The following is a 48707-nucleotide window of genomic DNA, read 5'->3' on the forward strand; positions in this document are numbered from 1 at the left end:
ACTATAGAATTATGATTAGCATGAGATAAAATTAATAATTATTTTTTCTCATCGATGTTAAAATTTAATTTATTTTTAAATTTTATCGCATCAATTTGAATTAAATTTTTATTGAAAGAAATGATTTAATAAGATAATTGTCAGTGTGTTGAAAAAACTTATATATTAAAATTGCATGTTGAAATTTAATCCCCAAATTGCTTTATTAGCTCCTTTGTCAAAATCTATAGGAGCCAAACTTAATTGTGTTTTGGTTTTTTCTTTATAGCCAAAACTATCCAATAAGGTATTGAAAGGATCCATTAAAAACAAAGAGGTATAACCTAGAAATTTTGAATTCAATACTTTTCGGTCGTGTCTTAAAATGCTTTTTTTGGCATAGAAAAAACCTTCACCAACCACAGATCCTAATACAGGAGTGATTATTAAATCCTGCTTGGATGGGATTTCGGCAAATGCTTCTATTCCGTATTCCCAAAAAAAAGTAGACATAAGAGTAGAATATAAAAAGGACTCAAAAATATTAAAACCACTACTTCTGGCAGTCATATAATAAACTCCTCCAGAATAAGGATGCGTAATCCAGTTTAGAACCCAATCATCCTCATCCCAAACGGGGCCTGCTTTTACATTTTCCTTCCATTTATAAGCAATTCCATTTTCTTTCATTGCTTCTTTATCCCAATTGGTTACACTTTCTGGCATCGCATACAGTACGCCAAACGCAATTACAGTAGCACCTACATACATGGCAGTATCATAACCCAACCTTGCGTAATCTCTTTTTACAGGAGGATATACAATGCTGTTTTGTAATACTTGGGTACTATCTCCAATGGTGAGTATATTGTAATTGTTTGTATTCTCAATAATTTCTTTTTGAGAATCAGAATAGGAAATTGTATTTTGGGTAAATGACAGAGGTAATTGATTCTGATCGGTTATTGGTTGTTCTGCCTGCTGAGCAAAAACCGTATTTCCAGAAAGTAAAATTATAAAGGCGTATAAAAAGGTTTTAATTAGATTCATTTTGGATTTAAATGCTGTTAAAAAGAAGTCCAAATAAGTATTTGGTTTAAAATTATAAATAGTTTTTGCTCTTAAGACTATTGAATCACGATCCCTTTTTGATTTAAATTCTTCAGTTTTAAGCGCGGCAAATATAATTAATTAATAGGAATTAGGCAGGCATTTTTAAATCTTAATCTTAAATTAATAATGAAAGTATTTTAAGTATTTCGGTTTCAATTCTACATGGTTAAATGGAGAGAATTGTATTTTTTGAACAGATATATATCTTACCAGTTTTGTTACTATATGATTTTCCTTTGTTTATCAGCTAAAACACTATCGGAAAGTAACAACTCAACATTTAAGCGACTTTACAGACTATGGTAGCATAAAATTCATGAAAAATCTGTGATTTGCAAAAGTAGTAATACAATTAGTAAAACAAATATGGTAAATGAAGGATAAACAAAGTTATCTATCAATACATAGAAATCTCTTTGTTTATAACACTTGGAACGTAGTAATATGGTGGTTTGTAATATATAGTTACTTCCCGATGCAGAAATTAGCAAAGATATTACCCAACAACTCGTCGTTCGTGACTTGACCTGTGATCATTCCGAATTGATACAATGCTTCTTTAATATCAAGCGCCATAAGGTCACTGGAAAGATTGGTTTCCAGTCCGAATTTCACTTTCTGAATTTCATCCAGTGCTTTGAGTAGTGAATCGTAATGTCTGGTATTGGTGACGATGGTTTCGTTATTACGCAAAGCGCCTGTGTTTACAAAAGAAAGAAGTTGATTTTTAAGTTCATCAACGCCTAGTTTTTCTTTAGCAGAAATCAGTAAAATTTCAGGAATTTCAGTTTTGATATTTTTAATTTCCGCTTCGGTAAGTTTATCGGCTTTGTTTCCAATAATGACTAACGGTTTCAACGGAAACTGATTTTTTATTTTTTCTAATTCTACTTTTAATTTTAGTCCTGAAACTTTAAATTCCGAGCTGTCAAAAAGAAAAACAACAACCTGAGCCTGCTCGATTTTTTCGAACGTTTTTTTAATTCCAATACTTTCAACCACATCAACAGTTTCGCGTATTCCAGCTGTATCGATGAATCTAAAACCAATACCGCCGATAACTAATTCATCTTCAATTGTATCACGAGTAGTCCCGGCAATTTCCGAAACGATAGCGCGTTCCTCATTCAGTAAAGCATTTAATAGCGTTGATTTCCCAACATTAGGTTCGCCGACAATTGCCACCGGAATTCCGTTTTTAATGACATTCCCAACTGCAAATGAATCGATTAATCGCTTGAGAACAAACTCAATTCGGTTCAATAATTCATGAAATTGGGTTCTGTCTGCAAATTCTACATCTTCTTCTGCAAAGTCCAATTCAAGTTCGATGAGTGAGGCAAAATTCAACAGTTCCTCACGTAGTTTGGCAATTTCGTTCGAGAAACCACCACGCATTTGTTGCATCGCAATTTGGTGCGAGGCTTCATTATCGGAGGAAATCAAATCGGCAACGGCTTCGGCTTGTGATAAATCCAATTTTCCGTTCAGGAAAGCTCTAAGTGTAAATTCCCCAGCATCCGCCATTCTACATCCTTTTCGTAATAATAACTGAATAATTTGCTGCTGAATATAGGTAGAACCGTGACATGAAATCTCAATAGTATTTTCGCCTGTATAAGAATTCGGACCTATAAAAATTGAAACTAAAACTTCATCAAATGTTTTTGAATCATCAACAATATGACCCAAATGTAGTGTATGGGTTTTTTGCTTTGTTAAATCTTTGTTTTTTATGGATCGAAAAACCGAGTGTCCTATAGTAATGGCATCTTCGCCAGAAATTCGAATTACGGCAATGGCTCCTGCTCCAGAAGGAGTGGCTAGAGCAACTATAGAATCGTTTTGGATCATAACAAAAAATTTATGCAAAAGTAAGCAAAACTTACCACCTTACAAGTCTTCAAAATCAATGCATTTTATGTTATTTTTTTATTAATTATAAATCAAAATGACAATTATCATGCTTTATTTTTAGAAGTTTTGTAACTTTATATACATTATTGATATTCAGTAAATTAATTGCCATATGAAAAAAATATTGTTCCCTACAGATTTTTCAGAAGTTTCAAAAAACGCCTTTATATACGCCTTAAAATTAGCCGATGCCATTGATGCCGAAATTATTACATTGCATGTTTATGAATTGGATTCGCCTGCTTATTTAGATGTTTCCATATACCTGCAGGATATTTATGAATATGAAGAGTTAAGTGATTTCGAAAATTATAAAGACGAAGTTCCCGTTTTAAGAAACATAGCCGAAGAGAATGATTTAGGACATATAAAAATGAGTAACGTTCTCATACAAGGTTTTTTGGTAAAAGAAGTTGTTAAGCTTTCCAAAGAGGAAAACATAGACTTTATCGTTATGGGAACCAAAGGAGTTACCCATTTGCGGGAAGTGTTTTTGGGAACCGTGGCTACAAAAATAATGAATGAAAGCAATACCACAGTTTTGGCCATTCCAGAAAAATGTAATTATGTACCTATTAGTAAAATATTGTTTAATACAAGATTTCATATGGACGACATCGAGCCATTAAAAAAAGTGGTGGCTTTGGCAAATGTGTTTCATTCACACGTAGATTGTCTGAACGTAAAACCACCGCACACAGTCTACACAGACGATTTTGTGGTCGATTTTAAAAACGTTTTCAAAGAGCAGAATATTTCTTTTCATTCCGTTTTGGGTGATGATATTGAAGGTGAAATTTTAAATTTCATAAATCAAAATAAAATAGACATGATTGCCATTCATGAAAGACACAGAGGTTTTTTTGATAAACTTTTTCAGATAAGTCTTTCAAAAAAACTAACATTTACGATCCCTATTCCAATTTTGTCAGTTCATTAAACTTTCCAGAGAGAATCTCTTATCTTAAATTAAACGTAAAATTTCATAGTAATGAAAAAGATTTTATTTCCCACCGATTTTTCCGAAGTCGCCAATAATGCTTTTATCCATGCATTAGAATTTGCAAAAATTGTAAATGGAGAGCTGTTGTTATTGCATACTTTCGAATTGCCTATTGTTGATAATCAATTTATTCCTGATAACTATTATAATATTTTTGATTCATTGCAATTGGCACAATTTGACATGTTCAAAGAAGAAATTCCTAAACTGAGAGAACTGGCCAAGAAAAAACACTTGGATCATATTAAATTAAGCCACAGACTTATGGATGGCGATCTGATTTATGCCATTAAAAAAGTTGTTAAAGAAGAAAATATAAATTTCATCGTGATGGGTACATCTGGCTCGACAGGATGGGAGTCCTTTTTTGTTGGATCCAATACGGGATCAGTGGTTACAGCTGTTGATGTTCCTGTTCTTAGTGTACCAGTGGAATCCCAATTTGATAAGATTAAAACCATTGGTTTTACGACCCGATTTAGGGATAAAGACAAAGCGCCATTAAGAGAAGTTATCAAAATTGCCAAAAAGACATTTGCTGTCGTGAAATGTTTGTATGTCAAAACCAGCAAGTCCGATGTTTCGGAGGCAACAATAAATGAATGGAAGACAGAATTCGAAAACGAACCTGTTAAATTTTCAATTGTAAACAGTGATCTCGTTAAAGAAACCATATTGGATTTCGTATCCCATAAAAATATTGATATTTTGGCTATGATTACCCATAAACGAAATTTCTTCTCTGAGTTGTTCAGTCCAAGTCTTACCCAAAAATTGTCTAATATTTCAATTGTGCCAATATTGGCGATGCACGAGGAATAGATTTAAGATTACATATTTTTTAGTTTTACCATTGATATTGTCATTGATATTGCGATTTCCATTCCCTACATTTGTATATCATTAAATCAAAAGATGGAAATATATAAAAGCAATAGTAAAAACTATTCACAGGAATTAAAAGCAATCAATACTAAATACAATAAAATTAGTTTTTTTAGATTCATTAGTATTTTATTTTTTTTAGCAAGCTTATTTTATTACATAAAAACCAGCGAATCAGTATTTGTTATAATGGCAATTGTACTGTTTACTGGTTTTATTATTTTGATGCGAATTCATTCTAAATTATCATTTCAAAAAAAGATAAAAAGCGCGTTGGTTGATATCAATGAAAATGAAATTACTTATTTAGAAAGAAAAGCAATGCCTTTTGAAAATGGTGCCGAATTCAATGATTTTCATCACCCGTATGCTTATGATTTGGATATCTTTGGAGCGCATTCGTTGTTTCAAAATCTAAACAGAACCGCCACTTTTATTGGTAAAAAAACTTTAGCGAAACAGCTATTGACACTTTTGCCAAATGTTGAAATTCTAATGAATCACAAAGCGGTTAATGAATTAAAAGATAAATTAAATTGGCGTCAGGAGTTTTTGGCTATCGCTAAAGTTGGACAGGACAGTGAAACATTTTATAAAACCTTGTTACAATGGAGAGTATATAATAGTAAACCATTGTCTAAAGCAGCTGTGATAATTTCGTATTTATTTCCAGCACTTTTTGTGAGTTGCCTTATGGGGTATTTGTTGACTTCAAACATGGTTTTTCTGAAATATTCCTCTTTTTTGTTTGTAATTAATTTAGGTGTTTTGGGTAATTTTACAAAACGGATTCAAATGGAAATTGCTCATTCCGAAAACATCAATACAATAATTAGTCAATACAGTTTATTGGTTCAAAAAATTGAAAACGAAAATTTTAAGTCAGATAAACTGAAAGAGTTACAGCAAAAATTAAACTTTCAAAACCAAAAGGCGAGTGAACATCTTCAAAAACTAGCGGAGTTGTTTTCTAATATGGAAACTATTGGGAATTTTGTTACTGCTTTATTATTTAACGGAACATTTCTTTTTAATCTCCACGTTTTAAAAGCGATGATTGCTTGGAAAAAAGAACATGCAGAGGTTTTGGAAGAATGGTTAGAAGTTATTGGAGAGTTTGAAATGCTCAATAGTTTGGCAAATTTTGCGTATAATAATCCAGATTTTGTGTATCCAACATTGAATACCAATTATGAGATTGATTTTTCCAATTTAAGCCATCCTTTATTAAATCCAGCGACTAGAGTAGGGAATGAGGTGCAATTTCAGCCACAATCGTTTATGATATTAACCGGCTCGAACATGTCGGGAAAAAGTACTTTCTTGCGTAGTTTAGGAGTAAATATGGTACTTACGGGAATGGGTTCACCAGTATGTGCGAGTCAGGCCAATGTTCATCCGTTGCCGGTTTTAGTCTCCATGCGACTCTCGGATTCATTATCTGACAGTGAGTCTTATTTCTTTGCCGAAATCAAGCGTTTAAAACAAATTATGGACGAATTGGAAGAGAATCCTGCATTTGTTCTTTTGGACGAAATCCTGCGAGGTACCAACTCGGATGACAAACGTAACGGAACAATCGAAGTAGTCAAAAAAGTAATTGCCAAAAAAGCAATCGGAGCCATCGCCACACACGATATAGAGGTTTGTCTGACCACAAATGAATTTCCTGATATTCTTACCAACAAATGCTTTGAAGTTGAAATCAGCAACAACGAATTGCATTTTGACTACACTCTTCGTGACGGCATTTGCAAAAATAAAAGTGCCACTTTCTTGATGAAGAAAATGGGGGTTATTTAGAGTGGTCAGTTGCTATTATCTTTGTTAAAGTTTGAAACTTTGACAAAGATTTTCGCTTGAGGCTACCCAAAAAAAAACCAAAACTCTGGTTAGGAATTTTGGTCTTTTCAAATATAAAAATGGTTTTGGTTAGTTTAGTATTTTGAAGTAACTAGCTGTTTAGCATAACTGGCATCACAAGCATTGTTACGGTTTCGCCTTCTTCTAGTCCATCTATTGGAGTTAGGATTCCGGCTCTGTTTGGTAATGACATTTCGAGCATAATCATGTCTGATTGTAGGTTGTTCAACATTTCGGTTAAGAAACGAGAGTTGAAACCTATTTGCATATCGTCTCCTTGGTAATCACAAGTCAATCTTTCTTCGGCTTTGTTGGAGTAGTCGATATCTTCGGCAGAAATGTTTAATTCGGCTCCTGCAACTTTCAAACGAATTTGGTGTGTTGTTTTGTTAGAGAAAATTGCAACACGACGTACTGAACTCAAGAATTGAGAACGATCCATTATCAATTTGTTTGGATTTTCTTTTGGGATAACCGCTTCGTAGTTAGGGTATTTTCCATCGATTAAACGACATAATAAAATGTAGTTGTCGAAAGAGAAAGTAGCATTAGAATCGTTGTATTCTATTTTTACTTCAGCATCTGAGCTGCTTAGGATACTTTTTAAAATAGTCAAAGGTTTCTTTGGCATAATAAATTCAGCCACTTGAGATGCTTTTACATCAGAGCGAGCGTATTTTACTAATTTGTGAGCATCTGTTGCTACAAAAATCAAGCCTTCTGGAGAAAATTGGAAGAAAACCCCAGACATTACTGGACGCAAATCGTCGTTTCCTGCTGCGAAGATAGTTTTGCTGACAGCAGTCGCCAAAACATCTGCAGGTACTAGAGTTACCGATGGGTTGTCTAAGTTTACTGATTTTGGGAATTCTTCTCCTGGAGCATATGCCAAAGCATATTTTCCTGAGTTTGAACTAATTTCTATAGTGCTGTTTTCTTCAACTGTGAAAGTTAAAGGTTGCTCTGGAAAGGTTTTAAGGATTTCCAATAATAATTTTGCAGGTACTGCAACACTTCCTTTACTTTTGGAGTCGATGGCCAATGTAGCAGACATAGTAGTCTCCAAATCGGATGCCGAAACAGTTAATTCGTTATTATTTAATTCAAATAAGAAGTTATCCAAAATTGGCAAAGTGTTGTTACTGTTGATAACGCTACCTAAAACTTGTAATTGTTTTAATAAGTACGAACTCGATACTATAAATTTCATCTGTATTGTTTTGTTTTTAATGGTGTGCTTTTTCTGAACTAAAATTTAGAATACACTTTACAAATATATTGTAAACTATTCTAGTATTGCAAATTTTTTATTAACATCTATTTACTGTATTTTCTTTTTCTAAGGAACGTAAATCCAAGGCCAAATCCGAGCAAAATTAAGATTGGAAGCCCGATAGTTATGAATTGAGTAAAGGTATAGTTTTCATACACTTTTTCTTTATCCAATAGAGGTAAATCAAGATCTTTGCTGCGAATGTTAATAAGTCCAGTATCATCCAATAGATAATTGACACAATTCATCATAAAATCTTTGTTGTCATATAAATTCCCAGATCGTTGGTCGTAGCCCAATTCTACGGGTTGTCCTGTCTTATCTAATTGATTTTTTATAATGTCACCATCCGAAATTACAATCATTTTGTTTTCTTTTCCAATGGCTTGAAATGATTTTTCTTCAAATGGTAAAATACGATTCTCAAACATCGAGTGAAAAGAACCTTCTAATAAAACGGCCATCGGAATATTTCCTTTATTGAGATAATCAGCTGGGGAAGTTTGTTCAGCAACCATGTTCAGACTGATTTGAACTGGAGTTCCTATTTTTTTGGAATAAGTAGAAGACTGTAATAAAACTGTTTTCTTAATTCCGTTTTTCAAAGTGTCCATTGCATTGGCAAAATCAAATTTGATTCCTCCCAGATTTTTTACAATCGGATGTTTGCTGATAGGATATACCTGAGGCGCAAATTTCCAGTTGAAATCCTGATATTGCGTTCCACTTCCTTGTTCTCCACTGGCAAGTTTTATAGGACTTCCTTGTTCGTCTTTAACCAAGTCAGGATTGATACGAACTCCATATTTGAAGAACATATCATTTAGATTCAAGTCTTTTGGAAAAGCCAAAGTTGATCCCGAAGGATTGTAAAGGCTGTCCATTTCGGCATTGACTTGATCTATCAACCAAAGGGTTTTCCCTCCATGCATGATGAATTGATCTAAAACCAGTTTTTCTTCATCAGTAAAAGCTTCGGTTGGCTTGGCAATGACAGCCAAATCATAATTTTGTAACGATTTTAATGTTCCTTCTGGATTTTTGGCAACCGAATCCAAGGTGAATGGGCCAATGAAGTAACTTTCGCGAACTTGCATCAGAAATTTAGCAATGTGACGTTCCTGAAGTTCGCCATTTCCTTTTATGATGGCAACTTTCTTTTGTTTGTCTTTGGAAATTTTATTGATTCCATCCGAAATAGAATATTCAAGATGCTGAACAGAGCCAATCACTTTTTGAGTTGTTGAAGCTCCCATGATGTTTTTCATCAGCGGAATATTGACTTCTTTATTATTGTAAACAGCAATTGCCCAAGGAAAAACCATTGATTGGGATTGTTTTCCTTTGTCGTCTACAGTAATATTTATTGGTGTTAAGCCTTTTCGATACAATTCTTTTATATTGTCCATGCTTTCGTCTTTGTTCTCCAAAGGATCTACAAATTCGATGATAATATTAGAATTATACGCTTGAAATTCTTCCAATAATTGTTTGGATTCCAATTGCAGTCGCTTGAATTCAGCAGGCAATTCTCCTTGCAAATACACTTTGATAGACAATGGATTCTTTACATCTTTAAGAATCTTTAAGGTAGTAGGAGATAGGGTATAGCGATGGTCTTGGGTTAAATCAAAACGGTGGAAAAAGAAATTGCTAATGATGTTCAAAAGCAAAACTGTCGCAACAGTAATCAATAATGATTTGGCGTTTTTTATGTTAAATGCTCTCATTACGATTTAATAGATTTTAAATTAAAAACTGTGAAAGAAAGGAACAGCACGGCAACACTCACAAAATAGATTACATCACGAGTGTCAATAACGCCTCGACTCATACTTTTGTAATGATCTTGCATTCCGAAATATGAAATAAAAGAAGAAAAACTTGGTAAAATTGAAGCCAATCCCTCAAAACCAAAATAGAAAAAGAAGCATAGAAAAACAGCAATGATAAACGATACAATCTGATTCTCGGAAACAGATGAAGTAAAGATCCCTATTGCCGAATAAGCCCCGATTAAAAACAACAATCCGAAATAAGAACCTAAAGTGCTTCCTAAATCGAGGTTTCCTTCTGGAGAACCTAAATTCCAAACCACTTCGACATAAATAAAAGTCGGGATGATAGCCATTATGATTAATAGAAAAGCCCCGAGGAATTTCCCGTTTACAATTTCCCAAAGACTGATTGGTTTGGTAAGTAATAATTCAAGTGTACCTTGTTTTTTTTCATCCGAAAAACTGCGCATGGTTACCGCAGGAATCAAGAAGATTAGAATCCACGGAGCCAAAGTGAAAAATGGTGTTAAATCGGCAAAACCAGTGTTTAGAATATTATAATCACCTTCGAAAACCCAAAGGAATAATCCATTTCCAATTAGGAAAAGGGCAATTACCAAATACCCGATTGGTGAACCAAAAAAGGATTTTATTTCGCGAAATACAATTGACTTCATTTATTTTTTTGTTTAATCATTTATTTGCCACAAAGGCGCAAATATACTAAGTTTTTTAATCTGAAATTTGCGGTCTGAAAACTGCAATCTAAAATCTACTTACTGTAAACTTACTAATTTATCAACGCTCCAAGCTTCCGGTTTTGCATTGAATAATTGTTTGGTAAATGTCCAAACAGTATCGAAAAGCCCAGAATTTCGATAGTTTTCCAAATCAGTTTCGGTTTCCCAATAACTATAGGTAAAGAAAATACTTTTGTTGTTTTTATCCTGATATAGTTCCAGGAAACGATTTCCAGGGGCATTTCGTATTTGGTCTTTCATTAATTCAAAGTTTTCAAGAAAAGCAGGAATATTTTCCTCATGAAAACTCAGTTTTACAATTCGTACAAACATGTTTATAATTTATTTAATGCAAAGTAATTTCAATGACAATAACAATTTTAAATATCAAAAAAAAACTTATTGATTCTTTTCGCTCTATTCTTTTCCTAAATCTGAAATCAAAAAACGTTACTCGAGCCTGGAAGGTGAACAGGCGAAGCAATCTAAAATCTCAATTCTTAAATCTTAAATCTAATAGAAACCACATCCCTATAATTAAGTCCGAGCAATGTACTCGCAGAACCTACGGTTAAAGGATTGCTTCTAAAAATGGCAATTTCAAGAAACCCAGCCTCGTTGAAAATAGCTAATTTCTGGCCTTCATAATATTTTACCGGATATTTATCGGAACTGGCAATCGCTGAATAATTTGGTAAAATGGTTTTGATGGTTTGATTACGGTATACAATTTCATAATCTCTTCCTTTGGTAGATTCTAAGAACTGTTTTTTCGAAATATTAGTCACCACATTCCCAAAATGATCAATATAGATTACGTTTCCTTTTAGAAGGCTTCCATCTTCAGATAAAATAACCTGCAAATCGGTAACTTGTTTTAGGCTAGTGATTTCTTTACCAATAACATTAAGAATACCGCCTTTTGCAATATGACAGGCGACTGTAACAAAAACATCCAAATCGGTAGCCTCGCTGTGGAGTCTGTCGTGAATGGTTATTTCAACTATTTTTTGAGGAATTATCTTTTGCGAAAGCATACTCAAAATGCCATTGTCCGATGCAATAAAGAAATGGTCATTCCATTCCATGGCAATATGTTTATTTTCTTTATTGGCTTCCAAATCGACTCCGATAATATGAACAGTCCCTTTTGGAAAGCTGTCATAGGAGGCCGAAATAATGTAACTGGCTTCAGCTGTGTTGAAAGGATCGATGTAATGTGAAATGTCAATAATTGTTACGTCAGAATACTCAGATAATATTTTCCCTTTCAAAGCACCAACAAAGTGGTCTTTCAAGCCGTAATCGGTAGTAAGGGTAATTATTGACATAAAATTGTTTATAACTATTGGGTTTTGCAGCGACTGAAACCTATTTTTTCTTAAATTTGAGAAATGCAAAGCTAAAGTATTTTATACTTTATTTGAACAGAATTTAATTAGAATTAAAAACAAAAATTTATGCCTAAGTTTATTGTTGTTTTTTTTCTTTTCTTTTGTAGCTTGGATTGTTTTAGCCAGAACGGTTTGTCAAATACCACATCAGATAAATCGAATTTTTCAGGTAAATCAGGCGAAATCGAAAAAGAAAAAATTGAAGCTGTTACAGCTATGGATATTAACGGAACCGAGATTGAATTACTTTTTAAGGATAATCTTTGTGAAATTTTATGCATTAAAGCATCCGATTTTTTGAATGAATCTATGTTGAAAAAATTAAAAGCTAACGTATAATTAAAACTAGAACGACCCAGATTCTAGAAAGATGTTTTTTAGTATTATTTACTGATTTAGAAATTAAAAACTGTGACAAAAGGGGTTGCAGCGTAAATATTAAAATTGATTGAAACTCAATTATTAACTTAAAAACTTCTTATTTTGAACGAAAGAATCATCGAGCTCATCGACATTGCTCCAAAAGATTTTTGGGGAACTCAAGACTCACACCTAGAGTCAATTAAGAAATATTATCCAAAACTAAAAATTGTCGCAAGAGGCACTACTCTTAAAGCTTTTGGAGATAAAGATGTTTTGGATGAATTTGAAAAGCGGTTTCAGCGCCTGATGTTGCATTTCACTAGATACAATACCATTGATGATAATGTAATCGAAAGAGTGATTCAAAGTGATGATCAGGAGGATAGAAAAACTTTTGGACATGACAAAATTTTGGTTCATGGCGTAGGTGGAAAAATCATTAAACCTATGACTCCCAATCAGCAATTGCTGGTGGATACAATGGAGAAAAATGATATGGTTTTTGCCGTTGGGCCAGCCGGTACTGGAAAGACCTACACTGGTGTTGCCATGGCCGTAAAAGCGTTGAAAGAAAAGCAAGTCAAGCGTATTATTCTGACCCGACCTGCAGTAGAAGCTGGTGAAAATCTGGGTTTTCTTCCTGGAGATATGAAAGAAAAACTGGATCCATATATGCAACCTTTATACGATGCGTTGCGAGATATGTTACCCAATGAAAAACTGGAAGATTATATTTTAAAAGGTATTATTCAAATCGCACCTTTGGCTTTCATGCGTGGACGAACTTTAGATCATGCTTTTGTGATTTTGGATGAAGCTCAAAATACTACACATTCGCAAATGAAAATGTTTTTGACTCGTATGGGAAAAAGCGCCAAGTTTATGATTACTGGTGATCCTGGTCAAGTCGATTTGCCTCGAAGAACAATTTCCGGACTCAAGGAAGCAATACTAGTTTTAAAAGATGTTGACGGAATTGGGATTATTTATCTTGACGATAAAGATATTGTACGTCATCGATTAGTAAAAAAAGTTATTGATGCTTACAAACAAATTGAAAACAATGATTATTAAGTTAGACTGCTTTTTTAGTTTAAGTTTTAATGATGAAAAGTAATAATCAAATTAAAAAGGAGAAACTCAATTACAGAGTTTCTCCTTTTTCTTTGTAAAATAAAGAAGATTCTTAGTTCTGTATTTGATTTCCCAATCAAAGTTAACATATCGATATAATTAAGTTAAAAGCGGTTTATATGTGAGTAACTTTTTGGGTATCTTCTTGAAATGCAATAAATTTGAAAAGATTAAAAATGAAACTGAAATATAAAATGTCGAAGAAAAAAATTAAAGTAGTAATAAGCGATTTAGACGGAACATTACTCAATTCGGATCATACAATATCAGCCTATACCAAATCTGTTTTTCAAGAATTACACAAACAAAATTTTTTAATTATTGTAGCTACTGGTCGACACCATTTGGATGCCATGGCAATTGTTAACAATTTAGGTTTTCCTGTGTATTTGGTAACATCAAATGGAGCTCGCATTCATTCCCCTCAAAAAGAATTACTATACTCTTTTGATATGAATGGAGAATCGGTGAAATCCGTTTTAGCTTTGGAAATTGATCCAGAGATTACAACTGTCTTGTTTAGAGAAACGGTTTGGCAGACTTCCAAAACAAATAATAAACTCAATGCTTTTCAAAAAGATTTAGTCTATCCGCCTCAAGTTGTGAATTTTGCTGATCTGGACGATTTTAATGCCATAAAAATATTTTTTACTCATGAGGACCATCAAAAATTGGTTGATTTAAAAGACAGAATTCTAGCAACTCATTCCGATGATTTTCATCATGCTTTTAGTTTACCTATTTGCTTGGAGTTTATGGACAAATCTGTAGATAAAAGTGCTGCTATTGCTAAGATTTTAGAAAAAGAAGGGTATTCTTTTAAGGAAGCAATCTCTTTTGGAGATGGTTTTAACGATGAAAAAATGCTGAATGCCGCAGGAATAGGATTGATTATGAGTAATGCTCCAGAAAATTTAAAAAGTAAATTGCCTCATCTTGAAGTGATTTCAAGTAATAATGAAGATGGTGTGGCTAAGTATTTAACCGAAATTTTAGAAGATTATAGGGTTTCATCTTAAATAGATATCGTTATGAACAGTTATTTTGAAAGAGTTAAGCAAAATTGTATCTCAGGAATTTTATTTTTATTGCCTGTTTTAATTCTATTGATCTTGATTAAAAAAGTTTTTGGTTACTTCGCTAAGTTTGGAGGAGTGATTGCTAAAATGATTGGGTTTGATAAAATAATGGGACCACATGCAGCCAATTTTCTTGGGGCATTAATTTTGTTGGCATTTGTATATGTATGTGGTTATTTGGTTCGATTGGCTTTTTTTCAAAGGGTAAGCGATGCAATTGATGTCAAACTAAAAGAGGTAATTCCTGGTTATGAGAAGCATAAAGAATTAGCCAAAAAGCAGTTGGTGGATGAGCCAAAAATTGAAACAGACCTTCCTGTCTTAATACAATTTGGAGATTATTGGCAGCCTGGATTTTTGATAGAACAGAACGATGAAGGAAATGCGGTAGTGAACATACCTAATTCTGATGGGAGCGAAATATATATTGTCCCTATTCAAAAAGTAAAAATCTTAAAAGAAACTACACTAAGCACTTTAAAATCATCTATTAAAGCATCAGGAAAAGGACTTTTGGCATGTAAATAGAACTTTTGGTTTTCCTTGCGTTCTCTATTAATTAGTTTTAAATTTGCATTCATAAAAATAACAACAACACACTACTAATGAGCAATACAATTACCACTACCAATTTTAATTTTCCGAATCAAAAATCAGTGTATCGCGGAAAAGTAAGGGAAGTTTACAATATAAATGACGATTTACTTGTGATGATAGCTACTGATAGACTATCTGCATTTGATGTAGTTTTACCAAAAGGAATTCCATACAAAGGTCAGATTCTAAATCAGATTGCTACAAAATTCATGGAATTGACTCAAGATATTGTGCCAAACTGGTTGATTGCCACACCAGATCCTAGTGTTGCTGTTGGTCATTTGTGTGAGCCTTTTAAAGTTGAAATGGTGATTCGTGGATATCTTTCGGGACACGCTGCACGTGAATATGCTCTTGGGAAAAGACAAATTTGCAGGGTGACAATGGCTGAAGGTTTGAAAGAAAATGACAAATTTCCAGAGCCGATTATCACACCAACTACAAAAGCTGATAACGGAGAACACGATGCTGATATTTCTCGCGAAGATATTTTGGCTAAAGGAATTGTTACTGAAGAAGATTATTTGGTTTTAGAAAAATATACTCGTGCTTTATTTCAAAGAGGAACTGAAATCGCTGCAAGCCGTGGTTTGATTTTGGTGGATACAAAATACGAATTTGGAAAAACCAAAGACGGTGTTATTGTATTGATTGATGAAATTCACACTCCAGATTCTTCTCGTTATTTCTATTCAGAAGGATATCAAGAAAGACAAGATAAAGGGGAAGAACAAAAACAATTGTCAAAAGAATTCGTAAGACGTTGGTTGATCCAAAATGGTTTTCAAGGTTTGGAAGGACAACAAATTCCAAATATGACTGATGAATATATTGAAACTGTTTCTGATAGATATATTGAGTTGTATGAAAATATTCTTGGCGAGAAGTTTGTAAAAGCTGATATCTCGAATATCAATGAAAGAATTGAGAAAAACGTTTTGGCTTATTTAGCACAACGTTAATTATATTCAAATCGCTAAATAGCGATAATGTAAATAAACCATAATTCATTGATTTGAGTTATGGTTTTTTTATGAATAAAAGTTTTGAGCAAAAAAAACTCTTCACGAGGAAGAGTTTAATAGGCTTATTTTTTACTGATGTCTTCAAGAACAGCTTTGTTCTCGTAGTTAATCACTTTAATTATGATTTCCTGATTTTTTTTAGTTTTACCTTCGATGATGTAAAGTTTACCTTTTTTGTACGGAACATTGCTTTTGTCAAAATCGACATCTCCAATTTTAAGTGTGTTTTTAATATCGGTGGTATCAATCCATTTTTGGGATAAAATAAGAGAAGCTTTATCGGAATAGAAAAAAGGTTTAGAGCTTAAATCCTTCAAAACTCGGGCATTTGGAAAGTAATTGCAACGAGTGTCTTTTCCACTAAATATAGCTGCTACCACAAATGCTCCCATTATTAAACCTATTAAATAGTAGGCAAAACGCTGTATAAAATTCATATTTAATATTTATTGTTTTTTATTGGTAATATGTTATTGCTTCGCCTGTTCGCTCTCGCTCGGGTCGCATAGTTACTGTAGGTGTTAACAACCTGTTGAAATGTACGCTCATTTCATATTTTAATTTTTGCGCAAAGGTATGGGAAAGTTTAGTTAAAAAACAATTAAATTAATATCGTTATCCGGTAAATCAAACCAATCGCCAATGGCTTTGTTGGTAAGTATGCCGTGATACAAATAAACACCGTTTTTTAGACCTGTGTTACAGCGTATGGCGCTTTCGATACCGCCATCTTCCGCAATTTGTAATAAATAAGGAGTGATAATGTTACTTATGGAAAGCGAAGCTGTTTTTGAGTAACGGGAAGGAATATTGGGTACACAATAGTGCAAAACATTATTTTTTATAAAAGTTGGTTTTTCATGGGTTGTAACTTCAGATGTTTCGAAACAGCCTCCTGTATCAATGCTGATATCAACAATTACGGCACCTTTTTTCATGTGTTCTACCATGGTTTCGCTCACTACAACCGGGCATCGTTCTGCTCCTCTCATAGCGCCAATGGCTACATCACAGCGTCTTAAAGCTTTGAGTAAAGCTTTTTGCTGAATGGTTGAAGTAAAAATGCGTTGGTTCAAGTTGTTTTGCAAACGACGAAGTTTAGTTATTGAATTGTCAAAAACTTTAACGCTTGCTCCAAGTCCGATAGCGGTTCTGGCGGCAAATTCTCCAGCAGTTCCGGCTCCAAGTATCACCACTTCGGTTGGGGCAACTCCTGTTATATTGCCAAATAACAATCCTTTTCCAAATTCATTGGTGATCATTAATTCGGCAGCAATCAGTATGGAAGCAGTTCCTGCAATTTCACTCAATGATTTTACGGCAGGGTAGGAGCCGTCTGTGTCTTTTAGATATTCAAAAGCAAGTGCTGTTATTTTTTTTCGGGATAAAGCTTCGAAGTATGATTTTTTCCTGGTTTTTAATTGAATCGCTGATAAAACAATTGTTTTTGGATTCATCATTTCGATTTCGGCGACTGTTGGTGGTTCTACTTTTAAAAGCATTGGGCAGCCAAAAACTTTTTTGGTGTCTTGAGTAATTTCGGCACCGGCTTCACTATATTCTTTGTCTGTATAACTGGAACTTACTCCAGCGCCAGCTTCAATCATTACTCTATGTCCTTGATAGGTAAGGGAATTCACGGCATCAGGTGTAAGGCAAATGCGTCTTTCTTGGTAACTGGTCTCTTTTGGAATTCCTATAAAAAGTTGGCTTTTATGTCTAGCTATTTCTAGTTTTTCTTCTTGAGGCAGTAATTGTTCTTTTGTGAATGGACTTAGAGACATTGATTTCATGTAATTAGTGGTACAATTTACAAAAAAGATTCAAAGTATTATGTTTTACTAGTACCAAATTCAAGGGGTATAGAACTCCTGTGTTTGTCTTGCAGCTTATTTTGATTATCTTAAAACAGCAGAATTAAGATAATATTTTCTCCATTTTGATATTGGCTCTTTCATAAACACCTTCTTCGACAGGAATTTCAATAAAGCCAAAACTTTCATATAGATGTATTGCAGGAAGTAATTTTCTATTGGAATACAGAATCAATTTTTGAATTCCGTTCTTTTTTGCCTCATTCAAACAATGTTCCATCAGCTTTTTACCAATGCCTAAACCTTGATTTCCATCAGAAACAGCCATTTTTGTTAATTCAAATGTAGCATCATCTATTTTTAATAAAGAAACCGTACCCACAATTTTATCGTTGTATTGGGCATAAAAAATCATTCCGCCTTTGTCTATTATTTCGCCTTGAGGATCGGATAATACTTTTTCATCTTTAGGTTCCACCTTAAAATATTTATGAAGCCATTCCAGATTTAAGGTTTTGATTGGCTCCTTTAATTCAATTGAAAAAGGGATGATTTCAACTTTATTGGTATTTAAGCTCATTATTCAATTACTTTAATTCTAATAAACGCTCACCATTTGGCAGTAATTCGATTGTAATTAAGGTATGCTGTAGCGGAATCAAATTCTCAATTTTTTCAGACCATTCGATAAAACACCAATTTCCGGAATATAAATAATCGTCAACACCCATATCTAGTGCTTCGGTTTCCTTGTTTAATCTGTAAAAATCAAAATGATAAATCGTTTGATTATTGTCTGTTTGATATTCATTGACCAATGAAAACGTTGGACTGCTGGTTGCATCTTTTACTCCCAATGTTTTGCAAAGCTGTTTGATCAATGTTGTTTTACCAACACCCATATCCCCATTGAAAAGGATTACTTTATTGGGATTTTGTTCTAAAATTTGTTGAGCAACTTCTGCAAGTTGTTCTATAGAAAATGTGATAGTCATTCTTTTGTATTCAGTTATGAATTATAGTTTTAAATGCAGTTTTCAATTTTTTTATCAGCATAATAACTGCTAACTATGAATTGAAAACTGCCTTCTTTTTTATTTTGGATTGAAAACCAGAAAAGGAATAATCATTTCCTCCAATGAGATTCCACCGTGCTGATAGGTGTTTTTGTAATAACTCACATAATGATTGTAGTTGTTTACATAAGCCAAAAACAAATCATTTTTTGCAAAAATATACGAACTACTCATATTTATGGCAGGTAAACCAATAAGTTTTGGCTCTTTTACGGCATAGACATCCTTTTGTTCGTAAGTCAAACTACGTCCTGTTTTATAACGTAAATTCAAACTGGTGTTTTTATCACCTACCACTTTTGACGGATTTTTCACGTTGATAGTTCCGTGATCGGTAGTCAGAATTAATTTGAACCCTAATTTTTGTGCCTGTTGAATAATTTCAAGTAACGGCGAGTTTTTAAACCAACTCAAAGTCAAGGAACGATAGGCTTTATCATCAGAAGCCAGTTCTTTAACCACATCCATTTCTGTTTTGGCGTGTGAAAGCATATCAACAAAATTATAAACTACCGTTACAAGATCATTATCTTTTAGTGATTTAAAGCTTTCAGCTAGTTTTTTTCCGCCGGCCAAATTGGTGATTTTGAAATAATCCTCTTTTAAGTCTAGTCTTAAACGCTTAATTTGAGCAGTTAAAAATTCGGCTTCATACAAATTTTTACCACCTTCTTCCGGGTCGTTTTTCCAATATTGCGGAAATTGTTTTTCCATTTCAAGAGGAGTCAATCCAGAGAAAATAGCATTTCTTGCATATTGTGTAGCCGTAGGAAGTATAGAAAAATAAGGGACTTCTTTTTCGAGTTTGTAGTAATTGCCCACAACACTTTCAAATGCTTTCCACTGGTCATAGCGTAAATTGTCGATTATAATAAAAAGAACTGGTTTGTCTTTTTTCAGAATCTCCGGCACAACCAATTCTTTGAATAAATTATGAGATTGAATCGGTTTGTCAGCTTTTGGTGCAAACCAATCTTCGTAATTGCGTTCAATGTATTTTCCAAATTGTGAATTGGCTTCAATCTTTTGGGATTCAAGAATTTCAATCATCCCTTGATCATCGATGTTCTCTAGCTCAAGTTCCCAAAAAATAAGTTTTTTGTATAATTCCACCCAGTCTTCATAGGAGTTGACCATTGCCATTTCCATAGTGATTTTTCGAAACTCTTTTTGGTAATCCAAAGTCGTTTTTTGAGAAATCAATCGGGAATGGTCTAAGTTTTTCTTCAAACTCAACAAAATCTGATTAGGATTTACGGGTTTGATAAGGTAATCGGCGATTTTGGAACCAATGGCTTCTTCCATTATATATTCCTCTTCGCTTTTGGTAATCATTATCATCGGAATAGAAGATTTTTTCTCTTTCATCTCTGATAATGTTTCCAAACCACTCATTCCCGGCATATTTTCGTCAAGAAAAACAATATCAAAATTGTTTTCGTCAAAAATATCTATGGCATCACGACCATTATTGCAAGTGGTAACGCTGTAGTTTTTTTTCTCCAGAAATAATATATGTGGTTTGAGCAAATCGATTTCATCATCAACCCAAAGTATTTTTATGTTCTCCATATTCAATTTATTTTAGTGCAATTTAGTTTTATAGAACTTAAATAATATTAAAAATAGTATAAAATTGATTAAAAATAATTTGGTGTTGCAATATTTGTTGATAGGAACAGAATTTTATTCTAGTAAGTGCATAAGTAAAAAAATAACCGCAGATTCGCAGATTAATTTTTTGAAAAATTAAATTTTCTAATTATATAGGAATCAATTTTTTGAAAAAATAGTCATAAAAATCTGCGAATCTGCGGTAAAAATAAAACATATGTTTGCTTTGAGAATTTAATGCGGATTCTAGCTTTAAACACTATTTTTGCAGGAATAAAAATAGAACTATGTTATTTCTTATTCTGTCTGTTATTTGCAGTGTGACAGTTGGTGTTATTTTCAAAATTGCTCGCAAATATCAAGTTTCGGCTACACAAATTGTGGCGTATAATTATGTATTTGCTTTAGCGTTGTGTTATTTGGTTTTTAGTCCAGATTTAACGGTTTTGGACGCTTCTTCGCCTTGGGGAATCTTCATTTCACTAGGTATTTTACTTCCTGTTGTATTTCTTTTTCTGGCGACTTCCATAAAACATATGGGCATCGTAAAAACAGATGTAGCCCAACGATTATCACTGATTATCTCCATTTTGGGAGCTTGGTTATTTTTTGGAGAGCAATTCAGCGGACTTAAACTGACAGCTCTTTTGTTTGGATTTCCTGCAATCATCCTTATTTTGGATAAACCCACCGAAAACAAAGAGAACAAATGGATTTATCCAACACTCGTATTGCTTGGTTTTGGAGTAATAGACCTTCTTTTTAAGCAAATTGCGCTGACTTCTACACTGCCTTTTACCACTTCGTTATTTGTTCTTTTCTCGATAGCGCTTGTAATAATGATACTTTTCAATGCTTATGAAATATTTTTTAGAAAGGCTAAAGTGGATTTCATGAGTATCCTTTTTGGAGGTTTGGTTGGGATTTTCAATTTTGGAAACATCCTGTTTTATCTAAAGGCACATCAGGCATTTGCCCAAAATCCCTCAACTGTTTTTGCCGGGATGAATATGGGAGTTATTATGATTGGCAGTCTTGTGGGGATTTTTATTTTCAAAGAAAAAGTAACCAAGCTGAATATAGCAGGTCTTTTGCTAGCCTTGATTGCGGTTGTTTTTATAGTGATTTCCCAGTTGAATTAGAGGTTAAAGTTTTTAATTGAATTCAAGACTAAGTAATCTGCTGTAGTTTTTTAAACATATGCGTTTGTCTTGTTAATTGAAATTGTAATTTTTTTCATTCCGCATTTTATTATATATTTGACCTTTGTAAACTAGCCCTGATAGAAGTGGAAATCCTTTACTTTTTTCTTTTAAAAAGTAAAGATTACAACGGATAGCAGGAATAGCTCCTAATAAAAAATAAACTAATTTTAGAACATGAAATTACTAGAAGGAAAAGTAGCCATTATTACTGGCGCAAGTCGTGGAATTGGAAAAGGAATAGCCGAAGTTTTTGCTAAAAACGGAGCAAATGTTGCCTTTACTTATAGCTCATCAGTAGAATCTGCACAAGCTTTGGAAAACGAATTGAATGCTTTGGGAATTAAAGCCAAAGGATATAAATCTAATGCAGCTGATTTTAATGAAGCACAAACTTTTGTTGATGCAGTTTTGGCTGATTTTGGAACAGTAGATATCTTGATAAACAATGCTGGAATCACTAAAGATAATTTATTAATGAGAATGTCTGAAGCTGATTTTGACCAAGTTATCGATGTTAACTTGAAGTCGGTTTTCAATATGACCAAAGCGATTCAAAAAACATTTTTGAAACAACGTTCGGGTTCAATTATCAATATTAGTTCTGTTGTTGGTGTTTCTGGTAATGCTGGTCAAACGAATTATGCTGCTTCGAAAGCAGGTGCAATTGGGTTTACTAAATCGGTAGCTTTGGAATTAGGTTCACGTAACATTCGTTGTAACGCGATTGCCCCAGGTTTTATTGAAACTGAAATGACTGCAAAATTGAGCGAGGATGTTGTGAAAGGATGGAGAGAAGGGATTCCTTTGAAACGCGGAGGTTCTACAGAAGATGTTGCAAATGCTTGTTTGTTTTTGGCCTCTGATATGAGTGCGTATATTACAGGTCAAGTTTTGAATGTTTGTGGTGGAATGCTAACTTAGTAAGCAGTTTGCAGGTTTAAGTAAGCAGAAAATAAAACAGTAAGCAGTCTCAGTTGACAGTGCCATGTGTAATCTGCAAACTGAAGTCTGAAATCTGAAATCTTTTAATCAAAAATATGACAGCAAGCACAATTCTATTACTTCTACTTTCTTTAATAATAGCGGGTTGCTTGTCATTTTTTCAATATTTATACAAAGTCAAAAACAAATCGAATGTGTATTTGTTTTTGACTTTTTTGCGTTTTCTAAGTATTTTTTCGATTTTGTTGCTTTTGATAAATCCTATTATCACAACCAATAAACTGGAAATTATCAAAACACCATTGCCTATAGTGGTTGATAATTCTAGCTCTATTTCTTTTTTGAATGCGAAAGAAAAAGCAGCCGAATTAGCCCAAAAATTAAATTCAAATAGTGCTATTCAAGAAAAATTTGAAGTACAATCCTATCTTTTTGATACTGATTTTAGACAATCGGATAGTTTGACTTTTAAAGGAAATCAAACCAATCTGGATTTGGTTGCCAAAAATTTGAAGAGTATTTACAAAAACGCTATTTATCCAACCGTAATCATAACCGACGGGAATCAAACTTCCGGTAATGATTACGTTTATAGTTTTGATGAAAACAATAAAGTTTATCCTTTGGTTTTGGGCGATACGACCAAAGTTTTTGATTTAAAAATCAATCAGCTGAACGTTAATAGATATGCATTCTTAAAGAATAAATTTCCAGTTGAAGTTTTTTTGCAGTACGCTGGGGATAAAAATGTAACAGCTAATTTTAGTATCACGCAAGGAAACGAAGTGTTGCATAGAGAAAGCGTTTCGTTCTCGCCATCAAAGAAAACGGCTGTCGTAAATGTGCTTTTGCCTACAAATAAAGTGGGATTGCAGGTTTATAAAGCTAAAATTGAATCGAAAGAAAGCGAAAAAAACACTTTCAATAACATAAAGAATTTTGCGGTTGAAGTTATAGACCAAAAGACGACTGTTGCTATCATTTCTACTTTAAATCATCCTGATATTGGTGTTTTAAAAAGAGCGATTGAGTCCAATTTGCAACATAAAGTGGTATTGTTGAAACCAAATGATGTGAAGTCATTGGATGATTACAATGTTCTTATTTTGTATCAACCAACCGCGGCTTTCAAATCGGTTTTTGATGCGAATAAAAAAGCCAATTTAAATACGTTTATAATAACTGGAACTGCAACCGATTTTACATTTTTGAATCAAGAACAAAACAATTTTGTTTTTAAAATGAGCGGTCAGGAAGAAGATTATTTGGCTGATTTTGATTCTCAGTTTAATCTTTTTGCAGTAGATAATTTAGGTTTTGAAAATTTACCGCCTTTGCAGAATATTTATGGTTCTATTGCCACTAATGGAGAAGTGAATGTATTGCTTTCCGCCAGAATCAGAAATATAGATACCAAAGCACCTTTATTATCTTTTACGGAGAATCAGGGGAAAAGAGCCGCTTATTTGTTTGGGGAAAACAGTTGGAAATGGAGTCTGCAAAGCCATATCAACAACCAATCTTTTGAAAAATATGATATTTTTATCAATAAGATAATTCAATATTTGGCTTCCAATAATGCCAAAAAATCATTGGTTGTCAATCACGAAAGCTTTTACAATTCTGGTGAAGCTATCGAAATCACGGCTCAATATTTCAACAAGAACTATGATTTTGATGAAAAGGCACGTTTGACTATTGACGTGACCAATATCAAAACGAAGCAAACAAAGAATTACGACCTTTTGAAAGGAAACAATACTTACAAAGTGAATCTAGACGGGCTTTTGGCCGGAAGTTATAATTTTTCTGTTAAAGAATTGAACTCCAAAACATCATATTCTGGTCATTTTGAAATCCTGGATTTTGATATTGAAAAGCAATTTGTAAATCCAGATGTTCAAAAATTGAAGCAATTGGCAGCACAAACAAAAGGAAAGGATTTTTACCCAAATGAAATCGATGCGCTGATAAAAACATTGTTGGAGAATGAGGAATACAAAGCCGTTCAAAAAGATGTTGTGACCAAATCTCCTTTGATTGACTGGAAATGGTTACTAGTTTTGATTGCTGTTTTTCTTTCTACGGAATGGTTTGTTAGGAAGTATAATGGGATGTTGTAATTATTAATTTTGACCAAAATACGATTATGGATTTTAGACTAAAAGTATTTTACACTGTCGCTACGCGATTGAGCTTTACAAAAGCCGCTACCGAATTATTCATCACACAACCCGCTATTTCCAAACACATTCAGGAATTGGAAGAAGAATACAAAATTAAACTTTTTGAAAGAAACGGTTCAAAAATAGCACTCACCAATGCTGGAGATATGTTATTGAAGCATACCAAAAGTATCTTTGAGATTTACAGGGAAATCGACTTTGATATGAGTACGTTTATCAATGAACGCAAAGGTTTGTTGCGATTGGGAGCGAGTACAACGATTTCACAATATATTATTCCGCCACTATTGGCTCGTTTTCATCAAAAACTGGAATCTGTCAAAGTGAATTTGCTAAACGGCAATACGGAGCAAATCGAAAATGCCTTATTAAACAAAGAAATTGAAATTGGAATTGTCGAAGGACAATCCAAAAATCAATCCATAAAATACACCCAATTTATTAGAGATGAACTGGTTTTGGTTTGCAATTCCAATAATCCATTGGTTAAAAGAAAAGAAATCGATCCAGCCGATCTTAAATCATTGCGATTTCTTGTGCGGGAACAAGGATCTGGAACACTTGAAGTTATTGAATATGCCTTAAAACCTTTCCATATCAAAATAGATCAATTGCAGATTGAAATGCAGTTGGGAAGTACAGAAAGCATAAAATCGTATTTGATGAATTCGAATTGTGTTGCTTTTATGTCAATTCATGCTGTTTCTAAAGAGTTGAAAAATAAAGAATTGCAGATTATTGATGTCGATAATTTAACAATTGAGCGTTATTTTTACATCATTACTTTACAGGGAAAATCAGATTCTCTATCTGAATTATTTATTAAAAACATTTCGAGCTATTATAACTTAAAGTTATAGTGGATTATTATTTGCGATTGGTAATACTGTAGATTTAGTGTGACCTTTGTAGTGTTATAAATGAACAATACAAATGAAAACGGCTATAGTTAATATCCAACACTTATTGAGAATGAATACTGTTGTGCAGCAAGTCATTTTCGTCTTAATACTTCTTCTTTGTTTATTTCCTATTATTACTCCACCAGTTGCTTTAGTATTAGGTTTAGTTATAGCCAATGTATCTGGGCATCCTTTTTTACATTTAAATCATAAAGCAACCAATATATTACTGCAAGTTTCGGTAGTTGGATTAGGGTTTGGGATGAATGTTCATAGTGCTGTTACTGCAGGAAAAGAAGGCTTCATTTTTACAGTTGGTTCTATTATCGCAACAATTGCTTTGGGGACTATGTTAGGAAAATGGTTTAAAATTCAAAAGAAAACATCCCATCTTATTTCTTGCGGAACTGCTATTTGTGGAGGAAGTGCCATTGCTGCAATCGCTCCAGTGATACAATCAGATGAAAAGCAGACTTCCGTTGCGTTGGGCGTTATATTTATTCTTAATTCGATTGCTCTGTTTGCTTTCCCATTAGTTGGACACTGGTTGAATATGTCCCAAAACGATTTTGGCTTGTGGTGTGCTATCGCAATTCACGATACGAGTTCTGTAGTTGGTGCTGCTAATAAATATGGCGCAGAAGCCTTGCAAGTTGCCACAACGGTAAAATTAGCAAGAGCTTTGTGGATTATTCCTGTGGCTCTGATTACAGCAGTCGTTTTTAAAAATAAAAATAGTAAAGTGAAGATTCCTTACTTTATTGGATTGTTTATTTTGGCTATGGTTTGCAATACTTATTTTTCTCCTATTGCGAGTATGGCTCCACATTTGGTCTCAATTGCAAAAATTGGTCTTACTGTTACAATGTTTTTGATAGGAGCAGGGCTTAATAGTACCGTTTTGAAATCTGTTGGAATGTTTCCTTTGCTGCAAGGTGTATTGCTTTGGGTGAGTATTGCTGTTGGAGCTTTATTGGCTATTTTATATTCTTAGAAAGGATTTTTCTTTCGCTTAATCGCAATTAAATGCAATCGAATATAATCGTAATAAAGAGCAACCAATAGAAAAATAGCTGCAATCAATAGTGTTTTAAGTGCCAAATAGCCGTATATAAAACCACCGATGAAACAACCCAGAAAGAAGAATGAAATAATGGACAACCTTAAATAAATACTGGTTTTTAACGTTTTTCGTTCCTCTGGTTTTTTGTAGAAAAACAATTGTGATAGTTCTATTCCCAAATCGGTAAAGAGTCCTGTTAAGTGGGTTGTTCTTACTGTTGATTGTGAAATTTTGGTCACTAAAGCATTCTGGATTCCCATTGCAAAAAGAAGACCAAAGGCAATCCATTTTCCATCAACATGATTATAAACAGGAAGCATACTTAACGTACCCAATGAAAATAATATTAAAAATTCGATAGCTATGGCTGGCAAATGCGAAAGTTCTTGTTTTTTTGTTGAAACCAATTCAGCCAAAAAATTAGAAGTAAAAGCACCCGCCAAAAAGAATAATGTATAGATCAAAAATACAATGGCAGCTTGGTATTCGTGTTTGGTTATTTCTTCTGCAAAAAAAGCAAAATGTCCCGTAACATTTGTAGTCAGTGTTTTTACGGCCAAAACCCCTGTTACATTTACGATACCCGCTACGAAAGATAATAATACTGCAAGGCGTAAATTGTGTTTAGAAGTTCTGCTTTTGCCTTGATGTCTAAACATTTTTAATTTGATTTCTTTGGATTAACATAAATTTAAACTCAAATCGTTTAAATTATCTTTAAAAAAAATACTTTTGTACTTCAATAAAATAAATATAATGAAAAATTTTAAATTAAAACGAACGGTTCTTACTTTTTCTGCAATTGGTGTCGCTTTTGTTGTTTTGTCTTGGGGTGTTTTTGGACACGAGCATATCAATAATGCGGCAGTTATGGCGTTGCCAAAACCAATGCAGACTTTTTTTTACAATCATCTTGATTTTATTACCCAGGAATCAACTGTGCCGGATTTGCGTAAATACACATTGCGTGATAAAGCTGAAGGGCCACGCCATTATATTGACATGGAGAATTTCGGTGATGTAGCCTCTATTCCGTTGCCTTTTGAGGAAGCAAAGAAAAAGTACGATGAGAAATTTTTAGCTGATAATGGTATTCTGCCTTGGTATATTCAGGAAACCATGACGAAGTTGACAAAAGCTTTTAAAGATAAAAGGAAAAATGAAATTTTGTTTTTGGCAGGTGATTTGGCTCATTACATAGGCGATGCAAATATGCCTTTGCATACTTCAGCAAATCATGACGGGCAACTTACGAATCAGAAAGGAATTCATTCCGTGTGGGAATCCCGTATCCCAACAATGTTTGGAAGAAATTATAATTTCTATACCGGAGAAGCCAAGTATATAGATAATGTTGAAAAAGCGACTTGGGATATGATAAAAGATTCGCACAGCCAAGTAGAACCTCTTTTATTGATTGACAGAAATCTGCGTGCAACCTTTACTCCTGAAACGATGTATGAAAAGGACGCTAATGGAAATATTGCCAAAGGTAAGTTTGGGGATTTGTTATATACTAAAGAATATGTGACCCAATTTCACACTGCTTTGAATGGAATGGTGGAAAGCCAGATGAGAAAAGCAATTGTTATGACAGCTAATTTTTGGTACACTGCCTGGGTAAATGCAGGAAAACCGAATTTAGATGAATTGGATTCTAAAGAATTGACGAACCGTAATAAAAAGAATTTGAAAAATGATTTAAAACTTTGGAAAAACGGAAAACTTTTTGGATTGGAAATTGAGAATGAGTTTGATTAGGCTGTAGTCTAAAGTAAAATTTAAAGCCTGTAAATATTAGTTTTACAGGCTTTTTTAGTTTTACAATTTTATAAAATGTTATCGGAATCGGCCACTCCTTTAATTGGAATTTTGTAATTTATACTTTGGTATTTTTTTTCCTTCAATATTTCAGAAGCCGTTTGATAATACGATATGGTTTCGTTTATAAGATCAGTTCTTTTGGTTGTTAAAGGAACTTGATTGTAATAGATTTGAAAATCTGTTGCCGTTTTTTGATTTGGTTTTAAAGTCAACTGAAACTGTTTTACGGTTTGTTTAGGAGAAAGAATAGTCAAAACATTGTCTTTTATTAATCCCAAATCCTGATAAGTAGCGATTAATGCTCTCGGTTTATAATCAGGTTTCATAACATCCTGTCCATAAAATTTGCTTTGGTAATCAAATTCTAATAATCCAAAAAGTGTTGGCATAACGTCTATTTGGGACATTAAGTTGGTATATTTCTGTGGTTGAATAAATCCAGGGCTGTAAATCATCGCTGGGATTCGGTATTTGTCAACTGGAAGTTCCGTTTTTCCGGCACTCGAGGCACAGTGATCGGCAAGGATTACAAACACGGTATTTTTGAACCAAGGTTGTTTGCTCGCCATAGCAAAGAATTTTTTCAAGGCATAATCAGTATATTTCACCCCGCCATCACGAGATTTTGAATCGCCAGGAATGTCAATTTTGTTGTTAGGATACGTAAAAGGACGGTGGTTGCTCACAGTCATCCAATGGTTAAAAAATGGTTTGCCTGTTTTGGCCTCTTCATTAATCACTTTTATGGCTTTATTAGCCATATCTTCGTCGCAAACTCCCCATACATTTGCAAATGTAATTTCTTCGGGTGTAAATGATTTTTTATCGACAATGTCATAACCATTTCCAGAAAAGAAGTCTTCCATATTGTCAAAAAACGCATCTCCCCCGTAAAGAAATTTCACATTGTATCCTTTTTGCTTAAAAATTGAACCAGTAGAAAATTTGTCTTTATTGTCTTCTCTTTTTACCACACTTTCTCCGGCAGTAGGAGGAAAACACAGAGTCACGGCTTCAAGACCACGAACGGTTCTGTTACCCACGGCATATAAATTGGTAAACAATAAACTTTTTTGAGCTATACTGTCTAGGAATGGAGTAATATTTTGCTCGTTTCCGTACATTTTCATGAAATCGGCACTGTAGCTTTCAATGGTAATTAAAACTACATTTTTTGTATTTTCAGCTGTATTGCTTTGGATTTGTCTTATGGTCGAAATCCCAGATATAGAAGGAATTTGTTTGTCTAACAAAGCAAAAGCATCATTTTCGGGTAAGGTTTTATAAAATTTAAAATAATCCAATTCACTATTCATAAAGGCCAAATAGAAACGATACATTCCGTTGGATTGTAGCTCATTGGTAAATACGTTTTGGGAATTTTCTTTTTTGGCTAAATAAGGAACTGCCAATAATGAAACACCAAATAAGGCAAGATATATTGCAGATAATTTTAATTTATCTGCAAAAGTTGGGATTTCATCAATGTAGTTTCTGGTTCTTTTGACAATAAAATAAGTTACCAATCCCGCAATTAAAAATAAGGCTGAAAACAAAGGGATTACAGGGTATGATTCCATGATATTCCCTATGACTTCATTGGTGTAAACCAAATAATTTACGGCTATGAAATTGTATTTAACTCCAAATTCATTCCAGAAAAAATATTCACTAATTCCGTTTTGAAGAATAAGGACAACGTATAAAAACATCACAAAAGTGAATAACCAGAATCTGATTTTGTCTCGGTGTTTTGGGAGAAAAAGTAACAAACCAAAAAGCAAAGTTTTGATTCCCACGAAAATCAATCCGATTTTTGGCAATGCACCACCATATTCATTCAGTATGGTTTTTCCGGATGCAATATAAAGCAATAATGCCACTAATAATCCAAATATAATCGTGCCATAAGGCTTGTAGTATTTGGAATTGGATATAAAAATGAGGTACAACCATAAGAAGCTAGTCGCTATCACAAACACAAAAGCATCTGAAATCAATCCAATTGAAAAGATTTTCAAACTATCAATAATAGTAAAAGAGGTTTGCGTAATGGGATGAAAAGCTAAGACGATTCTCAAAACGAAACTTACAATGATATAGAAAAGAGCAAGGTTGTAAAAAGGAGTAAACTTTTTTAGAAAATTCATGTGGTATTTTTTTTTGGTAAAACTTCAAAAACTGTTCCAAAACTACATTTAAGTATTTGGGCAATGACTATTTTGATTCTTAAGTTTGGCTTAAAACATATTTATCAATACGATGAAACAAAACTATTTGAGTTACTTTTGTGAAGAGATAGAGGTAGTTTTAGAATTAAAGAAACGTACTGTATTAAAGGATTTACCTAGAGTATCCTAAAATAATGAATTGAAGCTTTAATAGGAAAAACTCGTATAGTTTTCTGTCCAAATAACAAATAACGACTTATGAAATATTTAATATCCTTTTCATTTTTATTAACAGCAGTTTTTGGATATTCTCAAAATTGGGCGACCAACTTTGATGATGCAAAAGCAAAAGCCGAAAAAGAAAATAAGAACATTTTGCTGGTTTTTTCAGGTTCAGATTGGTGTGGACCTTGTATGAAATTGGATAAAGTAGTTTGGCAATCAGCAGATTTTCAAATGGAAGCCAATAAAAGCTGGGTTATTTACAAAGCCGATTTTCCAAAGAAAAAAGCCAATCAGCTTTCACCCGAATTGACTGAAAGCAATAATAAGCTAGCTGAAAAATACAATAAAAACGGCAGTTTTCCATTAGTGGTTCTTTTGGACAAAAAGGGAAAAATTATTGGAATGACTGGTTTCAAAAACGTGTCAGCACAGGATTATATTAAACTCATTCATTCGTTAGAAAAATAATGAAAAAGACACTATTTATCAGTTTTCTGTTTGTTGCACTCTCAACTTCTGCACAGATAATTCATAAACGTAAATTATCGATGTTGGGCAGTCCCTTTGAGATTATGGTTGTTGCCAAAGATACTGTTCAGGCTAATATTTACATTGATATAGCGATTGGAGAAGTACGCAGAATTGAAAATGAAATCTCCGATTGGATTCCGACTACACCAATATCCGAAGTGAGCAGAAACGCTGGAATAAAACCTGTAAAAGTGCCAGCCGAAGTATTTGAATTAGTAGAAAGAGCGATTAAAGTTTCACAAATTACTTCTGGGGCATTTGATATTTCGTATGCTTCGATGGACAGAATATGGAAGTTTGACGGTTCCATGAAAGAAATGCCAACACCGGAAGCCATAAAAAAATCAGTAGAGAAAATCGGTTACAAGAATATTATTCTGGACAAAAAAGAGCAAACCATTTTTCTGAAAAAGGAAGGAATGAAATTGGGTCTTGGCGGAATTGGACAAGGTTATATTGCCGATAAAATTCAAGCTTTGTTATTGTCTAAAGGATGCAGTTCGGGCTTGGTGAATGTTTCTGGAGATATTTTTGCCTGGGGCAGACAACCCGACGGAAAACCATGGACGGTAGGAATTGTAAATCCAATGAATAAGAATAAAATTATTGCCACTTTTCCTTTAGAAAACAGTGCAGTGGAAACGTCTGGCAGTTATGAGAAATTTGTGGTTTTTGGCGGGAAAAGATATTCACATATTATAGATCCAAGAACGGGTTATCCGGCTATGGGAGTGGTAAGCGTTTCGGTATTTGCCAAAAAAACGGAGATTGCAGATGCGCTTGCAACGGGAATTTTTGTTTTGGGTGTGGATGTTGGTTTGGATTTAGTAAATCAGCTCAAAGGAATTGAATGTATTATTGTTGATGATAAAGGGAAAATCTTCGCATCAAAAGGAATAGATATAGAAAAATACAGTAAATAAAGAAGAATGAAAAAAATAGTATTAGTGACAATTGTAATCGTTCTACAATCCTGTAATTCAGTAAAAGAATACCAAAAAATGAATATTAATGATCCCGAAATGAAATTGGGTGCCAAAACTACGGAGCGTTACGAAACTACTTTTCAGGTCTATAGGGAAGGTGCAGCTGGAGCCAATGGAGGTAAATCCGGTGGTGGTTGTGGTTGTAATTGATTTTTTTTGAGCTGCTAAGGATCTAAGATGCTAAGTTTTGAGTATCTGATTAAAGATAAAATAAAAAGTCATAGTTATTAACTCAGAGTCTTAGCGACTCAGAATCTTAGTAGCTTTTTTACCAAATAAAATTTCCAAAATGAAAATTATCAAAATATTATTTCTTTTTATCTTCTTAATAAGTGCAATCACTTATAGTCAGGAGAAAGACACAACTGTTGTGTTTAAAAAGAGAGTTTTAGAAAGTACCGAAGTTGATTTTTTAGTGAGTTATTATGATCAGGACGGAACACATTCTGCTGTTTCAGGAGGGATAGGTTCTGAGAAGCTGAATGATTTAGCCACAAATATAGTTGTTGCAATGCCATTGAATGAGGATGATGTTTTAACGGTAGATTTAGGTTTGTCTGCTTACTCATCGGCTTCATCCAGTAATATTAATCCATTCGAATCCATAAATAATCCAACGCCTTGGCAAGCTTCTTCTGGAGCTTCTGGAAACGATATTTTGATCTCAGCAGTTGCAAATTATACTCACAGCAGCGACGATAGAAATTTTATTTGGAATGCCGATGTTTCTGTTTCAAGCGAATACGATTATACATCGGTTGGTTTTGGAGGTGGCGTTACCAAGCTTTTTAACGAAAAGAATACGGAAGTAAGTGTAAAAGCCAATGTTTATCTTGACCAATGGCAACCAATTTATCCAAAAGAATTTGAGGAAAATGCCTTGAATGGAGTAACAGTTTATGACCAAAACGGAACGGTTTCTAACGGATATTTACCATCATTTTCGCCTGTAACATCGGTGAACAGAAACTCTTATTCAGCTTCATTTGCTTTTTCCCAAGTGTTGACTAAAAATTTCCAGTTTTCGGTGTTTTTTGATATATTGCAACAACAAGGATTATTATCGTCACCTTATCACAGAACCTATTTTGCTGATAAACCGCATTTTTATGTAGGTCAGCCACAATATATCAGTGACTATACAAATCCAAGTAATATTGGTGTTTATGAACTGGCTGATGATATAGAAAGGCTTCCTGATACCCGTTTTAAGCTGCCAATAGGCGCCCGTTTCAATTATTATATCAATGAACATTTTATTGTAAGAACTTATTATCGTTATTATACTGATGATTGGGATTTAAAAGCGCATACATTCAATATAGAAGTTCCTGTAAAGATTTCTGACAAATTCACGGCTTATCCAATGTATCGTTATTATACGCAAACCGAAGCCAAGTATTTTGCTCCTTATCAGACGCATTTGTCAACAGATAAATATTATACTTCAGATTTTGATTTATCAACATTTTCGGCTAATCAATACGGTTTTGGAGTATCTTACACCGATCTTTTTGCTAAAGCCAAAATATTTTATTTTGGGATGAAAAATATAGATTTAAGGTTCAACCATTATGTTAGAAGTGATGGATTGACAGCAAATATTGGTACTATTGGTTTTAAATTTGTATTTCAATAAAATATGAAAATTTTAATTGTTGAAGATGAAATCGGAATTGCCAATTTCCTAAAGCAAGGCTTGGAAGAGGAAGGCTATGAGGTTGTGGTTGCCAATGATGGTAAATCAGGACTCGAAAAGGCACTGAGCCAAAAAATGGATATTATTTTATTGGATTGGATTATGCCTCAGATGCTGGGGATTGATGTGTGCAAAGAAATCCGAAAGGAAGATTCTAAAACACCTATTTTGTTTTTGACTGCCAAAGATACCATTCAAGAAACTATTGAAGGTTTAAAGGCCGGAGCCAATGATTATATCAAAAAACCGTTTAGCTTTGATGAATTGGTAGAACGCATCAAAATTCATTTCAGAAATGAAAATCAAAACGATATTCTGACACTTGGTAAAATCAAAATTATACAGTCCAAACATCAGGTTATGGCAAATGATCATGAAGTTTCACTTACGCAAAGAGAGTACGAATTGCTTAATTATTTGATAAAAAACAAAGGCAAAGTGTGTACAAGGAATGAAATTATTAACGATGTTTGGGACATTCATTTTGAATACGATACAGGTGTAATTGATGTTTTTATGAATGCCATCCGAAAAAAACTTAATTTGAATAAAGAAGAAGATTTGATAAAAACCATCCGTGGTGTAGGCTATATTGCAAACGATATAAATTAAATTGATGTTTTCATTCTCTTATAAAAACAGAATTGCGTTTAACTATATTCTCAGCACTGGGCTACTGATATCGGTAGTTTTTTGTGCTATATATACGATCACTTTATATAGTATCAACAAACATATAAATGATGATATTAAAGAAGAATCCAGTGAATATTTAGAGCAAATTGAAATTGACAGCAATAATGCGTATCTGATTCAAGTTAATCAATGGAGGGAATCGGATAATAATAGAGTCAACGTAAATCCTGTTTTTGTACAGTTTTTTGACAATGAAAATAAATTAATTGATAAGTCACCCAATCTAAAAGGATTTCAACTGAAATTGCACAAACACGAAAAAGACAATCAATTTGTAGATTCTTATTTAAATAAAAAACCAATCAGGCAAATACAAATTCCACTTTTTGATAAAGGCAAAAAAATAGGTTACCTTTTTGTGGCAATGTCCTTAGATGAAGCAACATTAATCTTGACTAATCTTAGAAATACGCTTTTTATAACCTTCCCTTTAATTTTAGTACTCTTGTTTTTTATTGCCAGACTCATTGCGGGACGCAGCATAAAACCAGTAACTCTAATTACCGAAACTTCCCGTACAATTACAAAAGACAACTTGAAAGACAGAATTGTTTTACCTCAAAATAAGGATGAATTATACGTGCTTTCCAAGACTATCAATGATTTGCTGGATCGAATAGAAAATGCAGTCGAGAGGGAAAAACAATTCACTTCCGATGCTTCTCACGAGTTGAGAACACCTCTGACAGTTTTAAAAGGAACTTTGGAAGTTTTGATACGCAAACCAAGAAGCAAGGCTGAATACGAAGAGAAAATTAATTTTAGTATTTCAGAAGTGAATCGTTTGAATAATTTAGTGGATCAATTGCTTTTGTTGGCCCGATTCGAAAATCATAAGCAAAGTTTACGTATTGAAAAAATCTATTTGAATGCCATAATTCTCAACGCTCTAACTTTATTTTCAAGTAAAATAAAAGATAAACAAGTCCAAGTTTTATATGATTTTTCAAAGGATTATTATATAAAATCAGATAATTATTTAGTCAGTATAATTATTAGTAATCTAATATCAAATGCCTTAAAATATTCAAGTCAAGAAGGTAAAGTGGTCATTAGTCTTTCCAAAAATGGGTCAAAAACAATTTGCTCTATAACCGATAATGGAATTGGGATTGCTCAGGAAGATATTGATAAAATATTTAATCCATTTTATAGATCAGATGCAACAAATCATCCTGATATTAAAGGTTCTGGTTTAGGATTATCGATTGTAAAGAAAATTTGTCAACTGCTTCATGTAGGTATTGAAGTTAAAAGCATTGTTAATCAAGGAACAACAATAGTTTTGACTTTTGATTAAAGTTATTAATTGGATTTTAGTTTTATAAATATTATTTCCAGTTAATACCATTTATTAAGTCATTGATAAGTTTATTTTAATCAGTTCCTAAGTTTTCCCTGATCATTTTAACTTATTTTTGTATAAAATAAATAGGGTTAAAATGCTAGAAAAAATTATAGCTTTCAGTTTAAAAAATAAGGCAGTTGTTTTGCTTTTTACGGCTTCTGTATTGGGATTTGGATTATTTTCAGTTTTCCAGATTTCTATTGGAGCTGTTCCTGATGTTACCAATAATCAGGTTCAGGTAATTACAACTTCACGAAACCTTTCTACACAAGATATTGAGCAGTTTATTACGTATCCTGTCGAAATTGAAATGGCTAATTTACCTGGTGTCGAAGAGATTCGTTCGATATCAAAATTTGGGTTGTCCGTTGTAACTATTGTTTTTAATGATGATATCGGAACCTATCTTCCTAGACAATTGATTGCCGAAAAAATTAAATCTGCTTCTGAAAAAATCCCACAAGGTTTTGGAGTGCCAGAGATGGGGCCAATTACAACAGGTTTGGGGGAAATTTATCAATATACCTTGGAGGTAAAACCAGAGTATAAAAACCAATATTCGGTTACTGATTTAAGAACACTGCAGGATTGGGTTGTAAAAAGACAGCTTTCAGGAATAAAAGGAGTTGTGGAAATTAATACTTGGGGAGGTTTCCTAAAACAGTATGAAGTTGCTATTGTTCCTTCCCGTTTGAAAGCCATGAATATTACAATGGCAGACGTTTTTACCGCATTGGAAAAAAATAATAGTATTGCTGGTGGAGCCTACATCGAGAAAGTGAATCAAAGTTATTTTATTCGTGGTGAAGGAAAGGTGAATTCTATTTTGGATATAGAAAATATCGTAGTAAATAACACTAATGGAATTCCTATTTATATAAAAAATGTAGCTCAAGTTCGCTTTAGTCATGCTAATCGGTTTGGGGCTATTACCGGTAATGGGGAAGGAGAAAAAGTCCTCGGCCAGGTAATGATGTTAAAGGATGCCAATTCAAAACAGGTAATTAGTGCTGTAAAAGAAAGAGTAGCACAAATTCAGAAAACATTGCCAAAGGGCGTTTATATCAATGGTTTTCTGGAACGTAGCGAATTGGTTGGAAAAACCACTTTCACGGTTGCCGAAAATTTGATTTTGGGTTGTCTTATCGTGATTTTTGTTGTGGTTCTTTTGTTGGGTAATTGGCGTTCAGGCTTGGTGGTTGCTTCAGTAATTCCGTTGTGTTTACTATTTGCGATTTCATTTATGAATGTTTTCGGAATTGACGCTAATTTGATGAGTTTGGGGGCAATAGATTTTGGAATTATCATTGATGGTGCTGTAATTATCGTCGAATTTATTGCTTTTCAAATAGCTGGTAAATCGGCAGATTTGGTTGGTTTGACAAAAGAAGATAGACAATTGGAAATTGACCAAATCACGTTTAAGAGCGCTTCCAAGATGATGAATTCTGCTATTTTCGGACAGCTTATTATTCTAATTGTATTTATCCCGATTTTATCTTTAACAGGAATTGAAGGTAAAATGTTTAAACCGATGGCAATGACTTTCAGTTTTGCTTTATTGGGAGCAATGATTTTCTGTTTTACCTATGTTCCTGTGGTTTCTTCTTTGTTTTTGAAACCTACAAAGGAAAATCCAAATTCAATATCATCTAAACTGATTCAAACATTAAATTCTTGGTATGTACCAGTAATTACTTGGGCATTGCACAATACGAAAAAAGTACTTTATGGTTCATTGGCGCTTTTGGTTTTTGCAATAGCATTATTTTCTACAATGGGAGCCGAGTTTATTCCAACGCTTGATGAAGGCGATTTTGTGATTCAGCCCGTCTTGAAAACCGGAACATCTTTGTCGAAAACCATAGCAACTACTACCAAAATTGAAAAAATTATTTTAAAAAACTTTCCCGAAGTAGATCAGGTAGTAAGCAGGATAGGAGCAGCCGAAGTTCCCACAGACCCAATGTCGATGGAGGAAAGCGATATTATTGTGAAACTGAAACCTAAATCCGAATGGGTTTCGGCTTCGAGTAAAGATGAATTGGCTGATAAAATAAAAACAGCTATTACAGCTCAAATTCCAAATATGGAAGTCGAATTCACGCAGCCCATTGAAATGCGGTTCAACGAGTTGGTTTCTGGAACTCGCTCGGATGTGGCTATTAAAGTTTTTGGAGAAGATCTGAATGTTTTGGCTCAAAAAGGGCATGAAATTGAGAAAGCAATCAAAAATGTAGCAGGAGCTTCGGATGTTATTATCGAAAAAACAGCAGGTTTACCGCAAATGTTTGTACAATATGACCGATCCAAAATTGCAAGATACGGACTCAACATTGCCGATTTGAATGATATGATTGCATTGAGTTTTGCAGGGAAAACCGTTGGTAATGTTTTTGAAGGTGAAAAACGATTTGATATGGTGGTTCGTTTGGCTGAGTCCAATCGTCATGATATTGAGGATTTGAGGAATTTATATGTTTCAGTACCAAATGGGCAACAAATTCCATTGAGTGAATTGGCCAAAATCGAATATACGGAAGGTCCTGCCAAAATTTCAAGAGATAATACTAATAGAAGAATTGTGGTTGGAGTTAATGTTAGAAATCGTGATTTGCAAAGCGTAGTAACCGATATTCAGAAAATTGTTGATACCAAAATTAAACTCCCGCCGGGATATTATGTGGAATATGGCGGACAGTTTGAGAACCTCAATAGTGCCAAAGCCCGTTTGGCTATAGCTGTTCCAATCGCTTTAGTTTTGATATTTATACTCTTGCATTTTGCTTTTGGCTCTATAAAAGAAGCTATGATGGTCTACTCAGCGATTCCTCTTTCGGCCGTTGGGGGAATATTGTTTTTGTGGATTCGCGATTTGCCTTTCAGTATTTCGGCAGGGGTTGGTTTTATTGCGCTTTTTGGAATCGCAGTGCTGAACGGAATAGTGCTTATCGAACATTTTAAGGAACTCAAACATAAAGGAATGACAGATATAGATGAATTGATTTTAAAAGGAACTACCGACAGATTACGTCCGGTTTTGTTAACAGCTGCCGCTGCGGCTTTAGGTTTCCTTCCAATGGCTATCTCATCTTCTGCAGGAGCCGAGGTTCAAAAACCATTGGCTACGGTTGTTATTGGAGGCCTTTTTACAGCCACAATATTAACTATGATTGTTTTGCCAATTTTGTATAAGGTTTTGGATGAAAAAGAAGGTAAAAAGCCAAAATTCAAATTGCATAAATCAACTCTTATTATCTTGATGTTGCTGAGTACTTCATTGTCATTTTCCCAAAATAATAATCCCGAATTGGATAGTTTGGTAGCAAAAGCCTTGAAAAACAACAAAGAAATGAAAGCTGCTCAGCTTCATGTCCAGCGTATGGAGGAGAATACAAAAACAGCTTATTCCTTTGATAAAACCAATTTGTACTATAGTTATGACCAAAATAATTTAGCGTTTAACAATGAACCACTAAAAGTATTCGGCGTACAACAAAAATTTGAATTTCCAACCGTTTATGGTGCCCAGAAAAAGGTTTATAATTCAGAATATGAAAAGGAAAAAGCTAATTATGATATTCAAAAAATGAAACTTTCTTTGGAGGTTTCAAAGGTGTATCAGCATATTGTTTTTTTACAAAATAAAAAGAAACTGTACGTGTATTTGGATAGTTTGTACCATAATTTTTCGAACGCAAGCGGAAGAAAGTTTGAATTAGGAGAAACTAATTATCTTGAAAAAATTACAGCCGAATCAAAATTCAGACACATTAGATCAAAACTTTCTCAAATCGAGAGTGACAAAAGAGCGCAGTATGAAATTTTATATTCATTGATTCAGACAGATGAAAAGATTATGATTAATAGTAACCAAATTAAACCGCTTGAAAAAAACAAAAACGATGTTTTAAAAAGCTATTACAGCACTTATTTGAATAGCATCACCACTGTTTACGAAAATCAAGTGAAACTAAGAAAACAAAATTGGTTGCCAGATATTAATATTGATTATTTTCAAGGGAAAAACAGTGGGTTAACCCAGTCTTTGTATGGATTTCAAGTTGGTTTAGCAATTCCTGTTTTATTTTCTGGAACGGTGTCTAAAACGAAAGTGGCTCAGCTCGAACTGCAAAGCTGGGAACAAAAGAAACAAAATGAGGAACGAAAAATAGATACCTATATGGCGCAAAAAAATGAAGAACTAACAAAATACCAAGAGGCGCTTAATTACTATAATCAATACGGAAAAAAGTTATCCGAAGAGATTCTCAAAGTTGCCAATAAAAGCTATAAACAAGGAGAAATTGATTTTTTTCAATACATTCAAAGTTTAGAAAATGCGACTACCATTCAGATTGAACATCTTGATACCATTTTGCAGTTCAATATAACTCAATTGGATTTTCAATATCTTAATTTTTAAATTTAAATAAATGAAAAGAATTATATACGCCCTACTATTTACATCATTATTTTTTTCTTGTAAGGAAGCAAAGAATGAAGAAGAAACGCCAAAAGAGGATGGATTAATTATGGTAACTAAGCAACAGTTTCAATCTTCTGGGATGCAAATCACTTCACCCACCGAGCAGAATTTTAATGTAATTGTAAAATGTTCCGGAAAAATCGATGTTCCTCCACAGAATAGAGCACAGATTACAACTTTTATTGGTGGATACGTTAAGTCAACCCGTCTTTTGGTTGGAGATAAAGTAACCAAAGGGCAAGCCCTATTGACTTTGCAAAACACTGAATTTTTGGATATTCAAAAAGAATACCTGGAAGTCGCTGAACAAATTAATTATTTGAAATCGGAATACGAGCGTCAAAAAACATTGTATGATGAGAAAATTTCTTCGCAAAAAAACTATTTGAAAGCAGAGAGTGATTACCGTAAAACAAAAGCAATGTATCAAAGCTTACGTGAAAAATTATTAATGCTCAACATTAATCCTGCTCAAGTTGAAAAAGGTAAATTAACTTCGGTAATTACTATTTATTCACCAATTTCTGGTGATATTGTTATAATGAATGCTAATGTTGGAATGCCAATTGCACCTTCAGATGTAATATTGGAAATTGTGGATACCCAGCATTTACATTTGGAGCTGGCTGTTTTTGAAAAAGATATTTTGAGGGTAAAAGAAGGTCAGATAATCGAATTTACAGTGCCTGAAGCAGCCAAAGAAATGTTTAAAGCCGAAGTTCATTTGGTTGGAAAATCCATTGAAGGCAATGACAGAACCATAAATGTACATGGACATTTGGATGACAATATTAAGCAAAAATTATTGACAGGAATGTTTGTTGAGGCAGGAATATTGGTTGATAAAAAAAAGGGTTTGGCAATTCCTATTGATGCTTTGATCACAGAAGACAATAAAAGTTTCGTACTTTTATTAGATAGCTCCAAAAAGGAGTATTCTTTTAAAAAAGTCAAAATTTCAATTGGTGAAAAATCCGAAAAATATGTAGAAATAATCCCAGATAGTGAAATTAATGCTTCTTCAAAAATTTTGACCAAAGGGGTATTTGACATTGCAAATTGATATTGTCCACAATTTTATAAATGGCAGAAAACATTCTGTTTTATTCCATAAACTCATTTAAAAAACTTTTAATCATTAAATCAAATTTAGTTATGAACGATGCACATTTACACATGGTAGTTAACCATTTTCCAATTATTGGAATCATTTTTGGATTTGGAATTTTAATTGTTGGCTTGATTTTGAAAAATAAAACATTGATAAATACATCATATGTATTGTTCATAGTTGCAGCTATTTTCGGCGCATTTAGTATGGGAACCGGGGACGGAGCAGAGGAATTGGTTGAAGATATGCCGAATATAGGAAAACAGATTATTCACGAGCACGAAGAATTGGCCGAAAAATTAGCCATATTGCTTTATGTTTTGGCTGGATTATCGCTTGCAGGTTTGTATTTGAACTTTAAAAAACATTCAAAAGCAAAGCCACTTTCTTTTTTGATATTGAGTGTTGTAACTGTCGGATTATTTTTAGTTCAAAAAGTTGGTACTTCAGGAGGAGAAATTCGTCACACCGAAATAAGAGCAAATGAGAATACAACGGTTAATGGTTCAGTAAAACAATCAGAAGAACACGAAGATTAGGTTTGTGATTTAAAAAATTATAAAAGAAGCGATTTGTTTTGAATCGCTTCTTTTTGTGAGGATATATTGAAAAGTTAACGGTTAATTAGCTTCGCTTTTTCTTTTATAATGTCGCTTATTTTTCGGTTTTCAATTTTACTTTCCAGCCAAGAAATAATATCTAGATATAGAAAAGCTCTCTTTTCATAAGTGTTTTTTTCTAATTCTATGAAGCGCTCTCTCATTTTTATGAACTCTTTTTTGATGTCGCTTGGGTACAAATTACTCAAGTTTTTAAGGAAACGTATCATCTCTTTTTGTACCTCATGTAAATCATTCATTTTGATTAAAAACTTATAGGTGTTTTTAAGTTGATTTTCCAAATAATAATCCCTTCCTAATTCATAATGTGCAATCAAGCATAAAATCCTTGCAAAGCACATCAAGTCTTCCCTCATGGTAAGGTTTTTATTGTTGATGATTTTTTCTAAATAAACGATGCACTCTTGAAACTTTTCATTCCCAAAATAAATACAGGCAATCTTGTAATAAAACATCATTTCGTGGTGTTCATCCAAGTGTTCGCTGTGAACTTTCATTTTATTCAAAATGACAGGTACTAAATATTCGCTTTCAGCAAAAGTGCCTTCCAGTATATGATAGTTCAATTTATTGTTATACAAATAGAGAAATGAAAGCGAAGCAATATTATCGTTTACAGGAAAACGTGGATCATTGATCGTTTCTTCCAATAATTCTAAATACTTTTTGAAATTAGATTTGTACTTGAGCATAAATAATGACTCTAATAAATAATGATTTCCCTTTAAGAAGAAAACAGGATTTAGGAAAATCATATTTTTATTGTCATAAAATAAAGTCACCCATTTGTAAGAGTACTTATAGCAGGAAAGAAAGTCTTGTACCAAAAAGCTTCTCCATAGATTGGCATTGTAAAACCAATATTTTTCTCTAAACTCAAATTTAGATTGATCTAAGTGAGCAATATGTTTATTAAAATAGTCATCAATGTATTTGTATTCTTCATCACTTTTTACAAAACCAGTTTTGAGCATTATACCATACAATTGTAGCGATAAATTGGATAATTTGCTCGAAATGGTATTGCGATAATTTAATTCTTTGGCTTGAATAACCAATTCGTCAGCTCGACCTTGAATACTTCGGGTGATGTATTGCGATTCGATCAGTTTTTCAAACTCGACAATTTCAAAAGCCATGTATTTTTCATCATTTTCGATGGCCTGTTGTTTGGTTTTATCCAATATTTTTAAACTTTGCTTGTAAAGTCCTTTATTATATAGGATTGCAGCAAAATCAATTTGTTCTCTAAGTTGGTAACGAATGTTCTGGCTTGGAATATTTAAGCGAATACTCACTAAAATTTGTTTGTACAAGTACGATTTTAGGTTTGATAACTGTACTTTTTTGATCAAACCATTCTTCAATATTAGTTTTTCATCATACACTTCTGATTTATCCAAAATATTGAAAAGCTCGATAAACTTAGTATTAGAACTTGTTTCCAGTCGACTTGCAAATATTTTAAATTGTCTTTTTTCAGATTTGGAAAGGGATTTTATTAATACAAATAAAAAATCTTTTTGATGGTTAGCCATTGTATTATAGAAGTATTTAACTTGTTGATTAGTAGGTTGTTAATGTGTTATTTTTTACTTTATAAGTAGTATATTTATTTAAAAACAGGTTTAGTTCTATGTAAATGAAAACTATTTTTGTTTTAAGATGTGAAATTACATTAAATAAATTAAAATGAATAGAGAGAAAGTCCAAATTTTTGACACCACTTTAAGAGACGGAGAACAGGTCCCAGGATGTAAATTAGACACCAACCAAAAACTCGTTATAGCGAATCGCCTTGACGAAATGGGAGTTGACATCATTGAAGCTGGTTTTCCTGTTTCTAGTCCAGGTGATTTTTTATCTGTTTCTGAAATATGTAAAATTGTAAAAAATGCAACTGTTTGCGGTCTTACCAGAGCAGTAGAAAATGATATTGATGTTGCTGCAGCAGCTTTGAAACATGCTGTTAAACCTAGAATACATACAGGAATTGGAACTTCAGATTCGCATATTATTCACAAATTGCAAACGACACGTGAAGATGTAATTACAAGAGCAAAACGTGCAGTTGCACACGCTAAATCTTATGTTGAAGATGTAGAGTTTTATGCAGAAGATGCTGGTAGAACCGAAAATGCATTCTTGGCAAGAGTTTGCGAAGAAGTAATAAAATCAGGAGCTACAGTTCTTAATATACCAGATACAACTGGATATTGTTTGCCAGAAGAATACGGAGCCAAAATAAAATACCTTAGAGAAAACGTAAAAGGGATTGAAAATGTTATACTTTCCTGTCATTGTCATAATGATTTAGGAATGGCTACAGCCAACTCAATCGCAGGAGCTGTAAACGGAGCTCGTCAAATTGAATGTACTATTAATGGAATAGGGGAGAGAGCTGGAAATACAGCACTTGAGGAAGTCGTTATGATTTTCAAACAGCATCCTTACTTGAATTTATATACTGATATTGACAGTAAACAATTGAACGAAATGAGTCGATTGGTTTCTGAAAGTATGGGAATGATTGTACAACCAAACAAAGCGATTGTAGGAGCTAATGCTTTTGCACACAGCTCAGGTATTCACCAAGATGGTGTGATTAAGAACAGAGCTACTTACGAAATCATGGATCCTTTGGATGTTGGTGTCAATGAGTCGTCTATTATCTTAACAGCAAGAAGTGGTAGAGCAGCATTGGCTTACAGAGCTAAAAAAGTAGGCTACGAACTTACAAAAGTTCAACTGGATATCGTTTATGTTGAGTTTTTAAAATTCGCGGATATCAAAAAAGAAGTTTTGGATGAGGATATTCATCAAATTATTGAAGCTAGTAAGATATACGTCAATAACTATTAATAGAAAAAATTACTTCTAAAAATAAATAATATGAACTTAAAAATAGCAGTACTTTCAGGAGATGGGGTAGGTCCAGAGGTTATTTTGCAAGCTAAAAAAGCATTGTACGCTATTAGTGTGGCCTATGATCATGAGTTTATTTTTGAAGATGCTTTAATTGGTGCAACTGCCATCGAAAAAACAAGAAACCCATTGCCAGAACAAACCTTAAATCTTTGTCTAAATACTGATGCAGTATTGTTTGGAGCTATTGGGAATCCAAAATATGATAACAATCCAGAAGCTAAAATTCGTCCAGAACAAGGATTATTAAAGCTTAGAAAAGAATTGGGGCTTTATGCTAATATTAGACCCATTAAGCCTTTCAAAAATCTATTGGATGCATCTCCTATAAAAAAAGAGGTTATCGAAAATGTAGATTTTGTGATTTTTAGAGAATTGACAGGAGGTTCCTATTATGGTGAAAAAGTAATTAATGAAGAAGGTACTTTCGCTTCAGATATATGTGAATATTCTGAAAATGAAATTAATCGTATAACGCATCAAGCCTTTAAAGCAGCACAGGGTAGAAGAAAAAAAGTGACATTGGTGGATAAAGCCAATGTATTGGAAACTTCTAGATTGTGGAGAAAAATTGTTAAAAATATTGCACTTCAATATCCAGATGTGAAATTGGAATGTCAATATATTGACAATGTTGCGATGCAAATAATCACTGATCCAAAACAATATGATGTAATCTTAACCGAAAATTTATTTGGTGATATTCTGTCGGACGAAGCTTGTGCTATTATGGGTTCTATTGGTTTAATGGCATCGGCTTCAATAGGGGATAAGAATGCGCTTTTTGAACCAATTCACGGTTCTTATCCGCAAGCAAAAGGAAAAAATATAGCGAATCCTATTGCTTCTATTTTATCGGCAGCTATGTTGTTGGAACACTTTGGATTGGAAAAAGAAGCTAAAAAAGTATATGAAGCTGTTGAGAAAGCTATTGAATATAAAGTGGTTACAATTGATTTGAACCCAGGTTCAAGATTTGGAACTAATGATGTTGGAGATTTTATTTCAAACGTCATATTAAGTAAAGATGATTTGTATTTCAAAAATGATAATGTTCAAATTGGGCAATCGACTATTGTTTAGTTAATAAAAATCATAAAATATTGCATTATATCACTAAAAACTCTTGGTTTGTTGATAAAATGTTTTTTTATTGGATTTGTTTTTTATACTTTTGCAGAGTTAAAAATTAAGAAAATGAAACGCATTACCAACGTCCTTGTAGTTCTAAGTGTCATTGTGATTATCACATATGAAAAGGGATTGGTATAAATATAAGTGAAAACATATTTAAAACCTCCCATAATTTTGGGAGGTTTTTTTTTAGATAAAAATTAAAATACACAAATTAATAATAGAATGGAATTAAATAAATACAGCAAGATAATCACGCAAGACGAAACACAACCAGCTTCTCAAGCTATGTTCTACGGAATTGGTTTGACGGAAGAGGATCTTAAAAAAGCACAGGTAGGAATTGTGAGTATGGGTTATGATGGAAATCCTTGTAACATGCACTTAAATGACTTGGCTAAAGATATTAAGACTGGCGTCTGGAAAGAAGATTTAGTTGGATTGATTTTTAATACTATTGGTGTAAGTGATGGTATTTCTAATGGTAATGATGGAATGCGTTTTTCTTTGGTTTCTCGTGATGTAATTGCAGATTCTATTGAAACGGTTATGGGTGCGCAATGGTATGATGGTCTGATTGCAGTTCCAGGTTGTGATAAAAATATGCCGGGAGCTTTAATGGCTATGGGTAGAGTAAATCGTCCTTCAATTATGGTTTATGGAGGATCTATTCACCCAGGAAAATGGAAAGGTGAAGATTTGAATATTGTTTCTGCTTTTGAAGCTTTAGGCAAGAAAATTAAGAACACGATTACACCTGAAGATTTCAAAGGAGTAATTCAAAATGCTTGTCCAGGTGCAGGTGCTTGTGGTGGAATGTATACTGCAAACACAATGTCATCAGCGATTGAAGCCTTAGGAATGAGTTTGCCTTACAGTTCTTCTAATCCTGCTTTGAGCGCTGAAAAGAAACAAGAGTGTGTTGATGCTGGTAAAGCAATCAGAATATTATTAGAAAAAGATATTAAACCTAGAGATATCATGACCCGTAAAGCATTCGAAAATGCGATTACGATGGTAGCTGTTTTAGGTGGTTCTACAAATGCGGTAATGCACTTAATTGCAATGGCTCACTCTGTAGGGATTGAATTGACATTAAAAGATTTTCAAGATATCAGTGATAAAACACCATTATTAGCCGACTTGAAACCAAGTGGTAAGTACTTAATGGAAGATTTACATAATGTAGGAGGTGTTCCTGCGGTAATGAAATATTTATTGAAAGAAGGTTTATTACATGGTGATTGTTTAACAGTAACAGGAAAAACAATTGCGGAGAATTTAGCTTCAGTACCTGATTTACATGATGGACAAGAAGTGATTCATGAAATACAAAAAGCATTAAAAGCTACTGGAAATATTCAAATTCTATACGGAAACTTAGCAACAGAAGGTTGTGTTGCTAAAATTAGTGGTAAAGAAGGAGAGTTTTTTGAAGGTACAGCAGTAGTTTTTGAAGGTGAAAAAGATGTAATTAGAGGAATACAAGCAGGTGAAGTGAAACCTGGAAATGTAGTGATTATCCGTTACTGTGGTCCAAAAGGTGGTCCTGGTATGTCTGAAATGTTAAAACCAACATCTGCTATTATGGGTGCTGGTTTAGGAAACTCGGTTGCTTTGATTACTGACGGACGTTTCTCTGGTGGTTCACACGGTTTTGTCGTCGGACACGTTACTCCAGAAGCGTATGAAGGCGGTGGAATTGCATTGATAGAAAATGGAGACGTTATTACAATTGATGCGGTAAATAATACCATTAACATGAAAATTTCTGACGAAGAATTGGCTAAACGAAAAGCCAATTGGAAAAGACCAGAATCACCAATCAAACAAGGAGTTTTGCTTAAATATATGCGTTCGGTCTCCAGTGCCTCTGAGGGATGTGTTACCGACAAATAAAATTCCCCCTAACCCCCAAAGGGGGAATATGATAAGAATTAGGATGAAAAATTAAAAATATAATATATCCATCTAGTCTCCCTCCCCTTCGGGGAGGGTCGGGG

Annotated in this window: 41 protein-coding genes; 26 read left to right on the forward strand and 15 right to left on the reverse strand. The window is 33.5% G+C overall.

Features of this window, described 5'->3' with window-relative positions:
- Positions 1-165: 165 nt before the first annotated feature.
- Both B0E44_RS07035 and mnmE read right to left on the reverse strand, forming a co-directional pair.
- Positions 166-1029 (reverse strand): DUF3943 domain-containing protein, encoded by an 864-nt coding sequence (locus B0E44_RS07035; RefSeq protein ID WP_077372141.1) that lies wholly within the window; start codon positions 1027-1029, stop codon positions 166-168.
- A gap of 528 nt (positions 1030-1557) precedes the next feature.
- Entirely contained in the window at positions 1558-2946 is a 1389-nt protein-coding gene (gene mnmE, locus B0E44_RS07040; RefSeq protein ID WP_077372144.1) for a tRNA uridine-5-carboxymethylaminomethyl(34) synthesis GTPase MnmE, read from the reverse strand.
- Positions 2947-3121: 175 nt separating this feature from the next.
- Between mnmE and B0E44_RS07045 the strand changes: the two genes are divergently transcribed.
- The 3 genes from B0E44_RS07045 to B0E44_RS07055 all read left to right on the forward strand — a co-directional run bounded on the left by B0E44_RS07045 (position 3122) and on the right by B0E44_RS07055 (position 6700).
- A complete protein-coding gene (locus B0E44_RS07045) occupies positions 3122-3949 on the forward strand; it encodes a universal stress protein (RefSeq protein ID WP_077372147.1) in 828 nt (275 codons plus the stop codon).
- A gap of 51 nt (positions 3950-4000) precedes the next feature.
- Complete coding sequence (locus B0E44_RS07050) at positions 4001-4834, forward strand: universal stress protein (protein WP_077372150.1); 834 nt, start codon at positions 4001-4003, stop codon at positions 4832-4834.
- Between the two features lie 93 nt (positions 4835-4927).
- Positions 4928-6700 (forward strand): DNA mismatch repair protein, encoded by a 1773-nt coding sequence (locus B0E44_RS07055; protein ID WP_077372153.1) that lies wholly within the window; start codon positions 4928-4930, stop codon positions 6698-6700.
- Between the two features lie 151 nt (positions 6701-6851).
- Here B0E44_RS07055 and dnaN read toward each other — a convergent pair whose 3' ends face one another.
- The 5 genes from dnaN to B0E44_RS07080 form a co-directional block, all read right to left on the reverse strand.
- Complete coding sequence (gene dnaN / locus B0E44_RS07060; RefSeq protein ID WP_077372157.1) at positions 6852-7970, reverse strand: DNA polymerase III subunit beta; 1119 nt, start codon at positions 7968-7970, stop codon at positions 6852-6854.
- A 107-nt stretch (positions 7971-8077) separates the two neighbouring features.
- Complete coding sequence (gene gldG, locus B0E44_RS07065) at positions 8078-9763, reverse strand: gliding motility-associated ABC transporter substrate-binding protein GldG (protein ID WP_077372160.1); 1686 nt, start codon at positions 9761-9763, stop codon at positions 8078-8080.
- The gene (gene gldF, locus B0E44_RS07070; RefSeq protein WP_077372163.1) at positions 9763-10488 is read right to left on the reverse strand and encodes a gliding motility-associated ABC transporter permease subunit GldF; all 726 of its coding nucleotides are present in this window, start codon (positions 10486-10488) and stop codon (positions 9763-9765) included. The genes gldG and gldF overlap by 1 nt, the downstream gene beginning before the upstream one ends.
- A gap of 99 nt (positions 10489-10587) precedes the next feature.
- Complete coding sequence (locus B0E44_RS07075; RefSeq protein ID WP_077372166.1) at positions 10588-10884, reverse strand: putative quinol monooxygenase; 297 nt, start codon at positions 10882-10884, stop codon at positions 10588-10590.
- 167 nt (positions 10885-11051) lie between these two features.
- Positions 11052-11882, reverse strand: coding sequence for an S-adenosyl-l-methionine hydroxide adenosyltransferase family protein (locus B0E44_RS07080; RefSeq protein ID WP_077372169.1), 831 nt, complete (start codon positions 11880-11882; stop codon positions 11052-11054).
- Between the two features lie 129 nt (positions 11883-12011).
- On the opposite strand from B0E44_RS07080, the gene B0E44_RS07085 reads away from it, so the two are divergent.
- The 5 genes from B0E44_RS07085 (at position 12012) to B0E44_RS07105 (ending at position 16080) form a co-directional block, all read left to right on the forward strand.
- Entirely contained in the window at positions 12012-12284 is a 273-nt protein-coding gene (locus B0E44_RS07085; protein WP_077372172.1) for a hypothetical protein, read from the forward strand.
- 144 nt (positions 12285-12428) lie between these two features.
- The gene (locus B0E44_RS07090) at positions 12429-13382 is read left to right on the forward strand and encodes a PhoH family protein (protein ID WP_077372175.1); all 954 of its coding nucleotides are present in this window, start codon (positions 12429-12431) and stop codon (positions 13380-13382) included.
- 236 nt (positions 13383-13618) lie between these two features.
- Positions 13619-14461 (forward strand): Cof-type HAD-IIB family hydrolase, encoded by an 843-nt coding sequence (locus tag B0E44_RS07095; RefSeq protein ID WP_254423262.1) that lies wholly within the window; start codon positions 13619-13621, stop codon positions 14459-14461.
- Between the two features lie 12 nt (positions 14462-14473).
- Positions 14474-15049 (forward strand): hypothetical protein, encoded by a 576-nt coding sequence (locus B0E44_RS07100; protein WP_077372178.1) that lies wholly within the window; start codon positions 14474-14476, stop codon positions 15047-15049.
- 77 nt (positions 15050-15126) lie between these two features.
- Positions 15127-16080, forward strand: coding sequence for a phosphoribosylaminoimidazolesuccinocarboxamide synthase (locus B0E44_RS07105; protein WP_077372181.1), 954 nt, complete (start codon positions 15127-15129; stop codon positions 16078-16080).
- Positions 16081-16205: 125 nt separating this feature from the next.
- On the opposite strand, the gene B0E44_RS07110 is transcribed toward B0E44_RS07105, so the two are convergent.
- From B0E44_RS07110 to B0E44_RS07130, 5 genes are all read right to left on the reverse strand, one after another.
- On the reverse strand, positions 16206-16580 hold the full coding sequence (locus B0E44_RS07110) for a DUF4258 domain-containing protein (RefSeq protein ID WP_077372184.1): 375 nt from the start codon (positions 16578-16580) through the stop codon (positions 16206-16208).
- Positions 16581-16733: 153 nt separating this feature from the next.
- Positions 16734-17927, reverse strand: a complete 1194-nt coding sequence (locus tag B0E44_RS07115; RefSeq protein WP_124019300.1) for an alanine dehydrogenase — start codon at positions 17925-17927, stop codon at positions 16734-16736.
- Between the two features lie 133 nt (positions 17928-18060).
- A complete protein-coding gene (locus tag B0E44_RS07120) occupies positions 18061-18537 on the reverse strand; it encodes a GNAT family N-acetyltransferase (RefSeq protein WP_077372190.1) in 477 nt (158 codons plus the stop codon).
- 7 nt (positions 18538-18544) lie between these two features.
- Positions 18545-18952 carry a tRNA (adenosine(37)-N6)-threonylcarbamoyltransferase complex ATPase subunit type 1 TsaE gene (gene tsaE / locus B0E44_RS07125; protein ID WP_077372193.1) on the reverse strand — a complete coding sequence of 136 codons (408 nt, stop codon included), beginning with the start codon at positions 18950-18952 and terminating at the stop codon, positions 18545-18547.
- A 99-nt stretch (positions 18953-19051) separates the two neighbouring features.
- Positions 19052-20605 (reverse strand): bifunctional response regulator/alkaline phosphatase family protein, encoded by a 1554-nt coding sequence (locus B0E44_RS07130; RefSeq protein ID WP_077372196.1) that lies wholly within the window; start codon positions 20603-20605, stop codon positions 19052-19054.
- A gap of 329 nt (positions 20606-20934) precedes the next feature.
- On the opposite strand from B0E44_RS07130, the gene B0E44_RS07135 reads away from it, so the two are divergent.
- The 5 genes from B0E44_RS07135 to B0E44_RS07155 all read left to right on the forward strand — a co-directional run bounded on the left by B0E44_RS07135 (position 20935) and on the right by B0E44_RS07155 (position 26876).
- A complete protein-coding gene (locus B0E44_RS07135) occupies positions 20935-21789 on the forward strand; it encodes a DMT family transporter (RefSeq protein WP_077372199.1) in 855 nt (284 codons plus the stop codon).
- A gap of 237 nt (positions 21790-22026) precedes the next feature.
- Complete coding sequence (gene fabG / locus B0E44_RS07140) at positions 22027-22773, forward strand: 3-oxoacyl-[acyl-carrier-protein] reductase (RefSeq protein WP_077372202.1); 747 nt, start codon at positions 22027-22029, stop codon at positions 22771-22773.
- A gap of 116 nt (positions 22774-22889) precedes the next feature.
- Positions 22890-24917, forward strand: a complete 2028-nt coding sequence (locus B0E44_RS07145; RefSeq protein ID WP_077372205.1) for a hypothetical protein — start codon at positions 22890-22892, stop codon at positions 24915-24917.
- A 26-nt stretch (positions 24918-24943) separates the two neighbouring features.
- Complete coding sequence (locus B0E44_RS07150; protein WP_077372209.1) at positions 24944-25840, forward strand: LysR family transcriptional regulator; 897 nt, start codon at positions 24944-24946, stop codon at positions 25838-25840.
- 73 nt (positions 25841-25913) lie between these two features.
- Positions 25914-26876, forward strand: coding sequence for a YeiH family protein (locus B0E44_RS07155; protein ID WP_077372212.1), 963 nt, complete (start codon positions 25914-25916; stop codon positions 26874-26876).
- On the opposite strand, the gene B0E44_RS07160 is transcribed toward B0E44_RS07155, so the two are convergent.
- Positions 26873-27604 (reverse strand): YoaK family protein, encoded by a 732-nt coding sequence (locus B0E44_RS07160; protein ID WP_077372215.1) that lies wholly within the window; start codon positions 27602-27604, stop codon positions 26873-26875. The genes B0E44_RS07155 and B0E44_RS07160 overlap by 4 nt on opposite strands.
- Before the next feature lie 97 nt (positions 27605-27701).
- Here B0E44_RS07160 and B0E44_RS07165 point away from each other — a divergent pair, with 97 nt between their 5' ends.
- Positions 27702-28706: a zinc dependent phospholipase C family protein gene (locus B0E44_RS07165; protein ID WP_077372219.1), complete on the forward strand. Its 1005-nt coding sequence runs from the start codon at positions 27702-27704 to the stop codon at positions 28704-28706.
- 68 nt (positions 28707-28774) lie between these two features.
- Here the strand turns inward: B0E44_RS07165 and B0E44_RS07170 are convergent, their stop codons facing one another.
- A complete protein-coding gene (locus B0E44_RS07170) occupies positions 28775-30919 on the reverse strand; it encodes an LTA synthase family protein (protein ID WP_077372222.1) in 2145 nt (714 codons plus the stop codon).
- A gap of 279 nt (positions 30920-31198) precedes the next feature.
- On the opposite strand from B0E44_RS07170, the gene B0E44_RS07175 reads away from it, so the two are divergent.
- The 9 genes from B0E44_RS07175 (at position 31199) to B0E44_RS07215 (ending at position 42564) form a co-directional block, all read left to right on the forward strand.
- The gene (locus B0E44_RS07175) at positions 31199-31633 is read left to right on the forward strand and encodes a thioredoxin family protein (protein ID WP_077372225.1); all 435 of its coding nucleotides are present in this window, start codon (positions 31199-31201) and stop codon (positions 31631-31633) included.
- Positions 31633-32619 carry an FAD:protein FMN transferase gene (locus B0E44_RS07180; RefSeq protein WP_077372228.1) on the forward strand — a complete coding sequence of 329 codons (987 nt, stop codon included), beginning with the start codon at positions 31633-31635 and terminating at the stop codon, positions 32617-32619. The genes B0E44_RS07175 and B0E44_RS07180 overlap by 1 nt, the downstream gene beginning before the upstream one ends.
- Positions 32620-32625: 6 nt before the next feature.
- Positions 32626-32832 (forward strand): DUF4266 domain-containing protein, encoded by a 207-nt coding sequence (locus B0E44_RS07185; RefSeq protein WP_077372231.1) that lies wholly within the window; start codon positions 32626-32628, stop codon positions 32830-32832.
- A 139-nt stretch (positions 32833-32971) separates the two neighbouring features.
- Positions 32972-34321, forward strand: a complete 1350-nt coding sequence (locus B0E44_RS07190) for a DUF3570 domain-containing protein (RefSeq protein ID WP_077372234.1) — start codon at positions 32972-32974, stop codon at positions 34319-34321.
- A 3-nt stretch (positions 34322-34324) separates the two neighbouring features.
- Positions 34325-34993: a response regulator transcription factor gene (locus tag B0E44_RS07195; protein WP_077372237.1), complete on the forward strand. Its 669-nt coding sequence runs from the start codon at positions 34325-34327 to the stop codon at positions 34991-34993.
- A 4-nt stretch (positions 34994-34997) separates the two neighbouring features.
- Complete coding sequence (locus tag B0E44_RS07200; protein WP_077372240.1) at positions 34998-36377, forward strand: HAMP domain-containing sensor histidine kinase; 1380 nt, start codon at positions 34998-35000, stop codon at positions 36375-36377.
- A 142-nt stretch (positions 36378-36519) separates the two neighbouring features.
- Positions 36520-40851: a CusA/CzcA family heavy metal efflux RND transporter gene (locus B0E44_RS07205; protein ID WP_077372243.1), complete on the forward strand. Its 4332-nt coding sequence runs from the start codon at positions 36520-36522 to the stop codon at positions 40849-40851.
- A 10-nt stretch (positions 40852-40861) separates the two neighbouring features.
- On the forward strand, positions 40862-41977 hold the full coding sequence (locus B0E44_RS07210; RefSeq protein ID WP_077372246.1) for an efflux RND transporter periplasmic adaptor subunit: 1116 nt from the start codon (positions 40862-40864) through the stop codon (positions 41975-41977).
- A 92-nt stretch (positions 41978-42069) separates the two neighbouring features.
- Entirely contained in the window at positions 42070-42564 is a 495-nt protein-coding gene (locus tag B0E44_RS07215) for a DUF2231 domain-containing protein (protein ID WP_077372263.1), read from the forward strand.
- A gap of 74 nt (positions 42565-42638) precedes the next feature.
- On the opposite strand, the gene B0E44_RS07220 is transcribed toward B0E44_RS07215, so the two are convergent.
- Positions 42639-44183 carry a hypothetical protein gene (locus B0E44_RS07220; protein ID WP_077372249.1) on the reverse strand — a complete coding sequence of 515 codons (1545 nt, stop codon included), beginning with the start codon at positions 44181-44183 and terminating at the stop codon, positions 42639-42641.
- Positions 44184-44337: 154 nt separating this feature from the next.
- Here B0E44_RS07220 and B0E44_RS07225 point away from each other — a divergent pair, with 154 nt between their 5' ends.
- From B0E44_RS07225 to ilvD, 3 genes are all read left to right on the forward strand, one after another.
- Positions 44338-45507: a 2-isopropylmalate synthase gene (locus B0E44_RS07225; RefSeq protein WP_077372251.1), complete on the forward strand. Its 1170-nt coding sequence runs from the start codon at positions 44338-44340 to the stop codon at positions 45505-45507.
- A gap of 30 nt (positions 45508-45537) precedes the next feature.
- A complete protein-coding gene (leuB, locus tag B0E44_RS07230) occupies positions 45538-46653 on the forward strand; it encodes a 3-isopropylmalate dehydrogenase (RefSeq protein WP_077372254.1) in 1116 nt (371 codons plus the stop codon).
- A 276-nt stretch (positions 46654-46929) separates the two neighbouring features.
- On the forward strand, positions 46930-48603 hold the full coding sequence (gene ilvD / locus B0E44_RS07235; protein ID WP_077372257.1) for a dihydroxy-acid dehydratase: 1674 nt from the start codon (positions 46930-46932) through the stop codon (positions 48601-48603).
- Positions 48604-48707: the final 104 nt, after the last annotated feature.

The sequence above is a fragment of the Flavobacterium sp. A45 genome, from assembly GCF_002001005.1.
Classification (GTDB): Bacteria; Bacteroidota; Bacteroidia; order Flavobacteriales; family Flavobacteriaceae; genus Flavobacterium.

Excerpts from the sequence above, each read along its gene's own strand:
- B0E44_RS07085 (WP_077372172.1), top strand. The coding sequence starts at position 12,012 with ATGCCTAAGTTTATTGTTGTTTTTTTTCTTTTCTTTTGTAGCTTGGAT.
- B0E44_RS07215 (WP_077372263.1), top strand. The coding sequence starts at position 42,070 with ATGAACGATGCACATTTACACATGGTAGTTAACCATTTTCCAATTATT.
- B0E44_RS07080 (WP_077372169.1), bottom strand. The coding sequence starts at position 11,882 with ATGTCAATAATTACCCTTACTACCGATTACGGCTTGAAAGACCACTTT.
- B0E44_RS07150 (WP_077372209.1), top strand. The coding sequence starts at position 24,944 with ATGGATTTTAGACTAAAAGTATTTTACACTGTCGCTACGCGATTGAGC.
- B0E44_RS07205 (WP_077372243.1), top strand. The coding sequence starts at position 36,520 with ATGCTAGAAAAAATTATAGCTTTCAGTTTAAAAAATAAGGCAGTTGTT.
- B0E44_RS07175 (WP_077372225.1), top strand. The coding sequence starts at position 31,199 with ATGAAATATTTAATATCCTTTTCATTTTTATTAACAGCAGTTTTTGGA.
- dnaN (WP_077372157.1), bottom strand. The coding sequence starts at position 7,970 with ATGAAATTTATAGTATCGAGTTCGTACTTATTAAAACAATTACAAGTT.
- gldG (WP_077372160.1), bottom strand. The coding sequence starts at position 9,763 with ATGAGAGCATTTAACATAAAAAACGCCAAATCATTATTGATTACTGTT.
- B0E44_RS07110 (WP_077372184.1), bottom strand. The coding sequence starts at position 16,580 with ATGAATTTTATACAGCGTTTTGCCTACTATTTAATAGGTTTAATAATG.
- B0E44_RS07220 (WP_077372249.1), bottom strand. The coding sequence starts at position 44,183 with ATGGCTAACCATCAAAAAGATTTTTTATTTGTATTAATAAAATCCCTT.
- B0E44_RS07190 (WP_077372234.1), top strand. The coding sequence starts at position 32,972 with ATGAAAATTATCAAAATATTATTTCTTTTTATCTTCTTAATAAGTGCA.
- B0E44_RS07200 (WP_077372240.1), top strand. The coding sequence starts at position 34,998 with ATGTTTTCATTCTCTTATAAAAACAGAATTGCGTTTAACTATATTCTC.
- B0E44_RS07210 (WP_077372246.1), top strand. The coding sequence starts at position 40,862 with ATGAAAAGAATTATATACGCCCTACTATTTACATCATTATTTTTTTCT.
- B0E44_RS07170 (WP_077372222.1), bottom strand. The coding sequence starts at position 30,919 with ATGAATTTTCTAAAAAAGTTTACTCCTTTTTACAACCTTGCTCTTTTC.
- B0E44_RS07105 (WP_077372181.1), top strand. The coding sequence starts at position 15,127 with ATGAGCAATACAATTACCACTACCAATTTTAATTTTCCGAATCAAAAA.
- B0E44_RS07095 (WP_254423262.1), top strand. The coding sequence starts at position 13,619 with ATGAAACTGAAATATAAAATGTCGAAGAAAAAAATTAAAGTAGTAATA.
- B0E44_RS07100 (WP_077372178.1), top strand. The coding sequence starts at position 14,474 with ATGAACAGTTATTTTGAAAGAGTTAAGCAAAATTGTATCTCAGGAATT.
- B0E44_RS07180 (WP_077372228.1), top strand. The coding sequence starts at position 31,633 with ATGAAAAAGACACTATTTATCAGTTTTCTGTTTGTTGCACTCTCAACT.
- B0E44_RS07115 (WP_124019300.1), bottom strand. The coding sequence starts at position 17,927 with ATGTCTCTAAGTCCATTCACAAAAGAACAATTACTGCCTCAAGAAGAA.
- B0E44_RS07155 (WP_077372212.1), top strand. The coding sequence starts at position 25,914 with ATGAAAACGGCTATAGTTAATATCCAACACTTATTGAGAATGAATACT.
- B0E44_RS07050 (WP_077372150.1), top strand. The coding sequence starts at position 4,001 with ATGAAAAAGATTTTATTTCCCACCGATTTTTCCGAAGTCGCCAATAAT.
- B0E44_RS07045 (WP_077372147.1), top strand. The coding sequence starts at position 3,122 with ATGAAAAAAATATTGTTCCCTACAGATTTTTCAGAAGTTTCAAAAAAC.
- B0E44_RS07160 (WP_077372215.1), bottom strand. The coding sequence starts at position 27,604 with ATGTTTAGACATCAAGGCAAAAGCAGAACTTCTAAACACAATTTACGC.
- fabG (WP_077372202.1), top strand. The coding sequence starts at position 22,027 with ATGAAATTACTAGAAGGAAAAGTAGCCATTATTACTGGCGCAAGTCGT.
- ilvD (WP_077372257.1), top strand. The coding sequence starts at position 46,930 with ATGGAATTAAATAAATACAGCAAGATAATCACGCAAGACGAAACACAA.
- tsaE (WP_077372193.1), bottom strand. The coding sequence starts at position 18,952 with ATGACTATCACATTTTCTATAGAACAACTTGCAGAAGTTGCTCAACAA.
- B0E44_RS07165 (WP_077372219.1), top strand. The coding sequence starts at position 27,702 with ATGAAAAATTTTAAATTAAAACGAACGGTTCTTACTTTTTCTGCAATT.
- B0E44_RS07075 (WP_077372166.1), bottom strand. The coding sequence starts at position 10,884 with ATGTTTGTACGAATTGTAAAACTGAGTTTTCATGAGGAAAATATTCCT.
- B0E44_RS07135 (WP_077372199.1), top strand. The coding sequence starts at position 20,935 with ATGTTATTTCTTATTCTGTCTGTTATTTGCAGTGTGACAGTTGGTGTT.
- mnmE (WP_077372144.1), bottom strand. The coding sequence starts at position 2,946 with ATGATCCAAAACGATTCTATAGTTGCTCTAGCCACTCCTTCTGGAGCA.
- B0E44_RS07120 (WP_077372190.1), bottom strand. The coding sequence starts at position 18,537 with ATGAGCTTAAATACCAATAAAGTTGAAATCATCCCTTTTTCAATTGAA.
- B0E44_RS07225 (WP_077372251.1), top strand. The coding sequence starts at position 44,338 with ATGAATAGAGAGAAAGTCCAAATTTTTGACACCACTTTAAGAGACGGA.
- leuB (WP_077372254.1), top strand. The coding sequence starts at position 45,538 with ATGAACTTAAAAATAGCAGTACTTTCAGGAGATGGGGTAGGTCCAGAG.
- gldF (WP_077372163.1), bottom strand. The coding sequence starts at position 10,488 with ATGAAGTCAATTGTATTTCGCGAAATAAAATCCTTTTTTGGTTCACCA.
- B0E44_RS07055 (WP_077372153.1), top strand. The coding sequence starts at position 4,928 with ATGGAAATATATAAAAGCAATAGTAAAAACTATTCACAGGAATTAAAA.
- B0E44_RS07195 (WP_077372237.1), top strand. The coding sequence starts at position 34,325 with ATGAAAATTTTAATTGTTGAAGATGAAATCGGAATTGCCAATTTCCTA.
- B0E44_RS07185 (WP_077372231.1), top strand. The coding sequence starts at position 32,626 with ATGAAAAAAATAGTATTAGTGACAATTGTAATCGTTCTACAATCCTGT.
- B0E44_RS07130 (WP_077372196.1), bottom strand. The coding sequence starts at position 20,605 with ATGGAGAACATAAAAATACTTTGGGTTGATGATGAAATCGATTTGCTC.
- B0E44_RS07035 (WP_077372141.1), bottom strand. The coding sequence starts at position 1,029 with ATGAATCTAATTAAAACCTTTTTATACGCCTTTATAATTTTACTTTCT.
- B0E44_RS07145 (WP_077372205.1), top strand. The coding sequence starts at position 22,890 with ATGACAGCAAGCACAATTCTATTACTTCTACTTTCTTTAATAATAGCG.